This is a genomic window from Mycobacterium sp. Marseille-P9652 (genome assembly GCF_902652685.1).
Taxonomy (GTDB): Bacteria; Actinomycetota; Actinomycetes; order Mycobacteriales; family Mycobacteriaceae; genus Mycobacterium.
In genome coordinates this window covers 1-55,661 of record NZ_CACRUY010000030.1, presented here as the reverse complement: position 1 = coordinate 55,661, position 55,661 = coordinate 1, and the positions used below count along the sequence as shown (strand labels likewise).

Sequence of the window (55,661 nt, the reverse complement as noted above, 5' to 3'; positions counted from 1 at the left end):
CCGGCCGAGCTGCTCGTACATCGCCGAGATGGCGGTGTCGGATTCGTTGAGCGCGGCCCACGCCTGCTCGGCGGAGTCCTGGCGGGCCGCCTGCTCGGTCAGCGCACCGGACAGGGCCGCGGTCAGCTGGCTCACCTGGGCCTCGGCGGCGGCCAGCTCGTCGCCGGCCTTGTCGATCTCCGAGGTGATCTCGAGCGTCGACAGCTTGCGGTCCGAGCCGCCGCTCACCCAGCCGGTCCCGACCAGGTCGCCGTCGAGGGTGACCGCGCGCAGCTCGGGGCGGGCCGCCACGAGGTCAAGCGCCTCGCTCAGGTCGCCGACGACGGCGACGCCGGAGAGCATGGCCGTCATCGCCCCGCGCAGCCGTGCCGGGGTGTCCACCAGGTCGAGCGCCCACAGCGCGCCCTCGGGCAGCGCGTCGTGCGGCGCCGCGGGCCCGGCCGGCCAGTCGCCCAGGACCAGCGCGGCGCGGCCGCCGTCGGCCTTCTTGAGCGCGGCGACCGCGGACCGGGCCGCCCCGAAGCTCTCGGCGGCCAGCGCGTCGGCGGCCGACCCGAGCACGGCGGCCAGCGCCGCCTCGTAACCGGAGCGGACCTTGACCAGCTTGGCGATCGGCCCCAAAAGCCCTGCGCCGCCGAGGTTTTGGCTGAGCCAGGCCGCGCCGTCCTTGCGTTCCAGGCCCACCGAGAGGGCGTCGATGCGGGCCCGCAGCGACGCCACCCGGCGTTCGGCGTCCCGCTCGGCCGCCTGCAGCTCGGCCACCCGCTCGTCGGCCAGCCGCAGCGCGGCCACGGTCCGCTCGTGGTGGTCGTCCAGGCCCATCTCGCCCTGGTCCAGCTCGCCGACGCGTCCCTGGACGGTCTCGAACTCCGCCCGCGCCTGCTGGGCCCTGGTCGCTGCCTGCTCGATGCGCTCGGAGAGGCGGGTGACGCTGTCGTCGATCGAGTCGACGCGGGCCCGCATGGTCTCCACCTGCCCGGCCAGCCGCGCCAGCCCCTCGCGCCGGTCGGCCTCCGCCCGGACCGCCGCCATGTGGGCGCGGTCGGCCTCGGCGGCTTCCCGCTCCCGCTCGGCGAGTTCGGCCCGGGCCGCGTCCAGCCGGGTGCGCGCCTCGGCGAGGTCGGCGAGCAGCCCCTGCTCGGCGATCTGCACGCGCTCGGCCTCGGCATCCAGCGCCTCGGGGTCGGTGTCGCTGGGGGGCGCCGGCTCGACGTCGAGGTGCTGCGCGCGCTCGCTCGCGATGCGGACGGTCGCGCCGACGCGCTCGGCCAGCGCCGACAGCGAGAACCAGGTGTGCTGCACCGACTCGGCCCGCACCGACAGCTCGGCCATGGCGGTCTCGTGCGCGGTCAGCTCCTCGGATGCCAGGGCCAGGCGGGCCGCCGCCTCGTCGTGCTCGCGGCGCATGGCGGCCTCGGCCTCGAAGATGGCGTCGCGCTCGGTCTGCCGGTTGACCAGGTCGTCGGCGGCCAGCCGCAGCCGGGCGTCGCGCAGGTCGGCCTGGATGGTCTGGGCGCGACGGGCCACCTCGGCCTGCCGGCCCAACGGCTTGAGCTGGCGGCGCAGTTCGGTGGTCAGGTCGGTGAGCCGCGCCAGGTTGGCCTGCATCGCGTCGAGTTTGCGAAGGGCCTTTTCCTTGCGCTTGCGGTGCTTGAGCACGCCGGCGGCTTCCTCGATGAACGCGCGCCGGTCCTCGGGTCGCGACTGCAGGATCTCGTCGAGCTTGCCCTGCCCCACGATGACGTGCATCTCGCGGCCGATCCCGGAGTCGCTCAGCAACTCCTGGACGTCCATCAACCGGCAGCTGCTGCCGTTGATCTCGTATTCGCTGGCGCCGTCGCGGAACATGCGCCGCGTGATCGACACCTCGGAGTACTCGATGGGCAGCGCGTTGTCGGAGTTGTCGATCGTGACGGTGACCTCGGCGCGGCCCAGCGGCGCGCGCGACGAGGTGCCGGCGAAGATGACGTCCTCCATCTTGCCGCCGCGCAGCGTCTTCGCCCCCTGCTCGCCCATCACCCACGCCAGGGCGTCGACGACGTTCGACTTGCCCGAGCCGTTGGGGCCGACCACCGCGGTGATGCCCGGCTCGAAGCGCAGAGTCGTCGGCGACGCGAAGGACTTGAAGCCCTTCAGCGTCAGACTCTTCAGGTACACGGCGAGCCAGACTACCGACTCAGATCGCCGGGTCCCGGCCACTCGCGGGGTGTCGCCGGGACCGAAATTCGCTGGTCGGCGCAGGGGCCACTCGCGTCACACCCGTCACTCAGGGCGTCACCGCTCGACGAAGCCCTCGAATCGCTCGCGCGCCTCCGACCAGTCGGCGACGACGTTGTCGACCCGCCCGGGCCGGGACGGCCACGTGTCGCCGCCCTCCAGCGCCTGCAGCAGCCTCTCGCAGCCCTCGCGCGGCCCCTGGGCGACCACTAGCACGCGGCCGTCGGCCTGGTTGGCCGCATACCCGGTCAGCCCCTGCTCGAGTGCGCGGCTGCGCGTCCACCAGCGGAATCCGACGCCCTGCACCTGTCCGTGCACCCAGGCCGTCAGCCGGACCTCAGGCTCCGACATCCGCCACCCCGAAGTTGACGGTGGTGCCGGACTTGAGGGTGCGCCCCACGGTGCAGACCGTGTCGATCGCGCGGTTCACCACCGTCAGCAGGCGTTCCTTCTCGTCGGCGGACAACCCCGACAGGTCCAGCTCTAGGCTCTCCTCGAGCAGCGGGTAACGCTCCTGCTCGCGGTCCGCGGCGCCGGAGACCCTGATGGTCGCCTTGTAGTCGTCGCCGAGCCGGCGCGCGAGCGGCTGGTCGCTGGACATCCCGCTGCACGCGGCGAGCGCGATCTTCAGCAGCTCGCCGGGCGTGAACACGCCTTCGACGTCCTCCGAGCCGACGAGCACCTGCGCGCCGCGCGAGCTATAGCCCGTGTAGCGGCGGGTCCCGGTGCGCTCCACCCACAGTTCGGTCATGGCTCATTTCTACCGGGAGGCCGGTGCGCCGCCGGATTCCAGTGTGAACCTGTGGCGTCGAGAGTGAAGTGGTGGCGGCGTTTCGGCCAATTCGCCGCCCTACGTTCACAGTCGAAGCCACCGTTTCACACTCGACTACCGCACTACCCCCGGGGCCGCGGCTGGCAGCGCGGGCAGTAGAACGACGAGCGGTTCATGAACTTCTCCCGGCGCATCACCGCCCCGCAGCGCCGGCAGTTCTGCCCCTCGCGGCCGTAGGCGTCCAGCGAGCGGTCGAAGTACCCCGACTCCCCGTTGACGTTGACGTACAGCGAGTCGAACGACGTCCCGCCTTTCGCCAGCGCCTCGCGCATGACCTCGGCCGCCGCGTCGAGGACGGCGGTGAGCCGGGGACGGCTGAGCGTGTCGGCGATCCGCGCGCCGTTCACCTTCGCGCGCCAGAGCGCCTCGTCGGCGTAGATGTTGCCGATTCCCGAGACGACGGTCTGGTCCAGGAGCTGGCGTTTGATCTCGGAGTGCTTGCGCCGCAACACATTAACCACGGCTGCGGTGTCGAACCGCGGGTCCAGCGGGTCGCGCGCCAGGTGCGCGACGGGCGCAGGCACCACGCTGCCGTCGACGTCCACCAGGTCGGCGAGCATCCACCCGCCGAACGTGCGCTGGTCGGCGAAGCCGAGCACGGTGCCGTCGTCGAGCAGGGCCGAGATCCTGACGTGGTCGGCCCTCGGGACCTCCCCGAGCAGCATCTGCCCGCTCATGCCGAGGTGCACGACGAGCGCGGTGTCGGGTCCGTCCTCGTCGTCGAGCAGCAGCCACAGGTACTTGCCGCGCCGGTCGGTGCCGGTGATGCGCGCGCCCAGCAGCCGGGCGGTGAGGTCGGCGGGCCCGGCCTCGTGGCGGCGCACGGCGCGGGGATGATGCACCCGGACCGCCGTGATCGCCTTGCCCGCGACATGGGTCTGGAGGCCGCGGCGCACGACCTCGACTTCGGGCAGCTCGGGCATTCAGTGATGATCGCAAGCGCGGCGAAGCCGGGCGCGGCGGGTCATCACCATCGATTCAGCCGGAAGGCTGGCCGGCCGTGTCCGAGACGTCCAGCGCCTTCCAGGCGGCAGCGGCGGCCTTCTGCTCGGCCTCTTTCTTGGAGCGGCCCATCCCGGACCCGTATTCGGTGTCCATCACCATCACGACCGCGGTGAATTCCTTGTCGTGGTCGGGCCCGGTCGACGTCACGACGTACGACGGCGCCCCCATGCTCGGCGCGGCGGTGAGCTCCTGCAGGCTGGTTTTCCAGTCGAGGCCGGCGCCGAGCGTCGGCGCGGCATCCAGCAGCGCGCCGAACAGCCGCAGGATGACCTCGCGCGCCGTGTCGATGCCGTGCTCGAGGTAGATGGCACCCAGCAGCGACTCCATGCCGTCGGCCAGGATGCTCGACTTGTCGGCGCCGCCGGTGTTCGCCTCGCCGCGGCCGAGAAGGAGGTGGGCGCCGAGCCCGTCGTCGGAGAGCTTGCGGGCGACGTCGGCCAGCGCCTGGGTGTTGACGACGCTGGCCCGGAGCTTGGCCAGGTCTCCCTCAGTGCGGTCCGGATGCCGGTGGTAGAGCTCGTCGGTGATGGTCAGGCCGAGGACGGCGTCGCCGAGGAACTCCAGGCGCTCGTTGGTGGGCAGGCCCCCGTGTTCGTAGGCGTAGCTGCGGTGCGTCAACGCCAGCGACAGCAGCTCCTCGGGCAGGTCGACCCCGAGTGCGTCGAGCAGCACCTGGCGTGATGTCAACTCTCGCCCCGGGAGATCTCCGGCGGGAACATCCCCGCCAGCTTGGCCCACCGCGGGTCGACGCGCTCATGCTGATGACCGGGCTCGGCCGCCAGCGCGACGCCGCATTCGGGGCACAACCCTGGGCAGTCGGGCGCGCACACCGGCGCGAAGGGCAGCTCGAGTCCGACGGCGTCGATGATCTTCTGCTCGAGGTCGATCGTGTCGTCGACGATGCGGCCGACCTCGTCCTCCTCGGTGGTCGCCTCGGTGGTGCTGTCGGGATAGGCGAAGAGCTCGGTCAGCGCGACCTGCACGCGTCCGGTCAGGGGCGTCAGGCACCGGGCGCACTCGCCGACGGTCGGCGCGCTGACCGTGCCGGTCACCAGCACCCCCTCGGAGACCGACTGCAGCTGCAGGTCGAGCTCCAGCGGGGCGCCGGCCTCGATCCCGACCAGGTCCAGCCCGATGCGCGACGGGGTGGGCACAGTCTCCCGCAGGGTGACCATCGCGCCTGGACGCCGTCCGAGACGGGAAATGTCGACGGTGAGTCCGGGAGTGGGATGGCGCTGCGCCGTGGTGGAGTGCTGCCGCGTCATGACAGAAATCCTACGGCGCGATACACACAAAGCCAGGGCCGAAGCCGCGGCCCGACGCGCTACCGCGTCGCGTAGTCGTGCGTGCCGGCCGCGGTGCGCAGCTGATGGCGTCCGCGTCCCACCGACCGCAGCGTGCCGTTGAGGAACTCCTCGAACTCGGCCAGCTTGTTGTCGACGTAGATGTCGCACTCGCCACGCAGGCGGTCCGACTCGGCGTGAGCGGTGTCGATGAGCCGCGTGGCCTCGGCGTGGGCCGCCTGCACCACCTCGTTCTGGGACACCAGGCGCTGCTGCTCCTTGATGCCCTCCTGGACGGCCTTCTCGTAGGAGATGTTTCCGTTCTCGATGAGCCGGTCGGCCTCGGCCTGGGCGCGGCTGATGCTGGCCTCGTACTCGCGCTTGGCGGCCGTCGCGATGCGAATCGACTCCTCGCGGGCCTCGCCGACCATGCGCTCGCTGTGCTGGCGGGCCTCGCCGACCATCCGGTCGGCCTGCGACTTCGCATCGGAGAGGATCCGGTCGGCCTCCGCGCGGGCGTGGTTGAGCATCGCCTCCGACTCGGTGGTGGCCGAGGACACCATGGAGTCGGCGTGCGTCTTGGCGTCGTGCAACATCGAGTCGCGCGCGTCAAGCACGTCCTGGGCGTCATCGAGCTCGCCGGGAATGGCGTCCTTGATGTCGTCGATCAACTCCAGGACGTCGCCGCGGGGCACCACGCAGCCGGCCGTCATCGGCACGCCGCGGGCTTCTTCCACGATGGCGCTCAATTCGTCCAGCGCTTCAAAGACTCGATACACGGCCAAAACCTCCCGGCGTATTGCCAAAAATCTACGTTGTTACCAGTGTGCCTGGTGTTACAGCTGTGGCAGCGGTGGCGGGCCCGGTGTGTCGGAGATTTGCCCGCGGGGATCCGTCACACGCCGCATTGCGCCGGTATTGACCTGACATCACACCTGAAACCATAGGAAAGCCAAGTGGCGTTGTCGCCTCCGGCAAGCCCGGGTGGCGCGCCACGCGCCTTTGCCGGCGTCACGTCACACCCGGCTGACGATCGGGCGGATCGCCGCCGGGCCGTTGTGCGGGACGCTCCGGAAGCCGCACGCGGACGGCAGCGCGACGGCGCGCAACCACTTCGGGAACGGGTCGGGACGCCGCGCCAGCTCCGCACGGTCGGCGGGCCGTTCGATCGGGACGTACAGGGCGCCCTCGTCGTACCGGGTGGCCTGGCCGGCCGGCAGGAAGCTCCCGGCCAGGGGCAGGTAGTCGTTGCCGAGCCACGTCCACCAGATCGGGTTCGCCGGCAGACCCAGGATCCCGTCCGGCCCGCGAAGCGAGGCGCTGAGGTCGCAGTCCGGATCGGCCGGTCCCGACAGCCGGTGGCCGCGCAGCACCTCCCCCGTGGCCAGCACGCTGCCGCGCCGGCGGGCGTACTCGACGAAGAAGCGCCGCACGGTGTTGCGCCAGCGCGGATCCTCCAACGGTTCGGCCACCAACCTGAGCCGGTCGACGAGGATGCGGTCCCACTCGTTGGGGTACAGCCCGCCGTCGAGGCAGGGGAAGGTCGCGTCGAACCAGGCTACGTCGCAATAGGTGGAGATGAAGCGGTCGTCCCCGTCGCGGTCCAGGCGGTGCTCGAGTGGGTAGGCGTTGCCGAAGCGTCGCGGAAGCGCTTCCGGGAGAAACCTTTTCGCTGTTTCGATCCACGCATTCGGCGCGTAAGGCGCCGACGCGGGTGAATACCAGCGCAAGTCGAGGATCCGGACGGAGCCGGCGGGCGGACGGGCGGTCTTGCGAATGCGCCTCGGCCCGAGGATGTCGTCGGTCTGCTCGTCCACCGCCACCCCGCCCGCGGCGTGTGCCAGGGCCTTGGCGAACCGCCGGGCCGGGCGCACGTCGGTGGTGTCGCCGCCCGCCGCGACGACGTGCCAGCTGGTGGTGGGGTCCAGAACGTGGGCCACCACGTCGTCCGGGATGTCGCGCGCTTCGAGCTCGTGCGGCCCGAAGACGGTGAACGCGTGGGCTTCCCGCTTGCCGCGCAGCACGGTCACTCGGTGATCGCCGCTGTCGCCGACCGCCAGCCCGGGAATGGACTCGACGAGGGCCTCCAACTGCTTCTCGCGCAGACCGTCGGCCGCGTAAACCGTCAGGTCGTACGACATCGCTCAACCCCCGCCCGGGCGACACCGGCCGCCGTCTTGTTGGATGCTACGTATTTAATCACGCTTAGTCGTAGCAGTGCAACGTTTCAGAGCGGTTTGAGCAGCAAGCTGGCCACATCTGCAATGACTTCTTTCCATACCGCTTCGACTATCCACCATCTCAGCATGAGTTGACCAATACCCCCCACCCGTATATGTTGGGCGAGAGGGCGGTGAGGGGCCGCCGATGCGACTCGGAGGATCGATGGCGGTGCTGGCGGCGGTCGGCCACGCGTTGGCGCTGGCCGGCTCGATGACGTGGGAGATCCTGTGGGCCCTCATCCTCGGCTTCGCGCTGTCGGCGGTGATCCAGGCGGTGGTGCGGCGGACGACGATCGTGTCGCTCCTCGGTGACGACCGGCCCCGCACGCTCGCGGTGGCGGCCGGGCTGGGGGCGGCGTCGTCCTCGTGCTCCTATGCGGCGGTTGCGTTGGCGCGGGCGCTCTTTCGCAAGGGTGCCAACTTCACCGCCGCCATGGCGTTCGAAATCGGTTCCACCAACCTGGTTGTGGAGCTGGGCATCATCCTGGCCTTGCTGATGGGGTGGCAGTTCACCGCCGCGGAATTCGTGGGCGGCCCCTTGATGATCGTCTTCCTTGCCGTCTTGTTCCGGTTGTTCGTGCGATCCCGGCTTGTCGACGCCGCCAGGGAGCAGGCCGAACGCGGCATCGCCGGATCGATGGAAGGCCATGCCGCGATGGACATGTCGATCCAGGGGCAGGGGCCGTTCTGGCGGCGGCTGTTCTCGCCCGCCGGGTTCACCTCCGTGTCCCACGTGTTCGTCATGGAGTGGCTGGCGATCCTGCGCGATCTCGTCATCGGCCTGTTGATCGCGGGCGCCATCGCGGCGTGGGTGCCCGAAAAGTTCTGGCAGGTCTTCTTTTTGACAGATCACCCGGTGTGGTCGGCGCTGTGGGGACCGATCGTGGGCCCCGTCGTGGCGATCGTGTCGTTCGTCTGCTCGATCGGCAATGTCCCGCTGGCCGCCGTGCTCTGGAACGGGGGCATCAGCTTCGGCGGAGTCATCGCCTTCATCTACGCCGACCTGCTGATCGTTCCGATCCTGAACATCTACCGGAAGTATTACGGCACGCGGATGATGCTGACGCTGCTCGGCACGTTCTACGCCTCCATGGTTGCCGCCGGATATCTCGTCGAATTGCTCTTCGGCACAACACGACTCATTCCGACGCAGCGCAGCGCCACGGTGATGCAGGCAAGCATCTCGTGGAATTACACGACGTGGCTCAACATCGCCTTCCTCGTGGTCGCCGCGGCGCTGGTCGCCCGGTTCGTCACCTCGGGCGGGCTCCCGATGTTGCGCATGATGGGCGGCTCTCCCGACGCCGGTGACGAGCACGATCACAGCGCCCATCACCACTAGTGCCGCGGTTTACGCCTCGGGCCGTTGATGCTCCTCCTCGTCGCCTTCGAAGTCCAGCGTGAAGTGCCCCGGCCCCGTTCGGTAACAGAAAGAATGGCGTGTCCCGACGGCGTTTGCCTGCCGGGCGGCAGCCTGGCAGGCCGACTGATTCGTCCCGTAGTCGATGTAATGGTCGGCGCTGGATACCCCCGCGTCAATCACAGATACGGCTACTGGCAGCTTTGGTGCGCCCGAAGTGGCCTTAGTCGTCGGTCAAAGACCGCTGCAGAATTTTCCTGGTTAGGTCATGCAGATGCTCGTCAGTGAGCTCCGGGTTGAAGCGGCGGAGTATCGCTTTCAATTGCTCCGTCCGCTCTCGCCTCTCGCTATCAAGCACTTTGTGGTGGGTGCCGTTCATGGTCACCTTTAGTTCGGGGTGCCATAGCCCGTTCTGGTTAGGGAATGGCTTGTCAGACATATCAAAAGCAACCACCGTGGTGCCCATTCTGGTGCGGCACCCGGGTGCGTAGAGGTGCGGATCTGTAATCCGGTCACTGAGGTCGTGGCTGGCAACGCGAAGAGCGACCGAGCCACGACCGCTGCCTTAACCTGATCCGCTTACCGTACGCCTGGCGTGACGGTTTCGTATATAGCTTGGCCGAGATAGCTGGCGGGCCTGCTATTGGGCGCCGCCAAGCCAGCGCTGAGGGGTTGGGAAATGCCTAAAGCCTTGTCCAGCGCGGCGTCGATGGTGTCCAGGCGGCCGCCAACGCCTCCACACCCGCGCCACCAGAAGTCATGCCCCCAAACTAGGGACCACCACCGACAGAAAACCGCGCGATGTGACTACAGAAACCCTGGTGACACAAGTTTTTTCGCGCGCGGACGAGCCGCTCAGCGGTCACCGGAAAGCTTTAGACGCATCCGGCGATTCACCGGTTCCGGCAGCAACGCGGAAACGTCGCCGCCCAACAAGGCGACCTCCCTCGCCAACGACGAAGAGACGAAGGAGTATTGGGGCGCCGTCGCGACGAAGAAGGTGTCGACACCGGCGATGTGCTTGTTCATCTGCGCCATCTGCAGCTCGTACTCGAAGTCGGTGTCGGTGCGCAGACCCTTCACGATCGCGGTCATCCCCCGCGACGTCACGAAGTCGACCACCAGGCCCTTGCCGACCTCCACCCGCAGGTTGGGCAGGTGGGTCGTCGACTCCTCGATCATCGCGATCCGCTCGTCGACGTCGAACATGCCCTTCTTGGCGGGGTTGGTCAGGATCGCGACCACCACCTCGTCGAACTGACCGGCGGCGCGCTCGAAGACGTCGATGTGCCCCAATGTCACCGGGTCAAACGAGCCCGGGCATACTGCGCCGCTCATGGCAGTCGACGGTACACGGCGGGGTCACGTCCATTCCGCCAACTCCAGACGGGTGTCGCCGTACACCCGCGGCGGCCACACCGACCAGCCGGGCGGCCAGGCCAGCGGCGCGCTGGCGGCGGCGCGCTCGACCACCGCGACGGTCCCCGAACGCACCCAGCCCCGGTCACCGAGGGCTCGCAATACCGCGTCGAACTCATCGGCGTTCACCTCGTAGGGCGGGTCGGCGACAACCAGGTCGACGGCCGTCCCCGTCCCGCCGGCCAGGACGGTCGCCACCGTGCCGCGCCGCAGCGTCGCCCCGGGTAGCCCGAGGGTTTCGATGTTGCGCGTGATGACCGAGGCGGCGCGCTGGTCGGACTCGACGAACAACGCCGACGCCGCACCGCGCGACAGCGCCTCGAGACCCAGCGCACCCGACCCGGCGTACAGGTCCAAGACGGCCAACCCACTCAGGTCGCGGCGCGCCTCGAGGATGTTGAACAGCGATTCGCGCACGCGGTCGGTGGTAGGGCGGGTGCCCCGCGGCGGGACGGCGATGCGCCGGCCGCCCGCGACGCCGCCGATGATGCGGGTCATCTCGGGCCGGCTAGAGCAGCGTCGACCAATAGTCCCAGAACCGCGCCATGATCAACAGGACCACCGCCGTGAACCACAGCACGGCGATCGACCAGCGCCACTGGTAAACCAGTTGCGCCGCACCGGATTCCCCGCGTTCGAGCGCCGGTCGGGCCAAAATGGACGCGACCACCACGAGCAGGGTGATGGTCATCGCCCAGACGACCATGCAGTAGGGGCACAACGCACCGATGCGGTACAGGCTCTGGAAGATCAGCCAGTGCACGAACACCGAACCGGCCAGCGTGCCGAGCAGCAGACCGACCCAATACCACTGCGGCAGCGGCACTTTCGCGACCGCCAGCACCCCGGTGACCAGCACCACGGTGAATCCCACGATGCCGAGCAGCGGGTTGGGGAAGCCGAACACCGAGGCCTGGGGCGTGATCATCACCGACCCGCACGCGAGGATCGGGTTGATGTTGCACGACGGCACGTACGACGGATTGCGCAGGATCTCGATCTTCTCGATCGTCAGCGTCATCGACGCCAGCAAGCCGATCGCCCCGGCGATCAGCACCCACCAGGCGCTGAGGGTGGGCGCGGTCAGGCGCGCGTCCGGTGTCAGGTCGCGATCGACGGGTGGTGCTGACACCGGCGTGGTCACGACGCGGCGGGAGTGGCGGCGGAGTCGATTCCGGGAACGTCGCCGACGATTTCCTTGATCTTGGCGACCAGCGCGTCGGGCGTGGAGGGCTTGTAGACCTCACCGTTGATCTTGATCGTCGGCGTCCCGGTGATGCCGGCCTTCCCCGCCTCCGCCTGGACGTCCGCCACGTGCTTGCCGCTGTTGATGCAGTCGGGCACCTTGCCCACCACGCCGGCCTCGCGGGCGAGCTCGATCAGCTTCGCGTTGTCGGGGAAGCTGGTGCCGTCCTCCCTGGGCTGGATGCCCTCGCTGTACAGCGCGGTGTGGAAGCGGCGGAAGGCGTCGATCGACTCGTCGGCGACGCACACCGCCGCGGCGCCCGCGCGGGACGGATAGTCCTGGTTCCGGGGGCTGTCGAGGATCGCGACCATCGAGTAATCGGCCGCGATCGCGCCGGCGTCGATCAGCTTGGACACCGTCGGGCCGAAGGTGCGCTCGAAGTTGCCGCACGCCGGGCACAGGAAGTCCTCGTAGAAGGTGACGACGGCCTTGGGGTTGTTGGTCCCGGGCTGGTTGACCACCTTGCTCGAGGTGACCCGCACGGTGTCTCCCGCGCCGGTGGCCCCGCTGTTCTTCTTGTGGTGCGAGGTCACGATGTAGAAGACGAGCACGACCGCGAAAATCACGATCACGGCGGTGCCGCCGATCTGGATCAGCCGGCCCGACTTGCGGTCGGCGGACTTGAGGTCGAATCGCGGGGGGCGTTTCGTGTTGTCGGCCACGGGTTCGCTGATCCTTCGGTGCTCGGTCGGACGGGCCTTCAGATTACCGGCGCCGTCGTCATACCCGGCTCAGGTGCGCCCGCAGGGCCGAAATCATCTCGTTCGTCCCGGCGGCGCTGCCACCACCCAGGGGGAACATGTTGGCAAAGCCATGGGTCAGCGAACCCATGTAGCGCAGGTCCACGGGGGTGCCGGCGGCACGGAGTGCCGCGGCGTAGCTTTCCCCCTCGTCGCGCAGCGGATCGAAACCCGCGACGGTGATGAGCGCGGGGGCCAGGCCCGACAGCGAATCGGCCAGCAGCGGCGAGACCCGCGGGTCGGTCCGATCGACGCCGGACCGCCTGAGGTACTGCGCCTCGAACCAATCCATGTCCCGCCGGGTCAGCAGGAAGCCGCGGGCGAACAGGCTCATCGACCGCGTCTGTCCCGTGAAGTCGGTCCGCGGATAGATGAGCCACTGCAGGACGGGAGCCGGGCGGCCCTCGTCGCGTGCCCGCTGGCACACCACGGCGGCCAGGTTGCCGCCCGCGCTGTCGCCGCCGACGGCCACGCGCCCGGGCGCCGCGCCGAGCTCACCGGCGTGCTCATACGCCCACGTGAACGCCGCGTACGCGTCCTCCAGCGCGGCCGGCGCGGGGTGTTCGGGCGCCAGCCGGTAGTCGATCGAGAGCACGTGGATGCCGGCGTCGCGGCAGGTGAGCCGGCACAGCGCGTCGTGGGTGTCGAGGTCTCCGATCGCCCAGCCGCCACCGTGGTAGAAGACCAGCAGGGGGGCGGCGTCGCCGTGCGGGGGGCGGTAGTGCCGCGCCGGCAGGTCGCCGGCCGGCCCGGGCAGCGAGAGGTCGTCGACCTCGACATGGATCTGCGGGCCGGGAAGCTCCAGGCACATCCGGCGCATCCGCTCCCGGGAGGCGGCCGGGTCGTCGTCGACGACCAGGCCGTCGATGCCGATCGAGCGCGCGGTCGACAGCATCAGCTGCAGCGCCGGGTCGAGCGTGTTGCCGTCGATGACCACCGACCGGCCGCCGAACAGGGCCCGCTTCGCGGGTGTGGGGATCCACGGGATGACCTTGAGGCCGACGCCGGTGACCGCGCCCTGCACGCGGCTGATCAGGCGCATCGGCACGCGCTTTTCGCCGGAATCGAGTTTCGTCACGCCTGGCAGACTCTTCGTCATGGGCAATTCCTCCCAGTCCTCCCGGTCCTCGGAGCAACGCTTCGTCGCCCTGAACGACGGTAATTCCATTCCTGCCGTCGGGCTCGGAGTCTTCCAGGTCCCGCCGGCGGACACCGAGCGGGTGGTCGGTGCCGCGCTCCGCGTCGGATACCGGCATGTCGACACCGCCGCGGCCTACGGCAACGAACTCCAGACGGGGCGCGCGCTCGCCGATTCCGGTGTGCCGCGCGACCAACTTTACGTGGTGACCAAGGTGCGCAATGCCGACCAGGGCTACGACAGCACGCTTGCCGCCTTCGACGCCAGCCTGGCCAGGCTCGGGGTGGACTACCTCGACCTTTACCTCATCCACTGGCCGGTGCCCGCCCTCAACCGGTTCGTTGACACCTTCAAGGCGTTCGCTCACCTGCGCGACCAGGGCCGTATCCGGTCGATCGGCGTCAGCAACTTCGAGCCCGAGCACCTGACGATGCTCATCGACGCCACCGGCATCGTCCCCGCGGTCAACCAGATCGAATTGCATCCGCGGTTTCCCCAGCGGGAGCTGCGGGAGGTGCACGCCCAGCGCGGCATCGCCACCGAAGCCTGGGCGCCGCTGGGCCGGGGCGCCCTGCTCGATCACCCGTCGATCACCGCACTCGCCGAGGAAAAGGGTCGGACGCCCGCGCAGGTGTTGATTAGGTGGCATATCCAGCTCGGTAATATCGTGATCCCCAAGTCGGTGAACCCCTCAAGGATTGCGAGCAACTTCGACGTGTTCGATTTCGAACTCAGTCCCGACGACATGGCGTCGATTGCCTCGCTCGATGACGGAACTCGGCTTGGTCCGGACCCACGCACCTTCAATCCCACAGGCAGGTGATCGACGTTGACTGGCGACAAGGGCGTTGTCGTACCGTCCATAGCTCTGAATGACGAGAACACGATGCCCGCACTCGGCCTCGGTGTCGCAGACCTGTCCGAGGACGAGGCCGAGCGCGCCGTCTCGGCGGCGCTGGAGCTGGGGTGCCGGCTGATCGACACCGCCTCCGCGTACGGGAACGAGGCCGCCGTGGGCCGCGCGATCGCGGCGTCCGGTATCCCGCGTGCCGAGGTGTTCGTCACCACCAAGCTCGACGTGCCCGACCAGGGTTTCACCAAGGCGCAGGAGGCCTGCACGGCCAGCCTGGAGCGCCTCGGGCTCGACTACGTCGACCTCTACCTGGTCCACTGGCCCGCGCCGTCGCTCGGCAGGTACGTCGACGCCTTCGGCGGCCTGATCCAGTCCCGGGGCGAGGGCCACGCCCGGTCGATCGGTGTCTCGAACTTCACCGAGGAGCACCTCACCAACGTCAGCGAACTCACCTTCGTCACGCCGGCGGTCAACCAGATCGAGCTGCACCCGCTGCTCAACCAGGCGGAGCTGCGCAAGGCGAACGCTCAGCACGACGTCGTCACGCAGTCCTACACGCCGCTCGCGCTGGGCAAGCTGATGGACAACGCGACGGTCGGCGCCGTCGCCGGCGAGTACGGCAAAACCCCCGCGCAGGTGCTGCTGCGGTGGAACCTGCAACTGGGGAACTCGGTCATCTTCCGGTCGGCCAATCCCGAGCACATCGCCGGCAACCTCGACGTCTTCGACTTCGAGCTGGCCGCCGAGCACATGGACGCGATCAACGGGCTCGACGACGGCACCCGGCTGCGCCCGGACCCGAACACCTTCAACGGCCTCGGCGAGCCGCCGGCCACCACTAGCTCGTCGGGCAGGTAGCCGCGGCCTCGCGCAGCACGCCCGCCGACGGCTGGTCCACCGGCAACTGGTAGCCGCGCAGCACGGCGATGAACTGCACGGCGTACTGGCAGGCGAACGCGGTGTTGGGCGGCATCCACTGCGCGGGCGGCGAATCGCCCTTGTCCTGGTTGGCCTGTCCGTCGACGGCGAGCAGGTTGGCCGGGTCGTTGGCGAAACGCAACCGCTCGGGCGCCGGCCAGCCGTAGGCGCCCATGTCCCAGGCGTAGGCCAGCGGGACGATGTGGTCGATCTGCACCGCCTCGCCGACCTTGGCGCCGCGCTGGAAGGCGATGGTCTTGTTCGTGTACGGGTCGTGCAGCGTGCCGGTCGCCACCGCGTCGGGGCAGCGCTTGACCGACACGTAGGTCTTGTCGACGAGGTCCCGGTTGAGGATGTCGTCGCGGGTGTCGCAGCCGTTGTGCCCGAGCGGGGCGTCGTTGTCGTCGTCCCAGGCGTCGCCGAACGCCGCGCGGAGGTAGTCGAAGCGGTGCAGCCGCAGCGGGACGACGGCGACGCCCGCCAGCACGTCGGCGCCGGGGGCCACCGTCGGGACGTCGGCGCGCGCGGCGTACTCCTGGGCGCGCCTGGCGGCCGTCGACCCGAGCGTCTGGTATGCGACGAGCAACGCGACGATCGCCGCGAACGTCAGCCACAACAACAGCTTCCGGTTCACGCCTTGTCCAGGTATTCGATGCGGTCGGCCTGGGTGAACTGCGCCGCCAGCTGTGCCAATCCGGGGTCCGACGGGTTCTTCTCGTAGGCGTCGACGGCGAAGGCCCGCGCGGTCTCGATGACCTCGCGGTGGTCGGCCAGCGACAGTAACTTGAGATTGAAGGCGCGCCCGGACTGGTTGCGGCCCAACACATCTCCCTCTCGCCGCTCCTTGAGGTCGAGGTCGGCGAGGGCGAACCCGTCCAGGGTGCCCGCGACGGCGGTGAGCCGCCTGCCCGCACCCGACCCCGGCGGGACCCGGGTCGCCAGCAGGCAGAGGCTGGCGTGCTCGCCGCGCCCGATGCGGCCGCGCAACTGGTGGAGCTGGCTGATGCCGAAGCGGTCGGCGTCCATCACCAGCATGACGGTGGCGTTGGGGACGTCGACGCCCACTTCGATGACGGTGGTGCACACCAGCACGTCGATGTCGCCCGCCCGGAATGCGGCCATGGCCGCGTCCTTTTCGTCCGCGGGCAGCCGCCCGTGCATCAGCCCCAGCCGCACGTTCGCCAGCTCGCCGGAACGCAGCCGCGCATAGAGGCCCTCGGCGGTCTCCGACGGCCGGGCGTTCGGGTCCTCCTTCTGCGGCTCGTCGCTCTCGTCGATGCGGGGCGCCACCACGTACGCCTGGCGGCCGGCGGCGACCTCCTCGGTGATGCGCCGCCAGGCGCGGTCGAGCCAGGCGGGTTTGTCGCTGACGAAGATGACGTTGCTGGTGATCGGCCGGCGTCCGCGCGGCAGCTCGCGCAGCGTCGATGTCTCCAGGTCGCCGTAGACGGTCAGGGCCACAGTGCGGGGTATCGGCGTGGCCGTCATGACCAGCAGGTGGGGGGTGACACCGCGACGGGCCTTGGCGCGCAACTGGTCCCGCTGTTCGACGCCGAAGCGGTGTTGTTCGTCAACCACCACCATGCCCAGATTGTGGAATTCCACCGCGTCCTGCAGCAGCGCGTGGGTGCCGACGACGATGCCGGCCCGACCGCTCGCCACCTCGTCGCGCACCTGCTTCTTCTGGGCGGCCGTCATCGACCCGGTGAGCAGCGCGACCCCGGTTGCGTTGTCGGCACCACCCAGCTGGCCGGCCATCGCCAGCGGGCCGAGGACGTCGGTGATCGACCGAAGATGTTGTGCGGCAAGCACTTCCGTGGGCGCGAGCAGCGCACACTGGTAGCCGGCGTCGACCAGCTGCAGCATCGCCAGGACGGCGAGGATCGTTTTACCCGAACCGACCTCGCCCTGGAGCAGGCGGTTCATCGGCCGGATCGCCGAGAGCTCCTCGGCGAACACGTCGAGCACCTCCCGCTGCCCGCCGGTCAGCTCGAAGGGCAAGCGCTGCAACAGTTCCGCGCGCAGACCGTCGGGGCGCGGCGGGGCCGCGGGTCCCGATTCCGACAGCTCGCTGTGCCGGCGGGCCACCAGCGCCCACTGCAGCCCGACCGCTTCGTCGAAGGTCAACCGCTCGCGGGCCCGCCTGCGCGCCGGCTCGTCTTCGGCGAGGTGGATGTCGCGCAGCGCGCGGTCCTCGGCCACCAGGCCGTGGCGGCTCAGCAGTTCGGCGGGCAGCGGATCGTCGATCGGATCCAGGACGTCGAGCACCTGGCGCACGCACCGGAAGATGTCCCAGCTCTGCACCTTGGTGGTCGCCGGGTAGATCGGGAAGAAGGCCCGCTCGAACTCCGCCATCTGCACCTCACCGGTGGTGGACTGCGAGGCGATCGCGATGTTCTTCAGCGAGCTGGTGCCGCGGTTCTTTCCGTCCGGGGAGTCGAGGATGAGGAACGCCGGGTGCGTCAGCTGCATGACGTTGTTGAAGAACCCGACCTCCCCCGACAGCATCACCTTGGTGCCCTTGATCAGGTCCTTCTTCAGGTAGTTGGCGTTGAAGAAGGTCGCGGTGACCTTGTTGCGGCCGGTGCCGAGGGTGATGCGGTGGCAGTCCCTCTTGGGGGTCTTCTTCATCGGCCAGGTCTTCGTTTCGGCGATCGTGTCGACGATCGTGATGTGCTCGCCGGCCGGCGGGCGCTGGTCGTCGGCGTCCCACCGGGTGGCGCCCTCGCTGTAGCTGCGCGGGTAGTGGCGGAGCAGGTCGTCGACGGTCCGGATGCCAAGCTCCTCGTCGAGTTGGTCGGCGGCCTTGGCGCCCACCACGAAGTCCAGGCGGTCGGACAGCGACACCACGGCTACTCGACCCCGATCAGCAACGCGTCACCGTGGTGGCCGGTGCGGTAGGTCATCAGCTCGGTTCCCGGATGGTGGTCGTGCATGTGCTCTTCGAGGATGTCGTTGAGCGTGGCCTCGTCGGGCGACTGCGGATCCGCCTCGAACCCGGCGCCGACGAGCACCGTCACCAGGTCACCGCCGGAGGCCAGCAGCAGGTCGAGCAGTCCGATCGCCGCCCCGACCGCGTCGTCGGCCACGATCAGCACCTCGTCGCCCGCGATGCCCAGGCCGTCGCCCGCCTTGCAGCGCCCCGCCCAGGTCAGCGCGCTCTCGACGGCGATGCGCACGGATCCGTGCCGCGCCGCGCCGGCCGCACGGGCCATGGTGTAGCCGTCGTCGACGGCCGGCCGGCCGTTCTCGTGCACGGCCAGCGCGGCCAGCCCCTGGACCATCGACCCGGTCGGTATCGGCACCACGTCGATGCCCCAGCCGATGGCCGCGGTGCAGCCGGCCACGAGTTCCTCGGCGGGCACGTAGCCGTTGGGCAGGACCATCACCTGCGCGGCGGCGGTGTCGACCACGGCCCGCATCAGCTGGTGGGCGCTGACGCCGGTGTCGGGTTCGGGGCGCAGCACGTTGGCCCCCTCACCGGCGAACAGCTCCGCGGCGCCGTCGCCGTCCACGACCGCGAGCACCGCCCGCTCCCGCGTCCAGCCGCCCGCGGGCAGGCCCGCGGCGCTCGAACCCAGGGCCGAGATGACGATCCGGGTGGGCCGCCCGGCCGCCAGGCCCGCCTCGACGGCGGCGCCGGCGTCGTCGGTGTGCACGTGCACCGAATAGGTGCCAGTGGTCGACGGTGCGGCCGCGATGGCCACGGAGTCGCCCAGCTCGCCGAGCCTGTCCCGCAGCGTGTCCGCCGCCGCGGCCGAGCACCCGTCCAGCCGGTACATCACCTCGAACTGCGGCGTCGGCCGGTCGGCGGGGGCCTGCGGCTGCTCCGCGCGCGGCGACAGCTGGTACACGGTCCGCGCGGGTGCCTGCCCGGCCAGGGTGCAGCGCAGCGCGTCGAGCAGGACCAGCAGCCCCCTGCCACCCGCGTCGACGGCGCCGGCGTCGGCGAGCACGTCAAGCTGCTCGGTGGTCTTCTCCAACGCCACCACCGCCGCGTCGCCCGCGGCCGTGACCGCCTGGACCAGGCCGTCGGCGGCGGTGGCCGCAACGGCTTCCGCGGCGGCGCGCAGCACCGACACGATGGTTCCCGGCACCTCCTCGCCGCCCATCGAGGCGATGACCAGGTCGACGCCGCGTTGCAGCCCCGCCGCGAGGGTGCCGGTGTCGATGTCGGGGAGCTCACCGCCCCGCTCGGCCGCCGCGGTCGCGGTGACGTCGGCGATGCCGCGCAGGATCTGGGACAGGATCACACCCGAGTTGCCGCGGGCGCCGTTGAGCGCGCCGGCCGACAGGGCCGCCGCGGCGCGGGCCACGCACCCGCCGTCGGAGTTCGCCCTGGCGTTGGCCTCGGCGAGCGCCGAGCGCATGGTGAACAGCATGTTGGCGCCGGTGTCCGAATCGGCGACCGGGAAGACGTTGAGGCGGTTGATCTCGTCGATGTGCGTGATCAGGTCGCTGACGGCGGTGTGCGCCCAGTCGCGCAGGGTCACCGCATCCAAGGCGCGTTCCGGCTCGCCCAGTGTGACCCACCTCCTAGAAAACCGGCACCCGGTGGGCGCCAGCGTAGCCCGGCGACCCGCCCGACGGCTTGCGCTCGGCCACCCCGACGAGCCCACCGAGCGTAGCCATCCAGCCCGACAGTCGCCGTCCGCTGTTTGACCGTTTTGGCGGTAGCCGAAGGAGTCGGTATCCTGGGAAAGCCCGGATGGACCCGGGCCATCCCGGTCACGTCGCCGGACCCCCGATTTTTTGAGGAGCTTGAACCATGGCCGCTGTGTGCGACATCTGCGGGAAAGGCCCCGGCTTCGGCAAGTCGGTGTCGCACTCCCACCGCCGCACCAGCCGCCGGTGGGACCCGAACGTCCAGACGGTGCACGCCGCGACGCGTCCGGGCGGCAACAAGCAGCGTCTCAACGTGTGCACGTCGTGCATCAAGGCCGGCAAGGTCGTCCGGGGCTAGTCAGGTTTTGGTCCGGGGCTACATCACGACGTGCCCGGCGTCGACGGGTATCGACACGCCCGTCACGTAGCGGGCACGGGGACCGACCAGCCACAACACCGCTTCCGTCACGTCTTGCGCCTCGACCAGCGGCACGTCGGGCAGCAGCATCTGCGAGACGGCCGGGTTGGGGTTCTCGAGCATCCGGTTGACGACGAAGTCGTTGAGGATCATCGGCGTCATGACGCCGCTCGGGTGCACCGAGTTGACCCGAATCTTGTGCGGCGCGTAGGCGTTGGCCGCCGACCGCATCAACCCCACCACGCCGTGCTTGGACGCGGCATAGGCGAACATCGCCGCGCTGCCGTCGCCGCCCCGGCCGGTCAGCCCCTGCGACGAACTCACCAATACGACCGACCCGCCCCGGCCCTTGCGGATGATCGAGGGCACCGTCGCCAGCAACGTGTGCCACACGCCCTTGAGGTTGGTGTCGACGATCGTGTTGAACACCGGTTCGGAGTGGGCTTCGGGGTCACCGATCGCCACCACCCCGGCGTTGGCGACGACGATGTCCACCTCCCCGACGTCGTCGATGCCGCTTTGCACCGCGGCCTCCAGTTGCGCCAGGTCGCGGACGTCGGCGACGACGGGTGCTACCCTGCGGCCCGCGGCTTCGACCAGCCGGGCGGTCTCGTCGAGATCCGATTTGGAGCCCAGCGGGTAGGGAATCGCGTCGATGTCCGCGCAGATGTCCACGGCGATGATGTCGGCGCCCTGCTCGGCAAAGGCCACCGCGTGGCTGCGGCCCTGGCCGCGCGCCGCACCGGTGACGACGGCGACCTTGTCGTCGAGTTCACCCATGGCTACACCTCCAACCTCGTGCCGGTCTCTTGCTCGGCGAAGGCCACCAGCGGGGCGGCGGCGTGGTCATCGGATCAAGAGTAAATAGTCGGTTCTATGTAAATTCGACCGGTTCTGCCACCATTGTTCGCGGCAGCGGCGGAACAGGGTGCGACGGGTGGTCCACATGAGTGACAGCGCAACAGAAATCACGAACCTGATCTACACCTACGCCGAGCTTCTCGATGGTGGCGACCTGGACGGTGTCGCCCGGCTCTTCGAGCACGGCCGCATCTGCGGCGTGGAGAACGGACCACCGGAGACGGTGTTCGCCGGCGCCGCCCGCGTGCGCGAGATGTATGAGATGGCCACGCGCATCTACGAAGACGGCACCCCCAAGACCAAGCACAACACCACCAACGTGCAACTGCACATCGACGAGGCCGCGGGGACCGCCCGCAGCACGTCGTACTACTGCGTCACCCAGGCCACCCCCGACCTGCCGCTGCAGGTGATCGTGACCGGGCACTACAAGGACACCTTCCACCGGGTGGAGGGCGCCTGGCGGTTCGACAGCCGCACCATGTTCGTCGACCAGGTCGGCGACGTCAGCCGGCATCTGAAGTTCTGAGCGCATGGACGGCCCGTTCGACCTGCCCGCCGTGCTGGCGAGCGCCCAGCGCAAGGAGGGTCTCAGCGACTGGGGGCCGGGCGAATTCGAAGGGCCGCTGGGGGTGTTGCTCGACGACTACGCGAGCGCCGACCTCAATGCCGTCGGCGTGCACATCCTGCGCTCGGGGATCGTGCACAGCCTGCGCATGCGGCTGCGCACCCAGGAGTGGGTACGCCGCCACCCGGAGATCCTCGACGAGCGCGTCGCCCCGCCCATCGTCGTGGTCGGGATGATGCGCAGCGGCACCACCCTGCTGCAGCGGCTGCTCGCCGCCGACCCGCGCTTCGTCTGCGCCTACGGCTGGGAGGTCGTCGAGGTCGCGCCCAGGCTGGACTACCAATTCGGCGGGGAGGATCCGCGGATCGCCATCAGCGAAGCGCGGGAAGCGAAGTCGCGCGAGCTGGCACCCGATGTGTTCGCCATCCATCCGATGTACGCGCGGGAGGCCGAGGAGGAGATCGTCTTCCTGGCCGACGCGTTCCTGTCCCACGTCCCGGAATCCGGTGCGCACCTTCCCCGTTACCGATCCTGGCTCGACACGCAGGACTTCACCCCCGCCTACGACCACCTGCATCGCATGCTGCAATTCCTGCAGTGGCAGAAGCGCCGGCGCGGGGTGCATGGGCAACGCTGGGTGCTCAAATCGCCGGCGCACCTGGGCTACCTGGACTCCCTGCGCGCGCGGTTCCCCGGCCTGCACATCGTGCACATGCATCGCGATCCGCGCACCACGATCGCGTCGGGGGCCAGCCTGAACGCCACCCTGCACGCGATGCACGCCGACGTTGTCGATCCGCACCGGGTGGGCGCGCAGTGGCTCGAGCGGATGGGCTGGACCAACGACCGGGCGATGACGACGCGCGACGGCTGGCCCGATGACGATGACCGGGTCACCGACATCGGCTTCGACGACGCGGTCGCCGACCCGATCGGCCAGGTCGCCCGCGTCTATGACGCCGTCGGGCTTCCGCTGACGGCCGAGGCGGAGGGCGCGATGCGGCGCTGGCTGGCCGGGCGCCCCCGCGAGGCGGCGCGCCCGCCCTACGACCTACCGGCCTACGGCCTGCGCCCAGAGCAGGTCGACGAGCGATTCACCCTGTATCACAAGCGCTTTGGACAGTACATCGAAGGAGCAGCGCATGCCTGATGACCCCGTCGCGACAGCATCGCAGCACGAACAGGAATTGGCCGCGCTCGAGCTGACCGAGCACCCCGTCGTCAAGGCCGCCTATCAAACGGTGGCCGAGACCTGGCTGGGCCGGGCCAAGGCGTCGCAGGCGATGCGGGAGCGGTTCGACGACGCGTTCGCCGAGGTGATGTTCTCGGCGGCGATGTGGTCGTCCAATCAGGACAAGCTGCGACCCAAAGTCACGTGCATCACCCGGCTGGCGCACCCCGTGGACGGCCGGCGCATCCCCGGATCACGGTGGGGCATCGACAATCCCGACAGCGTGTACCGGGTGATCCCGATCTCCGGCGACGAACGCTACGAAATCCATGGCCGGGTCGGCGAGCATCGCATGACCGAGAACTACTTCACCCTCTGGGACGCGCACATGGGCACGGTCGACGTGCTCAACGGGCGCACCATGCAGGTCGACTCCGACGGCAGCTTCACCATCACCGTGGACGCCGACCCGGCGGGCGGGCGGCCCAACCACGTGCAGACCACGCCCGCGGCGCACGAGTTCTACATCCGCGACGTGCTGCTGGACTGGGGCCGGGACGACCCCAATCACCTTGAGGTGCAACGGCTCGGCGGGCCACCGGCTTCCGCGGCGCGCACGCTTGACGAGCAGGCCGAGGCCACCGCGGCGATGATGGACTACTTCGCCAACTTCACCGGCAAGCTCAGCCACGGCGTGTACAAGATGCCCCCCAACCACTTCGACCTGGCCTGGTCGGCCGACAAGGTCGGCGCGATCCGCAACCAGGTCTATGTGATGGGCCGCTTCGATCTCGCGCCCGACGAGGCGTTCGTGGTGGACCTCAACGACGGCGGCGCCGAATACTTCACGGTGCCGCTGAGCAACATCTGGGGCACCACGCTGGACATCCTCGACCGCACCGGCAGCCTCAACAAGGCGCAGTCGCTGGCCAACGAGGACGGCAGCTACACCTACGTCATCGCCCCGACCGATCCGGGCACGGCCAACTGGATCGACTCCGACGGCCTGTGCGAGGGCATCCTGACCCTGCGCATGGCCGAATTCGGCGGGGCGGGTCCCCGCGAAGACCTCGGCGCGCGCGGGCGGGTGGTCAAGCTGGACCGGCTCGACGCCGAGGTGGGCCACCTGCCCCGCGTCAGCCCGCAGGAGCGGGCCGCGCAACTCGCCGACCGGCGCGCCGCGTATCTGCGGCGCCTGCCGGAAGGATCGGCCTGAGATGGCGCGCTGGCTCATCACCGGATGCTCGACCGGCTTCGGTCGCGAAATCGCCCGCGCCGGTTTGGAAGCGGGCCACAGCGCGGTGGTGACCGCGCGCCGCGCCGACTCGGTGCGCGACTTCACCGACGAGTTCGGTGACCGCGCGCTCGCCGTCGCGCTCGACGTGACGGACCCCGGGCAGATCGCGGCGGCCGTGTCGGCGGCCGAAGCGGCGTTCGGCGGCATCGACGTCCTGGTCAACAACGCCGGCCACGGCTACCTGTCCGCCGTCGAGGAGGGCGAGGACGCCGAGGTCCGAAAGCTGTTCGAGGTCAACTACTTCGGCGCGGTCAACATGATCAAGGCGGTGCTGCCGGCGATGCGCGCCCGCCGCTCCGGGCACATCATCAACATGTCCTCGATGACCGGCCTGGTCGCCAACCCGCCCAACGCGTATTACTCGTCGACGAAGTTCGCGTTGGAGGCGATCACCGAGGCGCTCGCCACCGAGGTGCGGCCGCTGGGGATCAAAGTGACCGCCATCGAGCCGGGCGCTTTCCGCACCGACTGGGCGACGCGATCGATGAAGGAGTCGGCCACGCCGATCGCCGACTACGTCGACGTGGCCGCGCGCAAGGACCTGATCAAGCAGTTCGCCGATCATCTTCCCGGTGACCCGAAGAAGGTCGCCGAGGCCGTGTTGATGGTCACGACGCTCGACGAGCCCCCGCTGCGGCTGCTGCTGGGCCGCGACGTGCTCAAGGCCATGCGCGACAAGCTCGCCGCGCTGTCGTCGTCGATCGAAGAGTGGAAGTCCGTCACCAAGGACGTCAACTTCCCGGGGTCGTGAGTCACTCGTCGAGGAGCGCGGCGTGCTCTACTTCACGGCAGCCGCCAGTCGATGGGGTCGGCGCCCATGCCCGTCAACAGTTCGTTGGCGCGGCTGAACGGGCGCGACCCGAAGAACCCCCGAGAGGCGGACAGCGGCGAGGGATGCGGGGACTCGATGGCCACGCAATTGCCCTCCGCAAGAATGGGTTTGAGCGTCGACGCGTCTCGTCCCCACAGGATCGCCACCAGCGGCTGCGAGCGCGCGACCAGCGCCCGGATGGCGCACTCGGTGACCGCCTCCCACCCTTTGCCGCGGTGCGACGCGGGATTGCTGGGGCGCACGGTGAGCACCCTGTTCAACAGCATCACCCCGCGCTGCGCCCACGGCGTCAGGTCACCGCAGGCCGGCTGGGGGTGCCCCAGGTCGGCGGCGTACTCGTCGAAGATGTTGGCCAGGCTGCGCGGCAGCGGGCGCACGTCCGGGGCGACCGAGAAGCTCAGTCCCACAGCGTGTCCGGGGGTCGGGTACGGGTCCTGCCCGACGATCAGAACCCGGACGTCGTTGAACGGAAAGGTGAAGGCGCGCAGGACGTTCGGGCCGGCGGGCAGATAGCGGCGGCCCGCGGCGATCTCCTCCCGCAGGAACTGTCCCATCCGGGCGACCTGGTCGGCCACGGGCTCCAGCGCGGCCGCCCAGCCCGGCTCGACGAGTTCGCCGAGCGGCCGGGCGGTCACCGCAGCCCTTTGACCAGGAGCACCACCGTGTCGGCGCCCGCCCGCCGGTCGCGGGAGATGTCCTGATACTCCGGCGATTGCGCCCACTTCCGGAACGCCGCCTCGTCCGGGAACGACATCAGCACGAGCTTCTCGCGGTCCCAATGCCCCTCGATCACCTCGGGTGATTCGTCGGCGGCCAGCAGCGTGCCGGCGTGACGGCGGAAGACGTCCATGAACTTCGCCTGGTACCGGTCGTAGGCCGCTCGGTCGGTGAACCTCAGCTGGGCGATGGCGTAGACGGTCACCGCGTAACCCTAACCACCGAACGATTCCCAGCCCGCGTAGCCGTTCCACTCGTCGCCGTCGACGAGCACTCGCGCCGGTCCGTCGACAACCCGCCCGACGGGTCGCCAGCCGGCCGGCGCCGGACCGGCGAAAGAGGCCACCAGCGCGTGGTCTTCGCCCCCACCCAGCACCCACGACCAGGGGTCGACGCCGGCCGCGCCGGCCGCCCCGGCGAGCGCGTCGCGGTCGGCGGCCAGCGCCGCGGTGGACAGGTCGATGCCGACCCCCGAGGCGTCGGCGACGTGGCGCAGGTCGGCGATCAGACCGTCCGAGACGTCGATCATCGCCTCGGCCCCGGCGGCCGCGGCCACGGCGCCCTGGCCGTAGGGCGGGCGTGGCACCACGTGGCGGCGGCGCAGGTCGTCGTGACCCTCGATCCCGTTGTGCCACAACGTATATCCGGCGGCGGAGCGGCCCAGCTCGCCCGCGACGGCGATCACGGAGCCAGCCTTCGCCCCGGAACGCAGCACGGGCGCCCGGCCGCCCAGGTCGCCCAGCACCGTCACCGAGATCACCCACTGCGGACAGCTGACGAGGTCGCCGCCGGCGATGCCGGCGCCCACCAGCCCCGCCTCGTCCCACATCCCGTCGACCAGCGCGTCGACCAGCTCGGCCGCCGTGTCACCGGGGGCACCGAAGGCGACCACGAAGGCGGAGGGCCGTGCGCCCATCGCCTCGATGTCGGCGGCGTTCTGGGCGATGGCCTTGCGGCCGACCTCGCCCGGGGTCGACCAGTCCAACCGGAAATGCCGGTCCTGCACGAGCATGTCGGTGGACACCACGACGCGGCCATCCCCCGCCGCGACCATTGCGCCGTCGTCACCGGGCCCGAGCAAAACCGCAGCGGGCTGACCACGGCCGCGCACCAGGCGATCGATGACGCCGAACTCGCCCACCTCGTGCAGCGTCGGTGGCCGGCCCGGTGTGTCGTCGCGCACGCCGCCTCCTCCGCGCGGTCCGGTTGTGTGAGGCCACGATACGGCCGCTCGGCCCGGGGTAAGTTGGTGCCCTGCCGCGCGAGCGGACCCGCAGTGACTGTAGGAGGTGCGCGGGCGGTGACGATCGACCCCGATACCGGCCGGGACTCCGACGCGGGACCGCCCCGCGCGGTCATCATCGCGGCGATAGCCGTGGCGGTCGTCGCCGTCGGGATCGTCCTCGTGATCGCCGCGACCCGCGCGGCGCCGTCACAGGTCACCGTCTCCGCCGTTGCGGCGCCCCAGGCGGGAAGCCCCGCCTGCCAGGCCTTGTCGGCGGCGCTGCCGCAGCGGCTCGGGGACTATCGGCGGGTCCCCATCGCCGCGCCCGCGCCACCGGGCGCCACCGCCTGGCGGACCGACGGCCGGGGCGAGCCGGTGGTGCTGCGCTGCGGCCTTGACCGGCCCGGCGCCTTCGTCGTCGGATCCCCGATTCAGGTGGTCGACAAGGTGCAGTGGTTCGAGACCGAACGCGAGTCCGCCGGGGACGCAGGGCGATCCGTCTGGTACACGGTGGACCGGCCGGTGTACGTGGCGCTCACCCTGCCGTCGGGATCGGGGCCCACGCCGATCCAGCAGGTCTCCGAGGTGATCGACCACACGATGGCGGCCGTCCCGATCGACCCCGCGCCGGCCCGCTAGCGCAGGCGGCGACCCGCCTCGCCCGGCTGCGCCGCGCTCGCGATCGCCGCTAGCGCAGGCCGACGCCCCGGGCCAGCGCGGTCTCGACCATGGTCGCCAGCAGCGTGGGATAGTCGACGCCGCTGGCCGCCCACATCCGCGGGAACATCGAAATCGTGGTGAAGCCGGGCATCGTGTTGATCTCGTTGATCACCGGGCCCTCCTCGGTGAGGAAGAAGTCGACCCGGGCCAGGCCCTGGCAGTCGATGGCCCTGAACGCCCGAATCGCCAACTGGCGCACGGCGTCGGCGATCTCGTCGTCGACCTTCGCGGGCACGTCGAGTTCGGCGACGTCGTCGAGGTACTTGGTCGCGAAGTCGTAGAACGAGTCCTCGCGGCCGCGCACACCGACCACCCGGATTTCCCCCACCGTGCTGGCTTCGACGGAGCCGTCGGGCATTTCGAGCACACCGCACTCCAACTCGCGGCCGTTGATCGCCGCCTCCACGATCACCTTCGGGTCGTGGCGGCGAGCTTCCGCCACCGCGGCGGGAAGCTCGTCCCAACTCGTCACGCGGCTGACGCCGATCGACGAGCCGCCGCGCGCGGGCTTGACGAACACCGGCAGGCCGAGGCGTTCGCGCTCCTCGGGATGCAGCGCCGGCCGGTTCGGCCGCAACACCGCATGCGCGCCGACCGGCAGCCCCTCGGCGGCCAGCAGTTTCTTGGTGAACTCCTTGTCCATGCCGGCGGCGCTGGCCAGCACGCCGGCTCCGACATAGGGCACACCGGCGAGTTCGAGCAGGCCCTGCAGCGTGCCGTCCTCGCCGTAGGGGCCGTGCAGCACCGGGAACACCACGTCGACGGACGCCAGCACCTCGCCCGCGCCGGGCTGCAACGACACCAACTGACCGCTTCGCACCGGGTCGGCCGGCAGGGCGAGCTCGGTTCCCGAGTCGGCCGTCACCCCGGGCAGCTGCCGGTCGGTGATCGCCAACGCGTCCGGGTCGCCGTCGGTGAGCACCCAGGACCCCTGCGGCGTGATGCCGATGGCGGTCACGTCGAACCGCCCGGGGTCGAGGTTGCGCAGGATGCTGCCCGCGGACACACAGGAGATGGCGTGCTCGTTGCTGCGACCGCCGAAGACGACGGCCACGCGCACGCGGCTCGACCGGTCGCTGGGCTTCACAACCTTCAGAGGCTACCGGGTGTCGGGGCCAGGAGTCGGATCGCGGCCCGCGAGCTGCGGTTTCGTCACTCGGGCTTGGTGCTGCGGCCCAGGAGCAGGGCCATCGCCTCGTCCACCGAGAGTCCCTTGTGGCAGACCCGGTGCACGGCATCGGTGAGCGGCATCTCGACGTCGTAACTCGATGCCAGCGCGAGCACCGACTCGCAGGACGTCACGCCCTCGACGACGTGCCCGTCCCGGGCCTGCATGGCCGACTCCATGGTCCCGCCGCGGCCCAGCCGTTCGCCGAACGAGCGGTTGCGTGAGTACGGCGACGTGCACGTCGCCACCAGGTCACCCACCCCGGCCAGTCCGGCGAGCGTCGCCCCCTTGGCCCCGAGCGCTATTCCCAGCCGCATGATCTCCGCCAGGCCTCGGGTGATGATGGCGGCCGCGGTGTTCTCGCCGAGCCCGACGCCCGCGGCCATCCCGCAGGCGAGCGCGATGACGTTCTTGCACGCGCCGCCGACCTCGGTGCCGACGACGTCGCTGTTGGTGTACGGGCGGAGGTACCCGCTGTTGAGCATGCGCTGCAGCGCGACCGCGCGGCCCGAGTCGCTGCACGCGACGACCGTGGCGGCGGGCTGGCATTCGGCGATCTCCGATGCGAGGTTGGGTCCGGAGATCACCGCGACCTGATCCGAGTCGACGCCGGTCACCGACACGATGACCTGGCTCATGCGCATCAACGTTCTCAGCTCGATGCCCTTGGCCAGGCTGACCAGTGTCGCGCCGTCGGCCAGCAGCGGCGCCCAATGCTCCAGGTTCGCCCGCAGCGTCTGCGCCGGCACCGCCATCAGCACCGTGGTCGCGCCGCCGAGCGCCTCCCCGGCATCGGCGGTGGCGTGGATGCCGGTCGGCAGCAGCGTGCCCGGCAGGTAGTCGGGGTTGTACCGGGTGGTCGCGATCTGCTCGGCAACGTCGGGCCGGCGGGCCCACAGCCTGACCCCGGCCTCTGGTCCCCCCGCATCAACGAGCACCTTGGCCAGCGCCGTCCCCCAGGCGCCCGCACCCATCACCGCGACGGCGCCCGTTGACGTGGGCATCGTGCCGGCCATTCGCCACCCCATCTCTTCGTGCATGCAGCCGCTACACCCTAGATCAGGCCCCGCCCGGCAGTCACCCGCGACGATCGCGAGCGCGGCGAAGCCGGGCGATGCGGGTCGTCGCCATCGGGCCCGCGACGATCGCGAGCGCGGCTCCACGACACGTAATCGTTTGCGAAGACGCGCCGACGAGGGTCGCCAACGTTTACGTCTCGCGGTCTGGGGACGGCAGCGGCCCAACGATCGCCAGCGCGGCGGCGCTGGCAGGATGACTTTCCATGAGCGCCACACGGGCCGACGGTTCGGGCGACGTGGCGTTGATCGTCGCGGTGAAGCGGCTGTCGGCCGCCAAGACCCGCCTGGCGCCGATCTTCTCCGCGCCCACCCGCGAAAGCGTGGTGCTCGCCATGTTGATGGACACCCTGTCGGCCGCCGGCCGGGTGGGTGCGCTCGGTTCGATCACGGTCATCACGCCCGACGAGGCCGCCGCGGCCGCGGCAGCCGAGCTCGGCGCCGACGTGCTCGCCGACCCTACGCCCGACGGCCACCGCGACCCGCTGAACAACGCCATCATCGCCGCGGAACGGCACGCCGCCGCTTCGTACTCGAATTTCGTTGTCCTGCAGGGCGATCTGCCCGCCCTGCAGAGCCAAGAGCTAAGCGAGGCGATCGCCGCCGCGCGCCAGCACCGGCGCAGCTTCGTCGCCGACCGGCTCGCCACCGGCACCTCCGCGCTGTGCGCTTTCGGATCCACGCTCGACCCGCACTTCGGCCCGGATTCTTCGGCGCGACACCGTCGTTCGGGCGCGATCGAACTGACGGGCGCGTGGCCCGGTCTGCGCTGTGACGTGGACACGCCCGCCGACCTGGCGGCCGCCCGCCGCCTCGGGTTGGGCCCGGCGACCTCGCGGACCCTCGCGCACCACTAGCGGGGCGGCGTCAGCAAACCTGTCGTCGCGGTGAACACCACCCCAACGGCGCATGGATGTCCGTCCCGCGCTAGCCGCGCGACCGGGTGATACGCCATGATCTCTGGGTGACCGAAATCGAAGCTGAGGCGCGTCCCGACGGGAGCATCTGGCAGACGGGCGACTCGGCGCTGGCGGCCCCTCCCGCGGCCACGCCCGCCGCCATCATCGATGAACTGCCGGAGGACCGCTACCTCAATCGCGAACTGAGCTGGCTCGACTTCAACGCGCGCGTCCTGGCGCTGGCCGCGGACAACTCGCTGCCCCTGCTGGAGCGCGCCAAGTTCCTGGCCATCTTCGCCTCGAACCTGGACGAGTTCTACATGGTTCGCGTCGCCGGCCTGAAACGCCGCGACGAGATGGGCCTCTCGGTCCGGTCGGCCGACGGCCTCACGCCGCGCGAGCAGCTGGCGCTGATCGGCGAACAGACGCAACGCATCGCGACCCGGCACGCGCGCGTGTTCCTGGATTCGGTGCGCCCCGCGCTCGCCGAGGAAGGCATCCTCATCGTCACGTGGGCCGACCTGACCGAGGCCGAGCAGGAGGACCTGTCCACTTACTTCATGGAGCAGGTGTTCCCGGTCCTGACCCCGCTGGCCGTCGACCCCGCCCATCCGTTCCCGTTCGTGAGCGGCCTCAGCCTGAACCTGGCGGTGACCGTGCGGCAACCCGAGGACGGCGGTCAGCACTTCGCCCGAGTGAAGGTGCCCAACAACGTCGATCGCTTCGTCGAGCTTCGATCGCCCGCGGGCGACGACGCCGACGGGCTGGCCGTGGTCCGCTATCTGCCGACGGAAGAACTGATCGCCGCCTTCCTCCCCACGCTGTTCCCGGGCATGGAGATCGTCGAGCATCACGCGTTCCGCATCACCCGCAACGCCGACTACGAGGTCGAAGAGGACCGCGACGAGGACCTGTTGCAGGCGCTGGAACGGGAACTGGCGCGCAGGAGATTCGGCTCGCCGGTGCGACTCGAGATCGCCGACGACATGACCGAGAGCATGCTGGAACTGCTGCTGCGCGAACTCGACGTCCACCCGGGCGACGTCATCGAGGTTCCCGGACTGCTCGACCTCTCGTCGCTGTGGCAGATCTACGGCATCGACCGGCCTGCCCTAAAGGATGTGGCCTGGGTCCCCGACACCCATCCCGCCTTCGCCGACCGCGAGACACCGCGGAGCATCTTCGCGACGCTGCGCGAAGGCGATGTGCTGCTTCATCATCCGTACGACTCGTTCTCCACCAGCGTGCAGCGCTTCATCGAGCAGGCCGCCGCCGACCCGAACGTGCTGGCGATCAAGCAGACGCTGTACCGCACGTCCGGTGACTCGCCGATCGTGCGGGCACTGATCAACGCCGCCGAGGCCGGCAAGCAGGTGGTGGCCTTGGTCGAGATCAAGGCCCGCTTCGACGAACAGGCCAACATCCGCTGGGCGCGTGAACTGGAACAAGCCGGCGTGCATGTGGTCTACGGGTACGTCGGGCTCAAGACGCACTGCAAGACCTGCCTGGTGGTGCGCCGTGAGGGGTCGACGATCCGGCGCTACTGCCACATTGGCACCGGCAACTACAACGGCAAGACGGCGCGCCTGTACGAGGACGTCGGCCTGTTGACCGCGTCCCCCGAGATCGGCGCCGACCTGACCGACCTGTTCAACTCGCTCACGGGCTACTCGCGCAAGGTGTCGTACCGCAATCTCCTTGTCGCACCGCACGGGATCCGCACCGGGATCATCGAACGCGTCGAGCGGGAGGTCGCCGCGCACAGCGAGAGCGGCGGCGGCCGAATCCGCCTGAAGATGAACGCTCTGGTCGACGAGCAGGTCATCGACGCGCTCTACCGCGCCTCGCAGGCCGGTGTGCGGGTCGAGGTCGTGGTGCGGGGCATCTGCGCCCTTCGCCCCGGCGCTGAGGGCTTCTCGGAGAACATCTCCGTGCGCTCGATCCTCGGCCGCTTCCTGGAACACTCGCGGATCATGCATTTCGATCGGATCAACGAGTTCTGGATCGGCAGCGCCGACATGATGCACCGCAACCTCGACCGGCGCGTCGAGGCGCTGGTGCAGGTGAAAGACCCCAGGCTTACCGCGTACCTGGACGAATTGTTCGAGTCCGCGCTGGATCCGGCGACCCGGTGCTGGGAGCTCGGACCCGACGGGCAGTGGACGGCTTCGCCGCAGGAGGGACACACCGTGCGCGACCACCAGGTGTCGATGATGGAGCGGCACCGCAGCCCCTGACGCCGTCCGGTGAGCTACGGCCAGATCCGCGACCGTTTGCGGTCGCGGCGAATTGACCTGCAGGAGTTGAGGTGCCAAACCAGAACTCGTCCGCCGCTCGGCGCCCGGGCAGCCGGATCGTGCATGCGGCGGGCGCCGTGCTGTGGCGCCCGGGCGCATCGGACAACCCGGGGCTCGAGATCGCGGTGATCCACCGCCCCCGGTACGACGACTGGTCGCTGCCCAAGGGCAAGCTCGACCCTGGCGAGACCGCGCCCGTGGCCGCGGTGCGGGAGGTGTGGGAGGAGACGGGCCACCGGTCGATCCTCGGCCGCCGGCTGGACATGGTGACGTATCCGATCGATTTGGGCGTCAAGAAGGTGTCTTACTGGTCGGCGCGCAGCACCGGCGGAGAGTTCGCTCCGGGTAAAGAGGTCGACGAGCTGATCTGGCTGCCGATCGACGACGCGATGGGCCGGCTCAGCTACCCGCACGACCGGAAGATGCTGCGGCACTTTGCCAAACACCCGGCCGACACGCATACCGTATTGGTGGTGCGGCACGGCACGGCCGGAAGTAAGTCACGCTTTTCCGGCGACGACTCCATGCGGCCGTTGGACAAGAGGGGACGCGCGCAGGCGGAGGCTCTGGTGCCACAACTGCTGGCCTTCGGCGCCTCGGAGGTCTACGCGGCCGACCGGGTGCGCTGCCACCAGACGGTGGAGCCGCTCGCCGAGGAGTTGGGCGTGACGGTCCACAACGAACCCACCCTCACCGAGGAGTCGTACGCCAAGAATCCCAAACGCGGTCGCCAGCGAGTGCTGGACATCGCCGCGCACGACGGCACTCCGGTGATCTGCACGCAGGGCAAGGTGATCCCGGACCTGATCGAGTGGTGGTGCAAACGGGACGGTGTGCGCCCGGACAAGTCGCGCAACCACAAGGGCAGCACCTGGGTGCTGTCGTTGACGGCCGGCCGACTGGTGGCGGCCGATCACATCGGGGGCGCACTGGCCGCCAACGTGCGGGCCTAGCACGCGAATACCCCCCGGGCCTGCGCCCGAAGGGTATTCGCGTGGATTCGGTTACTGCCCCTTACTTGCGGCCGCGGCGCGCGGTCGTCTTCTTGGCCGCAGCCTTCTTGGCCGGAGCCTTGCTGGCGGCCTTCTTCGCCGGAGCCTTGGTGGCCACCTTCTTGGCAGCGGTCTTCTTGGCCGGGGCCTTGGTCGCCGCCTTCTTGACCGGAGCCTTGGTCGCCGCCTTCTTCGCCGGCGCCGCCTTCTTGGCCGGAGCCTTGGTCGCGGCCTTCTTCGCCGGCGCCTTGGTCGCGGCCTTCTTGGCCGGGGCCTTCTTGGCTGCGGCCTTCTTGGCCGGAGACTTCTTGGCTGCGGTCTTCTTGGCAGCAGTGCCGCCGCTCGAACCACGTTTCACTGCAGGTCCTTCCGACGGGAGGCGCTGTGCGCCAGACACAACCGCTTTGAATTGGGCACCGGGACGGAACGCCGGGACCGACGTCGGCTTCACCTTCACCGTCTCGCCGGTGCGCGGGTTGCGGGCCACTCGCGCCGCGCGCCGCCGCTGCTCGAACACACCGAATCCGGTGATCGTGACGCTGTCCCCCTTGTGCACCGCGCGCACAATGGTGTCCACGACATTCTCGACGGCGAGGGTCGCCTGCCGTCGGTCAGTCTTCAATTTCTGTGTGAGCTCGTCGATAAGCTCAGCTTTGTTCATCCGAACCCTCCAAGCCAGTGGTCCTCGTTATTGGGAACCGACTAGAGGACACGGTAAACCCTTACCCAGCAAATTTCCAAGAGCCACGCGCAATTTCACGGTCACCGGACAGAAATTTTCGCAATCCGGTTGCCGCGCTTGGCAGGTGGCGGACTCGAATTCGGCCGGTTTACTTAGCCGACCAACAAGAAATTTCGGGGCGGCCAGGCCCGTCAGGAAGCGGGCAGCGTGCGCGGTTTCCACGCCGGACGCGCCGCCTCGAACGACTCGATCCGATCGAGTTTCCGCAGCGTAAGGCCTATATCGTCGAGCCCTTCGAGCAATCGCCAGGCGGTGTGGTCATCAATCTTGAACGGCAGCACCGTCGTTCCGGCGGTGACATTTCGATCTTGAAGATTGACAGTGATTTCCAAGCCCGGGCTCTGCTCGATGAGCTTCCACAGAAGTTCAACCCCGTCTTGCGAGACTTCGGCCGCCAGCAGGCCCGCCTTGCCGGCGTTGCCCCGGAAAATGTCTCCGAACCGAGACGAGATAACCACCCGGAACCCATAGTCCATGAGCGCCCACACCGCATGCTCGCGCGACGAGCCGGTGCCGAAATCGGGTCCCGCGACCAGAACCGAGCCGCGGTCAAACGGGCTGAGGTTGAGCACGAATGACGGATCGGACCGCCATGTGGCGAACAAGCCGTCCTCGAATCCGGTGCGCGTCACGCGCTTCAAATACACCGCGGGGATGATCTGATCGGTATCCACATTGGACCGCCGCAGCGGCACGCCGATGCCGGTATGGGTGCGAAAGGGTTCCATCGTCGTCCTCGCTTCTCGGGTCAGTTGGAGTTCAGATCATCCGGCGCGGAAAGCGTTCCCCGCACCGCCGTCGCCGCGGCGCGCGCCGGCGACACGAGGTGCGTGCGCCCGCCTTTGCCCTGCCGCCCTTCGAAGTTGCGGTTGGACGTCGCGGCGCACCGCTCCCCCGGCGCCAGCTGATCGGGGTTCATGCCGAGGCACATCGAGCACCCCGCCTGCCGCCACTCGGCACCGGCGGCGGTGAAAACCTCGCCCAGCCCTTCGGCTTCGGCCTGGGCCCGCACCCGCATGGAACCGGGGACCACGAGCATCCGCACCCCGGGGGCCACCGTGCGCCCGCGCAGGATGTCCGCCACCGCGCGCAGGTCCTCGATACGACCGTTGGTGCACGACCCGACGAACACCGCGTCGACGCCGATGTCGCGCATCGGCGTCCCCGGGCGAAGGTCCATGTACGCCAAGGCTTTCTCCGCGGCCTGGCGCTCGCCGTCGTCCGGCATCAATTCGGGGTCCGGGACGGCCGCCGACAGCGGCACCCCCTGGCCCGGGTTGGTGCCCCACGTGACGAACGGGCTCAGCGCGGTGGCGTCGAGATAGACCTCGGTGTCGAACTCGGCGCCGTCGTCGGTGCGGAGCTGACGCCAGTACGCCATCGCCGCGTCCCACTCCGCGCCCGTCGGGGCGTGCGGCCGGCCGCGCAGGTATTCGTAGGTCACGTCGTCGGGCGCGACCATGCCCGCCCGGGCGCCGGCTTCGATGCTCATGTTGCACACCGTCATGCGCCCTTCCATGGACAGCGATTCGATGGCGCTGCCGCGGTATTCGATGACGTGGCCCTGCCCGCCGCCGGTGCCGATCTTCGCGATGAGCGCCAAGATGATGTCCTTGGCGGTGACCCCGGCGGGCAGGCGCCCGTCGACGTTGACAGCCATCGTCTTGAACGGCCGCAGCGGCAAGGTCTGCGTGGCCAGCACGTGCTCGACCTCCGAGGTGCCGATCCCCATCGCCAGTGCGCCGAAAGCGCCGTGCGTCGAGGTGTGGCTGTCGCCACACACGATCGTCATTCCCGGTTGGGTGAGGCCCAATTGGGGCCCCACCACGTGCACGATGCCCTGGTCGATGTTGCCCATCGGGTAGAGGCGGATGCCGAATTCGGCGCAGTTGTGCCGCAGCGTCTCGACCTGGGTGCGCGACACCGGATCGGCGATCGGCTTGTCGATGTCGATCGTGGGCACGTTGTGGTCCTCGGTGGCCAGAGTGAGATCCGGGCGCCGCACCGGGCGGCCGGCCAGGCGCAGGCCGTCGAAAGCCTGCGGGCTGGTGACCTCGTGGACCAGATGCAGGTCGATGTAGATCAAGTCGGGGGCATCGGCTTGCCCCGAGTCCCCGCCGCGCACCACAACGTGGTCGTCCCAGACCTTCTCGGCCAACGTGCGCGGCCGGCCGGCCGCTTGGGTGTCGGACCCCATCTCGAATTCGCCCCTATTCGGTGATTTCGGCTGTCATCTCATAATATGAGACGCTAATATCTTCTTATGAGACAGCATAGCGGCATCGGCGTCCTCGACAAAGCCGTCGTGGTGCTGCACACGGTCGCGGAATCGCCCTGTGCGCTGGCCGAACTGTGTGAGCGCACCGCCCTGCCCCGGGCCACCGCATACCGGTTGGCCGCCGCCCTGGAAGTCCACCGCCTGCTGACGCGCGACGACGAGGGCCGCTGGCGCCTCGGTCCCGCCGTCACCGAATTGGCCGCGCGGGTGAACGACCCCCTGCTCGCCGCGAGCGCGGCGGTGCTTCCCCTGCTGCGGGAGACGACCGGGGAAAGCGTGCAGCTGTACCGCCGAGAGGGGACCTCGCGGGTGTGCATCGCCGCCCTGGAACCGGCTGCCGGCCTTCGCGATACCGTTCCGGTCGGGGCGCGGTTGCCGATGACGGCGGGTTCGGGGGCCAAGGTGCTGCTGGCTTACAGCGACGCCGCCACCCAGAAGGCCGTGCTGCCGTCGGCGAAATTCACCGACCGGGCCCTGGCCGACGTGCGGCGGCGCGGCTGGGCGCAGAGCGTGGCCGAGCGCGAGCCCGGCGTGGCCAGCGTGTCGGCTCCGGTGCGTGACGCGCGCGGTGCCGTGATCGCCGCCATATCGGTGTCGGGGCCCGTCGACCGCATCGGCCGGCGCCCGGGTGCACGCTGGGCCGCCGACCTGTTGTCGGCCTCCGAGGCGCTGACGCGCCGGCTCTAGATTTCGCGGCGTCCAGACTGCGCTCAGCGCGCTGCTACCCGCGACCCGGGCGCGCTGGCCGCAGTGTGGATGCCACGCCTGCAGACTCGAAGCCGTCAGTGCGCACGCGTCGCGCGCCACCTGACACACTGACGCGATGGGAACGAATCAGCGCGCGAGCATTGTGATGTCCGAGGACGAGATTGCCGATTTCGTCGTGAAGAGCCGCACGGGCACGCTGGCCACCGTGGGCCCCGACGGCCAGCCTCACCTCACCGCGATGTGGTACGCCGTCGTCGACGGCGAGATCTGGCTGGAGACCAAAGCCAAGTCGCAGAAGGCGGTCAACCTCAAGCGGGACCCGCGCGTGAGTTTCCTCATCGAGGACGGCAACACCTACGACACGCTGCGGGGCGTGTCGTTCGAGGGGGTCGCGGAGATCGTCGACGACCCCGACGTCTCGCACCGCGTCGGCGTCAGCGTCTTCGAACGCTATACGGGCCCCTACAGCGACGACATGAAGCCGTTCGTCGAGCAGATGATGAACAAGCGGGTGTGCGTGCGCATCGTGCCCCGCCGGGCGCGTTCGTGGGATCACCGCAAGCTGGGCCTGCCACCGATGCCGGTGGGCGGGTCGACGGCGCCGGCCGCGCAATAGTCCCGGGCCTTCGACACCGAGAAAACGCAAATCACCCAATTTCGGTGCCGAAATGGGTGATTTGCGCTGCTCGCCAGTTTTGTAGCCCCGATGGGATTCGAACCCACGCTACCGCCGTGAGAGGGCGGCGTCCTAGGCCGCTAGACGACGGGGCCAGAACTGATCCGAGGTGTCAGCATAGCCGACGGCGGAAAGCCCACCTAATCGCCTGCATCGGTCCGCCTCGGTCGAGATTTGGCTGGGGTACCAGGACTCGAACCTAGAATGGCTGAACCAGAATCAGCTGTGTTGCCAATTACACCATACCCCATTGTCGGCCTATAACCGCAGGTCACAACCGCTTTCGCGGGCCGATTGAGCGCCCTTGAACCGCTGTGGCCCGCCGTCGGCGGCCGCAGAGCAGACTACCAAAAAATCAGCGGGCCTCGTCGCGGGCATCGCGCAACCGCCCCAGGCTGCGGTCGCGGCCCAGCAATTCCAACGATTCGAACAACGGCGGGCTGATCGTGGTTCCGGTGACGGCCACGCGTATCGGGCCGAACGCCTTGCGCGGCTTGAGCGCGAGACCCTCGATGAGCGCGGCTTTGAGGGCCGTCTCGATGTGGGCCGTCGTCCAGTCCCCCACACCCTCGAGCGCGGCCAGGGCCGCGTCGAGGACGGCACCCGCGTCCGGGCCCAGCTCCTTGGCGGCCGCCTTCGGGTCGATCGCGTACTCGTCGTCGTTGAGGAACTTGAGCAGGTCCCAGGCGTCCGCGAGCACCACGATGCGGGTCTGCACGAGGTCAGCGGCGGTGGCGAACGCCTGGTCGTCGAGACCGAGGCGGTATCCGTGGACGTCCAAGTAGTCGCGCAGCCGGCCCGCGAAATCCGCGGGGTCGAGCATGCGGATGTGCTCGGCGTTGAGCGCGTCGGCCTTCTTCTGGTCGAACCGGGCGGGGCTCGAGTTGACGTCGACGACGTCGAAGGCGGCCACCATCTCGTCGAGGCTGAAGATGTCGTGGTCGTCAGCGATCGCCCACCCCAGCAGCGCAAGGTAATTCAGCAGCCCCTCGGGGATGAAGCCGCGGTCGCGGTGCGCGAACAGATTCGACTGCGGGTCGCGCTTGGACAGCTTCTTGGTGCCCTCGCCCAACACCGTTGGCAGGTGGGCGAACTGCGGTGTGCGCTCCGCGACGCCGATCCGGATCAGCGCCTGATACAGCGCGAGCTGGCGCGGCGTCGACGGCAGCAGGTCCTCGCCGCGCAGCACGTGGGTGATCTTCATCAGCGCGTCGTCGACCGGGTTGACCAACGTGTACAACGGTTCTCCGTTGGCCCGCGTCAGCGCGAAGTCGGGCATGGTGCCCGCGGCGAACGAGGTGGTGCCGCGCACCAGGTCGTCCCACCAGAGGTCCTCGTCGGGCATCCGCAGGCGCACCACCGGCTGGCGGCCCTCGGCCAGGTAGGCCGCGCGCTGCGCATCGGTCAGGTCGCGGTCGAAGTTGTCGTAGCCCAGCTTGGGGTTGCGGCCCGCCGCGACGTGCCGGGCCTCGACCTCCTCGGGCGTCGAGAAGGCGTGGTAGGCCTCACCGGTCTCGAGCAGCCTGGCCACCACGTCGCGGTAGATCTCCCGGCGCTCCGACTGCCGGTACGGGCCGTACGGCCCGCCGACCTCCGGGCCCTCGTCCCAGTCCAGGCCGAGCCAGCGCAGCGCGTCGAGCAGCGCCAGGTAGCTTTCCTCGGTGTCGCGCTGGGAGTCGGTGTCCTCGATGCGAAACACGAAGGTGCCGCCGGTGTGTCGCGCGTAGGCCCAGTTGAACAGCGCCGTGCGCACCATCCCGACGTGGGGCGTGCCGGTGGGCGACGGGCAGAACCGGACTCGGACGTCGGTGGGTGCGGTCACGACTTTCCTTTGCGTACCACCGGATTCGACAGCGTGCCGATGCCCTCGATCGTGACGGAGACGGTGTCTCCGTCCTCGATGGGGCCGACGCCCGCCGGGGTTCCGGTGAGAATCAGGTCCCCGGGCAGCAGGGTCATCACGGCCGAGATCCACTCGATGATGTCGCCGACGTCGTGAATCATCAGCGACGTCCGGCTGTTCTGCTTGACGTCGCCGTTGACGTCGGTGCGCAGTTCGAGGTCCGACGGGTCGACATCGGTGACGATCCACGGTCCCATCGGACAGAACGTGTCGTGCCCCTTGGCCCGGGTCCACTGGCCGTCGGCCTTCTGCTGGTCGCGCGCCGACACGTCGTTGGCGATCGTGTACCCGAGGATGTTCTCGGCGGCGCGGGCGGCGGGGACGTCCTTGCACGGCCTGCCGATGACGGCGGCCAGCTCCCCCTCGAAGTGCACCGGTGATGCGTTGGCCGGCAACCGGATCGGCGCGTTCGGTCCGATGATCGCGGTATTGGGCTTGAGGAAGATCACCGGATCGGCCGGCGCCGGGCCCGTCAGTTCGCTCATCTCGGCGATGTGGTCGGCGTAGTTCTTCCCGACGCACACGACCTTGCCGGCCAGGATGGGTGCCAGCAGCCGGACGTCGGCGAGCGGCCACGAGCGGCCGGTGAACGTCGGTGTGCCGAACGGGTGCTCGGCGATCTCGCGGGCCGTCATTGCGGAGGCGTCGCCCGGTTCGCCCTCGATGCTGACGAAGGCGACACCGTCCGGGCTGGCGATTCGACCGAGGCGCATTTGTTTGAGCCTAGTCGGCGGGTGATTCGCGACCTCGCACAGCGCCTCACCAGCGGTTATCGCGGCGTGTGCCAGCATTGGCTGATGCCGGCGGACACGGGCGCTCACGCGGGCGCCGAGGTGCAACTCAGCTCGGCCGGGCGCTGGCGGATCATGCTGCTGTCGCTGTTGGTGACGGCGAGTTCCTTCCTCTTCATCAACGGCGTCGCCTTTCTGATCCCGGAATTGCAGAGCGAGCGCGGCATCCCGCTCGACGAGGCCGGTCTGTTGTCGTCGATGCCGAGCTGGGGCATGGTCGCCACGCTGGTCGCGTGGGGCTACGTGCTCGACCGCGTGGGCGAGCGCGTGGTGATGGCGGCGGGTTCCGCACTCACCGCGGCGGCGGCCTATGCCGCCGCGTGCGCTCATTCGATGGTGCTCACGGGCGTCTATCTGTTCCTCGGCGGGATGGCGGCGGCCAGTTGCAACACCGCGGGCGGCCGGCTGGTGTCCGGCTGGTTCCCCCCGCACCAGCGGGGGCTGGCGATGGGCTTCCGCCAGACCGCCCAGCCCCTGGGAATCGCGTTGGGCGCGCTGGTGATTCCCGAGCTGGCCGAACACGGGACCCGCGCCGGGCTGACGTTTCCGGCCGTGGCCTGCGGGGTGGGCGCGCTTGCCGCCGTGGTCGGCATCGTGGACCCGCCGCGGAAACGCCGGGAGGCGGCCAGCGACCTCGAACTCGCCAGCCCGTACCGGGGATCGTTGGTGCTCTGGCGAATTCACGGGGTGGCGGGGCTGATGATGATGCCTCAGACGGTCACCGTGACGTTCATGCTGGTGTGGCTGATCCGGAATCTGCACTGGTCGGTGGCGGCCGCCGGCGGCCTCGTCACGCTCTCGCAGCTGCTGGGTGCGCTCGGGCGGATCATGGTGGGCCGCTGGTCGGACCGGGTGGGCTCGCGGATGCGACCGGTCCGGCTCATCAGCGCGGCCGCGGCGGTGACGCTCTTCCTGCTGGCCTGGGCCGACTTCATCAATTCGTGGTGGCAGGCGCCGATGATGGTCGTCGTATCGGTGATCGCTCAACTCGACAACGGGTTGGAGGCAACGGCCATCACCGAATTCGCGGGACCGTTCTGGAGCGGACGCGCGCTGGGCATCCAGAACACCACCCAGCGGGTGGTGGCCGCCGCGGGACCGCCGATCTTCGGCGGCCTGATCGGCGCGGCGACGTACCCGCCGGCCTGGCTGCTGTGCGGCGTCTTCCCGCTGCTGGCAGTGCCCTTGGTGCCCGCCCGGCTGCTGCCACCCGGACTGGAGACTAGAGCGCGGCGGCAATCCGTTCGCCGACATCGGTGGTGGCGCGCCGTTCGTTCCCACGCGTCGCCAGATAATGTGCGACGGCCCGGTCCACCCTCGTAGCGGCGTCGTCCTCGTGCAGGTGCGCGAGCAGCAGCGCCACCGACATGATGGCGGCGGTCGGATCGGCGACGCCCTGACCGGCGATGTCGGGCGCACTGCCGTGCACCGGCTCGAACATCGACGGGTTGGTCCGCGTCGCGTCGATATTTCCGCTGGCGGCCAAGCCGATTCCGCCGCACACCGCCGCGGCGAGGTCGGTGATGATGTCGCCGAACAGGTTGTCGGTGACGATCACGTCGAAGCGCCCCGGGTCGTTGACGAGGAAGATGGTGGCGGCGTCGACGTGTTGGTAGGCGACCTCGACGTCGGGGTAGTCGCGACCGACCTCGGAAACGATGCGCGTCCACAGCTTCCCGGCGAACGTGAGCACGTTGTTCTTGTGCACGAGGGTCAGGTGCTTGCGGCGCCGCCGAGCGCGCTCGAACGCGTCGACCACCACCCGCCGCACGCCGAACGCCGTGTTCAGGCTGACCTCGGTGGCGACCTCGTGAGGCGTCCCGGCGCGGATGGCGCCGCCGGTGCCGGTGTAGGGCCCTTCGGTTCCCTCGCGGACGACGACGAAGTCGATGTCCGGATTGCCGGCGAGCGGACTGCTCACCCCGGGATACAGCCGCGCCGGCCGCAGATTCACGTGGTGGTCGAGCTCGAAACGCAGGCGCAGCAACAGGCCTCGCTCGAGCACGCCGCTCGGCACCGACGGATCGCCGATCGCCCCGAGCAGGATGGCGTCGTGCTCGCGCAGCTCGCCGAGCACGGAGTCGGGCAGCAGCTCACCCGTCGCGTGATAGCGCCGGGCACCGAGGTCGTAGTCGGTCTTCTCGACGCCCGGCAGCACGGCGTCCAGAACTTTGACCGCCTCGCCCACGACCTCCGGCCCGATCCCGTCGCCGGCGATAACGGCCAACTTCATCGGCGCCGCTCCTCCTCATCACGTCGTTCTGCATCGTCGCCGGCGCGCTTCACGACAGATCAACCACCTCGAGCTTGTTCGCGCCGACCGACGCCGCGATCGCCGACCGCACGTCCTCGGGCACGTCCCGGTCGAGGCGCAGCACGATCGTCGCGCTCGGGCCCTCGGCGTCCTCCGACAGCTGCGCAGCGTGAATGTTCACCGACGCACCGCCCAGCAGGGTGCCGATCTTGCCCAGCGCGCCGGGCTGGTCGTGGTAGTTGATGACCAGGTTGGTGCCCTCGGCGCGCATGTCGAAGTGGCGGCCGTTGATCTGCACGATCTTCTCCACCTGCTGCGGCCCGGAAAGCGCCCCGGCGACGGTGACGGAGGAGCCGTCGGGGGCGACGGCCCGCACCTCGACGACGCTTCGGTAGTTGGGGCTCTCGGTGGCCGTGGCGATTTCGGCGGTGACGCCACGCTCGTCCGCCAAAGCCGGCGCGTTGACGAAGGTCACCGGACCGTCCATGACGGCCGAGAACAGCCCCCGCAGCGCCGAAAGCTTCAGGATCTCAACGTCTTCGGATGCCAGCTCGCCACGCACCTGGACGGACAGCGAAACCGGGGGCCCGTCGGACAGCTTGGCGGCCAGCACGCCCAGCTTGGTCACCAGGTCCAGCCAGGGGGCCACCTCCTCGTTGACCACCCCGCCGCCGACGTTGACCGCATCGGGCACGAATTCACCGGCGAGCGCCAGCTTCACGCTCGCGGCGACGTCCGTGCCCGCGCGGTCCTGCGCCTCGGCTGTGGACGCGCCCAGGTGCGGCGTGACCACCACCTGCGGCAGCTCGAACAGCGGGCTGTCGGTGCACGGCTCCTTGGCGAACACGTCGAGGCCGGCCGCGCGCACGTGGCCGCTGCCGATCGCCTCCGCCAGCGCCGCCTCGTCCACGAGCCCGCCCCGGGCGGCGTTGACGATGATGACCCCCGGCTTGGTCTTCGCCAGCGCCTCCTTGCCGATCAGCCCGGCGGTCTCCGGGGTCTTCGGCAGGTGCACGGAGATGAAGTCGGCGCGCGCCAGCACGTCGTCGAGGGACAACAGTTCGATGCCCAGCTGCGCGGCGCGGGCCGGCGACACGTAGGGGTCGTAGGCGATCAGGTCGGCGCCGAAGGCCGCCAGGCGCTGGGCGACCAGCTGGCCGATGCGGCCCAGGCCCACGACACCGACCGTCTTGCCGAAGATCTCGGTGCCGGAGAACGACGACCGCTTCCAGGTGTGGGCGCGCAGCGAGGCGTCGGCGGCCGGGATCTCGCGGGCGGCGGCCAGCAGGAGGGCCAGGGCATGCTCGGCGGCGCTGTGGATGTTCGACGTGGGGGCGTTCACCACGAGCACACCGCGCTCGGTGGCGGCGTCCACATCGACGTTGTCCAGCCCCACCCCGGCGCGGGCGACGATCTTGAGCTTGGGCGCCGCGGCGAGCACCTCGGCGTCGACGGTGGTCGCCGAGCGCACCAGCAGCGCGTCGGCCTCGGGAACCGCCGCCAGCAGCTTCTCGCGGTCCGGCCCGTCCACCCAGCGCACCTCGACCTGGTCTCCCAGCGCTGCGACGGTTGATTGGGCGAGTTTGTCGGCGATCAATACAACAGGCAGATTCACCCGGACAGACTATCGGCTGCCATCGGGGCGTTCGCGTCGCCGTCGTCGCGGCGGACACCGCGCGATCGGCGAACCACATCCGCCACAGGAGTCTCCGGCCGGGCTTCCCGCGGTGGGCGCACCCGGCCCCGGCTTACGATGACGCCGTGACGAAACTGGCTGTCATCTACTACTCCGCGACGGGACACGGCACCTCGATGGCGCGGCGCGTCGCCGCGACGGCCGAGTCGGCCGGCGCCGAGGTCCGCCTCCGGCACGTCGCCGAAACCCAGCAGCCGGAATCGTTCGCGCACAACCCGGCGTGGACCGCGAATTACGAAGCGACAAAGGACCTTCCCGCGGCCACCGGCGACGACATCGTGTGGGCGGACGCGGTGATCTTCGGCTCCCCCACCCGCTTCGGTTCTCCCGCAGCGCAATTGCGGGCGTTCCTGGACTCGCTGGGCGGCTTCTGGGCGCAGGGCAAGCTGGCAGACAAGGTCTACGCGGCCTTCACGTCGTCCAACACCCTGCACGGCGGTCAGGAGACCACGCTGCTCAGCCTTTACATCACGCTGATGCATTTCGGCGGCATCATCGTGCCGCCCGGATACACCGACCCGGTGAAGTTCGTCGACGGCAACCCGTACGGGGTGAGCTTGGTGTCGACGCACCACAACATCGACCAGTGCGACGAGGCCACCGAGAATGCGCTGGACCACCTTGCGCGCCGGGTGGTTTCGATCGCCGGTCACCTGGCGGGCTGACGATCGTGGCCGGCGACGTCATCGGCACGGCGCGACGGATCGGGTCGGTGCCGAACACGGTCGCACCCCTGTTCGCCGTTGGCGACCTCGAACTGTACGAAGTGGATCCGCCGTTGTGCGGATACCGAATCGTCGCGGCCTCGAAATCGATGTGGGCGGTCAGCATTCAGAGCCCACCCGCTCCGCCCGAGGATCCCGTTTCGACGGCGCTGTACGGGGTGACCGGCGGCGAGGCGCTGCAGATCGTGTCCGAGCACAAGTTGCCCGGCAGTGCCGACGGCAGATCCCCCGCCCGGGCGCTCGGCGACATGGGATACCGGGTGCTGTAACCCCATTCGCCGACCGCTCGGCGTCCGAAGACTAGGCGGTCTCGGTGATCGGCCGGTCGACCCAGCTCATCAGGTCGCGCAGCTTCTTGCCGGTCACCTCGATGGGGTGCTCGGCGTTCTCCTTGCGCAGCTGCTCGAGCTGCTTGTTGCCGCCCTCGATGTTGGCCACGAGCTTCTTGACGAACGTGCCGTCCTGGATCTCGCGCAGGATCTCGCGCATCCGGTCCTTCGTGCCGGCGTCGATGATCCGCGGGCCGGACAGGTAGCCGCCGAACTCGGCGGTGTCGGACACCGAATAGTTCATCCGCGCGATGCCGCCCTCGTACATCAGGTCGACGATCAGCTTCAGCTCGTGCAGCACCTCGAAGTACGCCATCTCCGGCGGGTAGCCCGCCTCGACCATCACGTCGAAACCGGCCTTCACCAATTCCTCTGTGCCGCCGCACAACACGGCCTGCTCGCCGAACAGGTCGGTCTCGGTCTCGTCCTTGAAAGTGGTCTTGATGACCCCGGCCCGGGTACCGCCGATGCCCTTGGCGTACGACAGGGCCAGCGCCTCGCCCTGACCGGTCGGGTCCTGGTCGACGGCGATCAGGCAGGGCACGCCCTTGCCGTCGACGAACTGGCGGCGCACCAGGTGGCCGGGACCCTTGGGCGCAACCATCGCGATGGTGACGTTCGCGGGCGGCTTGATCAGCCCGAAGTGGATGTTGAGGCCGTGCCCGAAGAACAACGCGTCGCCGTCGTTGAGGTTGGGCTCGATGTCGCTGGCGAAGATGTCGGCCTGCGCGGTGTCGGGCGCCAGCAGCATGATCACGTCGGCCCACTTGGCGACCTCGGCGGGCGTGTCGACGTCCAGGCCCTGCTCTTGGACCTTGGCCCGCGACTTCGAGCCCTCCTTGAGCCCCACGCGCACCTGAACGCCGGAGTCGCGCAGGCTCAGCGAGTGCGCGTGCCCCTGGCTGCCGTAGCCGATCACACCGACCTTGCGGCCCTGAATGATCGACAGGTCCGCGTCGTCGTCGTAGAACATTTCCAATGCCACTGCGTGATTCCTTTTCGTTTGATGAGTTACTTGGCGGCGCCGATACCGCGCGGACCGCGCGACAGCGACACCACTCCCGATTGCACGATTTCCCGGATGCCGAACGGCTCGAGCACCCGCAGCAGCGCCTCGATCTTGCCGCGGTTGCCGGTGGCCTCGATGGTCAGCGCTTCCGTCGACACGTCGATCACCTTGGCGCGGAACAGGTTCACGGCCTCGATCACCTGACTGCGGCTCCCGGCGTCGGCGCGAACCTTGATCAGCGCCAGCTCGCGGGAGACCGAGTTGTCCTCGTCGAGCTCGATGATCTTGATGACGTTGATCAACTTGTTGAGCTGCTTGGTGATCTGCTCGAGCGGCGTCTCCTCCGCGGATACCACGATCGTCATCCGCGACATGTCCTTCTGCTCGGTGGGGCCGACCGCCAGCGACTGGATGTTGAACCCGCGCCGCGAGAACAACGCCGCGATGCGGGCGAGCACACCGGGCTTGTCTTCCACGAGCACCGACAGCGTATGCGTAACCGTACCCATCAGGCGTGCCCCTCGCTCTCGTCGTCGAAGAGCGGGCGGATGCCGCGGGCGGCCTGGATCTCGTCGTTGCTGGTGCCGGCGGCGACCATGGGCCACACCTGCGCGTCGGCGCCGACGATGAAGTCGATGACGACGGGCCGGTCGTTGATCGCCCGCGCCTGGTTGATCACGTCGACCACGTCTTCTTCACGCTCGCAACGCAATCCGACGCAGCCCAGCGCCTCGGCCAGCTTCACGAAGTCAGGGATGCGGTGCGAGTGCGTGGCGAGGTCCGTCTGCGAGTAGCGCTCCTCGTAGAACAGGCTCTGCCACTGGCGCACCATGCCCAGGTTCCCGTTGTTGATGAGCGCCACCTTGATCGGCACCCCTTCGATCGCGCAGGTGGCCAGCTCCTGGTTGGTCATCTGGAAGCAACCGTCCCCGTCGATGGCCCACACCTCCGCGTCCGGCCGGGCCATCTTGGCGCCCATGGCCGCCGGGACGGCGAACCCCATGGTGCCCAGGCCGCCCGAGTTCAGCCAGGTGCGCGGCTTCTCGTACGAGATGAACTGCGCGGCCCACATCTGGTGCTGGCCGACACCGGCGACGTAGATCGCGTCCGGCCCGGCGATCTGGCCGAGCTTCTCGATCACGTACTCAGGGCTCAGGCTGCCGTCGCTCTGCGGGCCGTAGCTCAGCGGATAGGTCGACTGCACGTCGTCCAGATACGCCCACCAGTCCGTCATGTCGACGCTGCCCGGGATCTCGCGCTGCCGCAGCATCGCGATCAGGTCGGTGATGACGGCCTTGACGTCGCCCACGATCGGGACGTCGGCGTGCCGGTTCTTTCCGATCTCGGCCGGGTCGATGTCGGCGTGGATGACCTTGGCCTCCGGCGCGAAGGTGTCGAGCTTTCCGGTCACCCGGTCGTCGAAGCGGGTGCCCAGCGCGATCAGCAGGTCGCTGCGCTGCAGCGCCGCCACCGCGGCGACAGTGCCGTGCATGCCGGGCATGCCCAGGTGCTGGCGGTGGCTGTCCGGGAATGCGCCGCGCGCCATCAGCGTGGTGACGACGGGAATGCCGGTCAGCTCGGCCAGCTCGCGCAGTTCCTCGGTCGCGTCGCCGCGGATCACGCCGCCGCCCACGTAGAGCACCGGCTTGCGGGCGGCCGCGATCAGCTTGGCGGCCTCGCGGACCTGCCGGCTGTGCGGCTTGGTGTTCGGCTTGTAGCCCGGCAGCTCCATCCGCGGCGGCCAGTGGAACGTGCACTGGCCCTGCAGCACGTCCTTGGGGATGTCGACGAGCACGGCTCCGGGCCGGCCCGAGGCGGCGATGTGGAACGCCTCCGCGATGACCTGAGGGATCTCGTCGCCGGAGCGAACCAGGAAGTTGTGCTTGGTGATCGGCATCGTGATGCCCGAGATGTCGGCCTCCTGGAAGGCGTCCGTCCCGATCAGGGTGCGGCCGACCTGCCCGGTGATCGCGACCACCGGGATCGAGTCCATCTGCGCGTCGGCCAGCGGGGTCACCAGGTTGGTGGCGCCGGGACCCGACGTGGCCATCATGACGCCCACCTTGCCGGTGGCGTGGGCGTAGCCGCTGGCGGCGTGGCCGGCGCCCTGCTCGTGGCGGACGAGCACGTGGCGCAGCTTCTTCGAGTCGAACAGCGGGTCGTAGACGCGGAGCACGGCGCCGCCGGGGATGCCGAAGATGACCTCGACGCCCAGTTCCTCCAGCGACCGGATCACTGACTGCGCACCGGTGAGTTGCTCGGGCGCAACGCGTTTGGGGTGCGCGGTGGGGGCGGCCGCGGGGGTTTCGGCGGCGTCCGAAGCGATTTCGGCCGCGCGCGGCTGCGCGGCGTGCGGCCTGGCGGGTGCGCTCACGTGAAGTCCTCTTGTCCTCTTGGTCTTAAGTTCGACAGTCTCGTACGCAAGAAAAAACCCCCGTCAGCTGGCTGCTGTACGAGGGTCGCGTTGGTGCTGGATCGCTGCGGAATGCTGACGAAGCTAGTCAGGCACCAACGCGCCGACTGATTACTACGAGCATCCCGGGCTTTCCGGCGGTATCCATAGTGTCCGAAGGTAGCCTTCGCACAGCTCAGCCGTCAAATCCGCCGCCCGTTCGCGCGGGTGGGATGATGCGTGGGTGGTTACTGCCTCACCCGTCGTGATCAAGGTTTCCCCCATGGCGCACCTCGCCGTCGGCTATCTGACCCTGGGATTGCTGATCCCGGTCCTGGTGTGGCCGGCGTCGGTGCCGCTGCTGATCATCCCCGTCGCGCTGTCGGCGCTGATCGTCCGGCTGCGCACCGTGGCCGACGGCGAGGGCGTGACAGTTCGCACGCTGTTCAAGAGCCGCACGGTCCGTTGGGAGGACATCGACGGGCTGCGCTTCCACCGCGGCAACTGGGCGCGGGCCCGCCTCAAGGACGGCGGCGAGCTGCGCCTGCCGGCGGTGACGTTCGCGACGCTGCCGGAGCTGACCGAGGCGAGCGCGGGACGGGTGCCCAACCCGTATCAGTGACGGCTCAGGCGATCGGGTTGACGCCGTTGAGCAGGATCCACACGCCGACGCCGGCGGCGATGCCGGCGAGCAGGGCCACGAACGACCCGATGAACGGTCGATGGGCCCAACCCCGCCCGGCGTCCAGGCCGTAGCGCCCGGGCCCGCAGAGGATCACGGCCGCGGCGAGCAGGATCAGGGTGATCTGGTACTCGTGCCCCTGCGGCAGGAAGTAGGACAACGCATGCCCGCGCGAGTTGCCCGAGACGGTCGCCAGCAGGCCGTTGATCAGGAACGCCAGCGCCCCGGCGGCGGCCACCGGGGTGAACAGCCCCAGCACCAGCAGGACACCCGCCACGAGCTCGCCGCCCGCGCTGACATATGCCAGCACGTCGGCGTGCTGGTAGCCGACGTCCGACAGGGAGTTGCGCAGCCCGGTCACGCCCCCGCTGCCGCTCCAGCCGAACAGCTTCTGCAGGCCGTGCGCGGCCAGCACGACGCCCAACCCGACGCGCAGCACCAGCAAACCCAGGTGCTGGGTGCCGCGGCGCCCGCCGGCGGGCGTCCGATCGCGGTCCTCATCGCCGTCGATGTGGGTGGGCTCGGTGGCCGAGATGGGCGCCGCCTGCGCCGGCGACGCCGGCTGTACGTACGGCAGCGGTTCCTGGTGATCGAGGACGTTGTACGGGGAGGATCCGGTGCCGTGGGCCTGACCGGGGTCCTGGTACGGGATGACGGTGGTGGTCCCGAAGTCGCCCGGATACCCGACCGGCGTCAGGTCGTCTTCGGGGTCGACCACGCGCGCCGAGGCGGGGCGACCCGGGGTCGGCGGCGGCGATTCGCCGGGCCGCTGCCAATGTGCGTCATGCGGTTGACTGGTCACGGGTGTCAGGGTAAGGGCAAAAGGTCCTGAATCCGCGTATTGACCGGCGCTTTCGCCGCCTCAATTGCCGCGAGCGCGCCAAACCGGGCCAAAATGGCCCCAAATCGCCGCACCGGCGGTTCCGCGCTGCCGAAAAGCGGCGCCGGACGGTACCCGTGCCGGTCAGCGTCTCGAGGCACGCGACCCGGGCGTGTGGCGGCGACGCCCGCCCTGTCCGTAGCCTGTCGGTCATGCGGATACGGCGGTCGGTCGCACGCGGGCTCGCCGCGCTGTGCGCGGTCGTGCTGGCGTCGAGCGGGTGCGCGCGGTTCAACGACGCGGCGTCCCAGCCGTTCACCACCGCTCCCGAGCTCAAGCCGCAGCCCAGCTCGACGCCTCCCCCGCCGCCGCCGTTGCCGCCCACACCGTTTCCGAAGGCGTGCCCGGCCCCGGGCGTGATGCAGGGCTGCCTGGAGAGCACCAGCGGACTCATCATGGGCCCCGACAGCAAAACCGCACTGGTCGCCGAACGCACCACCGGGGCCGTCAAGGAGATCGCCGTCAACGCCGAACCGAAGGTGAAGGTGGTCATCCCGGTCGACCCGTCCGGCGACGGCGGGCTGATGGACATCGTGCTGTCGCCCACCTACAACCAGGACCGCCTGATGTACGCCTACATCAGCACGCCGACCGACAACCGGGTCATCCGCATCGCCGACGGCGACATCCCGAAGGACATCCTGACCGGCATCCCGAAGGGCGCCACCGGGAACACCGGGGCGCTGATCTTCACCAGTCCGACCACGCTGGTGGTCATGACGGGCGACGCGGGCAACCCGGCGATGGCTGCCGACCCGAAGTCGTTGGCGGGCAAGGTGCTGCGCATCGAGCAGCCGACGACCATCGGGCAGGCGCCGCCGACGACCGCGTTGTCCGGCGTCGGTGCCGGCGGCGGGCTGTGCACCGACCCCGTCGACGGCTCGCTCTACGTCGCCGACCGGACCCCCACGGCCGACCGGCTGCAGCGCATCACCAAGACCTCGGAGGTCTCGACGGTGTGGACGTGGCCGGACAAGCCGGGCGTGGCCGGTTGCGCGGCGATGGACGGCACCGTTCTGGTCAACCTGATCAACACCAAGCTGACGGTCGCCGTTCGCCTCGCCCCGTCGACCGGTGCGGTGACGGGCGAGCCCGACGTCGTCCGCAAGGACACCCACGCGCACGCGTGGGCGCTACGCATGTCGCCGGACGGAAACGTCTGGGGCGCAACGGTCAACAAGACCGCCGGGGACGCCGAGAAGCTCGACGACGTGGTGTTCCCGCTGTTCCCGCAGGGCGGCGGCTTCCCGCGCAACAACGACGACAAGACCTAGCCCGGCGACGATGCGGGCCGTGTCGGCCCGCTGAGGAGCCGGGCGATCGGGCCTAGACGGGCCCCTCGAGGGTGAACCGCAGGCCGTACTTGCGCGGCTCGGCGGCCGGCTTGTGCAGGACGAACCGCTCGGGCGTCTCCTGGCCCGGGCCGGCGTCCTCGAGGTCGAAGAGGTAGAGCACGTCGTCGTCGCTTTCCGGGGCCCACCCCGCGACCGGTTCCATGATGAAGGCCACGTGATCGCCGATGTCGATCCAGTGGGCCACCCTGCCGACGAACCATGCGATCGCGTCGTCGAGGATCGGCATCCCGCACGGGCCCGCACGCCACGAGCAGCGTTTGAAGGGACCGGCCAGCGCGTCCGGTTCGCCGTCGAACAGTTCGGCCAGGGCGGTCTGGCGTTGCGCCAGCACGTGAACCGCCAGGTGCCCGGACCGGCGGGCCACCTCGCAGGTGTGGCTGCTGCGGGGCAGGACGGCCATGAAACTCGGCGGCTGGACGCTGGTTTGGGTGGCGAAGCCGATCAGGCAGCCCGACGGCTGGCCGTCGGCCTGGGTCGTCACCACGAACGCCGGGCCGTCGAGCATGGCCATCAGGTCCTCGAAGGTTTCGTCGACCACGTCAACATCATGAGTCCGCGGGAGCGGTCCCGGGCGTTTTTGCGCCGACTGTGCGTCTCGCGAGGGCGGCTCAGCCCTGCCCGCAGGCCGCCAGGACCAGCTCGCGCACCCGGGCGGCGTCCGCCTGCCCGCGGGTCGCCTTCATCACCGCGCCGACGATCGCGCCCGCGGCGGCCACCTTGCCGCCCCGGATCTTCTCGGCCACATCGGGATTGGCGGCCAGGGCCTCGTCGACGGCGGCCTGGGTGACGGAGTCGTCGCGCACCAGTTCCAGGCCGCGCGCCGCCATCACCTGGTCCGGCTCGCCCTCCCCGGCCAGCACGCCCTCGACCACCTGGCGGGCCAGCTTGTTGGACAGCTTGCCCTCGTCGACCAGCGCGATCACCGCGGCGACCTGCGCGGGGGTGATGGCCAGCTCGTCCAGCGCGATGCCGGCCTCGTTGGCCTTCTGCACGAGGAAGTTGCCCCACCAGGCGCGCGCCTGCTCGCTGGGCGCGCCGTGCTTGACGGTCTCGATCACCAGGTCGACGGCGCCGGCGTTGACGAGATCGCGCATCACCTCGTCGGAAACGCCCCACTCGTCCTGAATCCGCTTGCGGCTCAACCACGGCAGTTCGGGGATCGTCTCGCGCAGCCGATCGACCAGCTCGCGACTGGGCGCGACGGGTTCCAGGTCGGGCTCGGGGAAGTAGCGGTAGTCCTCCGCGGTTTCCTTGGTGCGGCCGGGGCTGGTGTAGCCGGCCTCGTGAAAGTGTCTGGTCTCCTGCGTGATTCGGCCACCGGAGGCCAGAACGGCGGCCTGGCGCTGCATCTCGTAGCGCACGGCGACCTCGACGCTTCTCAGCGAGTTCACGTTCTTGGTCTCCGTGCGCGTGCCGAACTCGGCCGCCCCCTTCGGCTTGAGGGAGACGTTGGAGTCGCAGCGCATCGAGCCCTGATCCATGCGGACGTCGGAAACATCCAAGGCGCGCAGCAGGTCTCGCAGCGCCGTCACGTAGGCGCGGGCGATCTGCGGCGCCTTCTCGCCGGTCCCGACGATGGGCTTGGTGACGATCTCGATGAGCGGCACGCCGGCGCGGTTGTAGTCGAGCAGCGACGTGGTCGCGCCGTGGATCCGGCCGGTCTCGCTGCCCAGGTGGGTCAGCTTGCCGGTGTCCTCTTCCATGTGCGCGCGCTCGATCTCGACCCGCCAGGTGCTGCCGTCCTCCAGCGGCACGTCGAGGTAGCCGTTGATCGCGATCGGCTCGTCGTACTGCGAGATCTGGTAGTTCTTCGGCATGTCCGGGTAGAAGTAGTTCTTGCGGGCGAACCGGCACCACGGCACGATCTCGCAGTTGAGCGCCAGCCCGATCCGGATCGCCGACTCGACCGCGGCCTGGTTGAGCACCGGCAACGACCCGGGCAGCCCCAGGCACACCGGGCACACCTGGGTGTTGGGCTCGCCGCCGAACTTCGTGGAGCAGCCGCAAAACATCTTCGTCGCGGTGGACAGCTCGACGTGCACCTCGAGCCCGAGCACCGGGTCAAAACGCTCGATGACGTCGTCGTAGTCCATCAGCTCGGCGCCGGCGGCAACAGTCATGCCGTCGAGTCTAAAGGTGCTCGTCAGGCGGGACGGCGCGGCGGGCGAGCGGCGACGACGCGCGGGGCGCGCTCCGCGGACGTGCCCGGGAACATGTCGGCCAGCACGGCCGCCATCTCCAGATAGCTGCGCCTGCTCTCCTTGCTCATCCGGTCCAGCGAGATCTGCTTGCCCTCGTGGACGTGCCGGTCGAAGGGCAGCACCACCGTTGCCGCCACCCGAGCGGACAACAGCTCGAGTTCCTTGGCGGCGACATCGTCGACCTTCCCGGGTTGCACATGGTTGATCACGAGAACCGTCGACCTCAACAGCCGGCGATACCCGTTGTGGTGCAACCACTCCAGCGAGGTTCTGGTCTTGCGAACCGCGTCGAGCGCGGTGCTGGTCACCACCACGAGCGCATGAGACTCCGGCAGCACCGCCTCCATCACCGGCGAATTGAGCTCCTTGACGCAGTCGACCAGCACCACCGAATAGTGGTTGCGCAGGATCGACAGCGCCCGGGCGACGTCGCGACGCTCGGGCCGCCAGTCGGTGCGCGCGTAGTCGGGAGGGCCGAGCACCTCGAAGCCCAGGCTGTTCATGAACGTGTGCGCCCGGACGTCGCTGTACTGGGTCACCTTGTCGTCGGCCAGCAGGTCCGCCATGTTCAGCGGGTTGCGGCGGCCGTGCCGCTCCACCAGGTCCCCGGCGTCCATGTCGACGGCCACGACGTGGTCGTCGCGCACATGGGCAAAGCTCGAGCCCAGCGCCTCCACGGCCGCCGTCTTGCCGACCCCGCCCTTCAGGTTCAGCACCGCGATCGGGAACGCGGCACCCACCGGCTTGCGGATCCGGGCGCGCAGTTCCTGCTCGTAGCCGGAGCGCTTGCCCGCGATCCCGGTCACCCGGGACACCACGTCTCGCCAGCCGGAACCGCCCGAACCGTCGGGCTCCGGCTCGTCCAGGCTGTCGAGCGCGGTGCCGCCCGGCAAGCGGTCGCGGCGTGGCCGGGACGGCAGTCGCGGCGCCGGAGCCGGTCGGCCTCGCGCAGCGACTGCCG

56 protein-coding genes and 2 tRNA genes (1 of these 58 running past the window's edge) are annotated in these 55,661 nt (G+C 69.6%); 19 read left to right on the top strand and 39 right to left on the bottom strand.

The window, feature by feature from the left end; translation table 11 throughout:
* The 8 genes from smc to GPY60_RS16460 all read right to left on the bottom strand — a co-directional run.
* A protein-coding gene (smc, locus tag GPY60_RS16495) for a chromosome segregation protein SMC (RefSeq protein WP_156688755.1) crosses the window boundary here: on the bottom strand, positions 1-2,157 show its 5' portion. It extends 1,443 nt beyond the left edge of the window; only the first 2,157 of its 3,600 coding nucleotides appear in the window; it begins with the start codon at positions 2,155-2,157; the stop codon falls past the left edge of the window.
* 117 nt (positions 2,158-2,274) lie between these two features.
* Positions 2,275-2,568: an acylphosphatase gene (locus tag GPY60_RS16490; RefSeq protein ID WP_156688754.1), complete on the bottom strand. Its 294-nt coding sequence runs from the start codon at positions 2,566-2,568 to the stop codon at positions 2,275-2,277.
* On the bottom strand, positions 2,555-2,968 hold the full coding sequence (locus GPY60_RS16485) for an OsmC family protein (protein WP_156688753.1): 414 nt from the start codon (positions 2,966-2,968) through the stop codon (positions 2,555-2,557). Before GPY60_RS16485 ends, GPY60_RS16490 begins: the two co-directional genes overlap by 14 nt.
* A gap of 143 nt (positions 2,969-3,111) precedes the next feature.
* Positions 3,112-3,972: a DNA-formamidopyrimidine glycosylase gene (gene mutM / locus GPY60_RS16480; protein WP_156688752.1), complete on the bottom strand. Its 861-nt coding sequence runs from the start codon at positions 3,970-3,972 to the stop codon at positions 3,112-3,114.
* A 55-nt stretch (positions 3,973-4,027) separates the two neighbouring features.
* On the bottom strand, positions 4,028-4,741 hold the full coding sequence (gene rnc, locus GPY60_RS16475) for a ribonuclease III (protein ID WP_156688751.1): 714 nt from the start codon (positions 4,739-4,741) through the stop codon (positions 4,028-4,030).
* Positions 4,738-5,319 carry a YceD family protein gene (locus GPY60_RS16470; RefSeq protein WP_156688750.1) on the bottom strand — a complete coding sequence of 194 codons (582 nt, stop codon included), beginning with the start codon at positions 5,317-5,319 and terminating at the stop codon, positions 4,738-4,740. Before GPY60_RS16470 ends, rnc begins: the two co-directional genes overlap by 4 nt.
* 59 nt (positions 5,320-5,378) lie before the next feature.
* Positions 5,379-6,116 (bottom strand): cell division protein SepIVA, encoded by a 738-nt coding sequence (sepIVA, locus tag GPY60_RS16465; protein WP_156688749.1) that lies wholly within the window; start codon positions 6,114-6,116, stop codon positions 5,379-5,381.
* A gap of 237 nt (positions 6,117-6,353) precedes the next feature.
* Complete coding sequence (locus GPY60_RS16460) at positions 6,354-7,478, bottom strand: hypothetical protein (RefSeq protein ID WP_156688748.1); 1,125 nt, start codon at positions 7,476-7,478, stop codon at positions 6,354-6,356.
* Positions 7,479-7,704: 226 nt separating this feature from the next.
* Between GPY60_RS16460 and GPY60_RS16455 the strand changes: the two genes are divergently transcribed.
* A complete protein-coding gene (locus tag GPY60_RS16455) occupies positions 7,705-8,901 on the top strand; it encodes a permease (RefSeq protein ID WP_197283700.1) in 1,197 nt (398 codons plus the stop codon).
* A gap of 241 nt (positions 8,902-9,142) precedes the next feature.
* On the opposite strand, the gene GPY60_RS16450 is transcribed toward GPY60_RS16455, so the two are convergent.
* From GPY60_RS16450 to GPY60_RS16425, 6 genes are all read right to left on the bottom strand, one after another.
* Positions 9,143-9,385 carry a hypothetical protein gene (locus GPY60_RS16450; RefSeq protein WP_156688747.1) on the bottom strand — a complete coding sequence of 81 codons (243 nt, stop codon included), beginning with the start codon at positions 9,383-9,385 and terminating at the stop codon, positions 9,143-9,145.
* Positions 9,386-9,774: 389 nt separating this feature from the next.
* Positions 9,775-10,257 (bottom strand): pantetheine-phosphate adenylyltransferase, encoded by a 483-nt coding sequence (gene coaD, locus GPY60_RS16445; protein ID WP_156688746.1) that lies wholly within the window; start codon positions 10,255-10,257, stop codon positions 9,775-9,777.
* A gap of 24 nt (positions 10,258-10,281) precedes the next feature.
* Positions 10,282-10,836, bottom strand: coding sequence for a 16S rRNA (guanine(966)-N(2))-methyltransferase RsmD (rsmD, locus tag GPY60_RS16440; RefSeq protein ID WP_156688745.1), 555 nt, complete (start codon positions 10,834-10,836; stop codon positions 10,282-10,284).
* A 10-nt stretch (positions 10,837-10,846) separates the two neighbouring features.
* On the bottom strand, positions 10,847-11,470 hold the full coding sequence (locus tag GPY60_RS16435; RefSeq protein ID WP_156688766.1) for a vitamin K epoxide reductase family protein: 624 nt from the start codon (positions 11,468-11,470) through the stop codon (positions 10,847-10,849).
* An 8-nt stretch (positions 11,471-11,478) separates the two neighbouring features.
* A complete protein-coding gene (locus GPY60_RS16430) occupies positions 11,479-12,246 on the bottom strand; it encodes a DsbA family protein (RefSeq protein ID WP_156688744.1) in 768 nt (255 codons plus the stop codon).
* A 58-nt stretch (positions 12,247-12,304) separates the two neighbouring features.
* Entirely contained in the window at positions 12,305-13,423 is a 1,119-nt protein-coding gene (locus GPY60_RS16425) for an alpha/beta hydrolase (RefSeq protein ID WP_156688743.1), read from the bottom strand.
* Here GPY60_RS16425 and GPY60_RS16420 point away from each other — a divergent pair.
* Both GPY60_RS16420 and GPY60_RS16415 read left to right on the top strand, forming a co-directional pair.
* Positions 13,422-14,285 (top strand): aldo/keto reductase, encoded by an 864-nt coding sequence (locus GPY60_RS16420; protein ID WP_156688742.1) that lies wholly within the window; start codon positions 13,422-13,424, stop codon positions 14,283-14,285. The genes GPY60_RS16425 and GPY60_RS16420 overlap by 2 nt on opposite strands.
* Positions 14,286-14,348: 63 nt before the next feature.
* Positions 14,349-15,173 (top strand): aldo/keto reductase, encoded by an 825-nt coding sequence (locus GPY60_RS16415; RefSeq protein ID WP_156688741.1) that lies wholly within the window; start codon positions 14,349-14,351, stop codon positions 15,171-15,173.
* Here GPY60_RS16415 and GPY60_RS16410 read toward each other — a convergent pair.
* The 3 genes from GPY60_RS16410 to GPY60_RS16400 are packed head-to-tail and all read right to left on the bottom strand — an operon-like array spanning position 15,154 to position 19,756.
* Positions 15,154-15,867, bottom strand: coding sequence for an HNH endonuclease family protein (locus GPY60_RS16410; RefSeq protein ID WP_156688740.1), 714 nt, complete (start codon positions 15,865-15,867; stop codon positions 15,154-15,156). The two genes, GPY60_RS16415 and GPY60_RS16410, sit on opposite strands and share 20 nt — an antisense overlap.
* The gene (gene recG / locus GPY60_RS16405) at positions 15,864-18,083 is read right to left on the bottom strand and encodes an ATP-dependent DNA helicase RecG (protein WP_156688739.1); all 2,220 of its coding nucleotides are present in this window, start codon (positions 18,081-18,083) and stop codon (positions 15,864-15,866) included. The genes GPY60_RS16410 and recG overlap by 4 nt, the downstream gene beginning before the upstream one ends.
* Before the next feature lie 2 nt (positions 18,084-18,085).
* Complete coding sequence (locus GPY60_RS16400; RefSeq protein WP_156688765.1) at positions 18,086-19,756, bottom strand: DAK2 domain-containing protein; 1,671 nt, start codon at positions 19,754-19,756, stop codon at positions 18,086-18,088.
* A gap of 245 nt (positions 19,757-20,001) precedes the next feature.
* On the opposite strand from GPY60_RS16400, the gene rpmB reads away from it, so the two are divergent.
* A complete protein-coding gene (gene rpmB, locus GPY60_RS16395; protein WP_085256199.1) occupies positions 20,002-20,196 on the top strand; it encodes a 50S ribosomal protein L28 in 195 nt (64 codons plus the stop codon).
* An 18-nt stretch (positions 20,197-20,214) separates the two neighbouring features.
* Here rpmB and GPY60_RS16390 read toward each other — a convergent pair whose 3' ends face one another.
* On the bottom strand, positions 20,215-21,036 hold the full coding sequence (locus GPY60_RS16390; protein ID WP_156688738.1) for a mycofactocin-coupled SDR family oxidoreductase: 822 nt from the start codon (positions 21,034-21,036) through the stop codon (positions 20,215-20,217).
* A gap of 166 nt (positions 21,037-21,202) precedes the next feature.
* Here GPY60_RS16390 and GPY60_RS16385 point away from each other — a divergent pair, with 166 nt between their 5' ends.
* From GPY60_RS16385 to GPY60_RS16370, 4 genes are read left to right on the top strand one after another with little or no spacing between them, the layout of a single operon-like run.
* On the top strand, positions 21,203-21,646 hold the full coding sequence (locus GPY60_RS16385) for a nuclear transport factor 2 family protein (RefSeq protein WP_156688737.1): 444 nt from the start codon (positions 21,203-21,205) through the stop codon (positions 21,644-21,646).
* A gap of 4 nt (positions 21,647-21,650) precedes the next feature.
* Entirely contained in the window at positions 21,651-22,835 is a 1,185-nt protein-coding gene (locus GPY60_RS16380) for a sulfotransferase family protein (RefSeq protein WP_156688736.1), read from the top strand.
* Positions 22,828-24,072, top strand: a complete 1,245-nt coding sequence (locus GPY60_RS16375; RefSeq protein WP_156688735.1) for a DUF1214 domain-containing protein — start codon at positions 22,828-22,830, stop codon at positions 24,070-24,072. Before GPY60_RS16380 ends, GPY60_RS16375 begins: the two co-directional genes overlap by 8 nt.
* Before the next feature lies 1 nt (position 24,073).
* Positions 24,074-24,904: an oxidoreductase gene (locus GPY60_RS16370; RefSeq protein WP_156688734.1), complete on the top strand. Its 831-nt coding sequence runs from the start codon at positions 24,074-24,076 to the stop codon at positions 24,902-24,904.
* Between the two features lie 32 nt (positions 24,905-24,936).
* Here GPY60_RS16370 and GPY60_RS16365 read toward each other — a convergent pair whose 3' ends face one another.
* From GPY60_RS16365 to GPY60_RS16355, 3 genes are read right to left on the bottom strand one after another with little or no spacing between them, the layout of a single operon-like run.
* Positions 24,937-25,620 carry a uracil-DNA glycosylase gene (locus GPY60_RS16365; protein WP_156688733.1) on the bottom strand — a complete coding sequence of 228 codons (684 nt, stop codon included), beginning with the start codon at positions 25,618-25,620 and terminating at the stop codon, positions 24,937-24,939.
* Complete coding sequence (locus tag GPY60_RS16360; protein ID WP_156688732.1) at positions 25,617-25,907, bottom strand: DUF1330 domain-containing protein; 291 nt, start codon at positions 25,905-25,907, stop codon at positions 25,617-25,619. Before GPY60_RS16360 ends, GPY60_RS16365 begins: the two co-directional genes overlap by 4 nt.
* 9 nt (positions 25,908-25,916) lie before the next feature.
* Positions 25,917-26,885, bottom strand: a complete 969-nt coding sequence (locus tag GPY60_RS16355; RefSeq protein WP_156688731.1) for a thiamine-phosphate kinase — start codon at positions 26,883-26,885, stop codon at positions 25,917-25,919.
* Positions 26,886-27,002: 117 nt separating this feature from the next.
* On the opposite strand from GPY60_RS16355, the gene GPY60_RS16350 reads away from it, so the two are divergent.
* Positions 27,003-27,566, top strand: coding sequence for a DUF3515 domain-containing protein (locus GPY60_RS16350; protein ID WP_156688730.1), 564 nt, complete (start codon positions 27,003-27,005; stop codon positions 27,564-27,566).
* Positions 27,567-27,615: 49 nt separating this feature from the next.
* Here the strand turns inward: GPY60_RS16350 and GPY60_RS16345 are convergent, their stop codons facing one another.
* Together GPY60_RS16345 and GPY60_RS16340 are read right to left on the bottom strand one after the other, a co-directional pair.
* On the bottom strand, positions 27,616-28,734 hold the full coding sequence (locus GPY60_RS16345; RefSeq protein ID WP_156688729.1) for a D-alanine--D-alanine ligase family protein: 1,119 nt from the start codon (positions 28,732-28,734) through the stop codon (positions 27,616-27,618).
* Positions 28,735-28,799: 65 nt separating this feature from the next.
* Positions 28,800-29,819, bottom strand: a complete 1,020-nt coding sequence (locus GPY60_RS16340; RefSeq protein ID WP_156688764.1) for an NAD(P)H-dependent glycerol-3-phosphate dehydrogenase — start codon at positions 29,817-29,819, stop codon at positions 28,800-28,802.
* 278 nt (positions 29,820-30,097) lie between these two features.
* On the opposite strand from GPY60_RS16340, the gene cofC reads away from it, so the two are divergent.
* The 3 genes from cofC to GPY60_RS16325 all read left to right on the top strand — a co-directional run bounded on the left by cofC (position 30,098) and on the right by GPY60_RS16325 (position 34,040).
* Positions 30,098-30,748 (top strand): 2-phospho-L-lactate guanylyltransferase, encoded by a 651-nt coding sequence (cofC, locus tag GPY60_RS16335; RefSeq protein ID WP_156688728.1) that lies wholly within the window; start codon positions 30,098-30,100, stop codon positions 30,746-30,748.
* Between the two features lie 86 nt (positions 30,749-30,834).
* Entirely contained in the window at positions 30,835-33,027 is a 2,193-nt protein-coding gene (locus tag GPY60_RS16330; protein ID WP_156688727.1) for an RNA degradosome polyphosphate kinase, read from the top strand.
* A 71-nt stretch (positions 33,028-33,098) separates the two neighbouring features.
* On the top strand, positions 33,099-34,040 hold the full coding sequence (locus GPY60_RS16325) for an NUDIX hydrolase (RefSeq protein ID WP_156688726.1): 942 nt from the start codon (positions 33,099-33,101) through the stop codon (positions 34,038-34,040).
* Positions 34,041-34,101: 61 nt separating this feature from the next.
* On the opposite strand, the gene GPY60_RS16320 is transcribed toward GPY60_RS16325, so the two are convergent.
* From GPY60_RS16320 to leuC, 3 genes are all read right to left on the bottom strand, one after another.
* Positions 34,102-34,740, bottom strand: a complete 639-nt coding sequence (locus GPY60_RS16320; protein WP_156688725.1) for an HU family DNA-binding protein — start codon at positions 34,738-34,740, stop codon at positions 34,102-34,104.
* A 212-nt stretch (positions 34,741-34,952) separates the two neighbouring features.
* On the bottom strand, positions 34,953-35,549 hold the full coding sequence (gene leuD / locus GPY60_RS16315) for a 3-isopropylmalate dehydratase small subunit (protein ID WP_156688724.1): 597 nt from the start codon (positions 35,547-35,549) through the stop codon (positions 34,953-34,955).
* A 20-nt stretch (positions 35,550-35,569) separates the two neighbouring features.
* Complete coding sequence (leuC, locus tag GPY60_RS16310) at positions 35,570-37,018, bottom strand: 3-isopropylmalate dehydratase large subunit (RefSeq protein ID WP_156688723.1); 1,449 nt, start codon at positions 37,016-37,018, stop codon at positions 35,570-35,572.
* Positions 37,019-37,084: 66 nt separating this feature from the next.
* Here leuC and GPY60_RS16305 point away from each other — a divergent pair, with 66 nt between their 5' ends.
* Together GPY60_RS16305 and GPY60_RS16300 are read left to right on the top strand one after the other, a co-directional pair.
* Positions 37,085-37,786 (top strand): IclR family transcriptional regulator, encoded by a 702-nt coding sequence (locus GPY60_RS16305; RefSeq protein ID WP_156688722.1) that lies wholly within the window; start codon positions 37,085-37,087, stop codon positions 37,784-37,786.
* A gap of 136 nt (positions 37,787-37,922) precedes the next feature.
* Complete coding sequence (locus tag GPY60_RS16300) at positions 37,923-38,423, top strand: pyridoxamine 5'-phosphate oxidase family protein (RefSeq protein ID WP_156688721.1); 501 nt, start codon at positions 37,923-37,925, stop codon at positions 38,421-38,423.
* An 82-nt stretch (positions 38,424-38,505) separates the two neighbouring features.
* Here the strand turns inward: GPY60_RS16300 and GPY60_RS16295 are convergent.
* The 4 genes from GPY60_RS16295 to GPY60_RS16280 form a co-directional block, all read right to left on the bottom strand.
* Positions 38,506-38,578: transfer RNA gene (locus tag GPY60_RS16295), tRNA-Glu, on the bottom strand.
* Positions 38,579-38,658: 80 nt separating this feature from the next.
* Positions 38,659-38,733, bottom strand: a tRNA-Gln gene (locus tag GPY60_RS16290).
* 105 nt (positions 38,734-38,838) lie between these two features.
* A complete protein-coding gene (gene gltX / locus GPY60_RS16285; RefSeq protein ID WP_156688720.1) occupies positions 38,839-40,305 on the bottom strand; it encodes a glutamate--tRNA ligase in 1,467 nt (488 codons plus the stop codon).
* Entirely contained in the window at positions 40,302-41,099 is a 798-nt protein-coding gene (locus GPY60_RS16280; RefSeq protein ID WP_156688719.1) for a fumarylacetoacetate hydrolase family protein, read from the bottom strand. Before GPY60_RS16280 ends, gltX begins: the two co-directional genes overlap by 4 nt.
* A gap of 84 nt (positions 41,100-41,183) precedes the next feature.
* Here GPY60_RS16280 and GPY60_RS16275 point away from each other — a divergent pair, with 84 nt between their 5' ends.
* Complete coding sequence (locus GPY60_RS16275; protein WP_156688718.1) at positions 41,184-42,500, top strand: MFS transporter; 1,317 nt, start codon at positions 41,184-41,186, stop codon at positions 42,498-42,500.
* On the opposite strand, the gene GPY60_RS16270 is transcribed toward GPY60_RS16275, so the two are convergent.
* Together GPY60_RS16270 and serA are read right to left on the bottom strand one after the other, a co-directional pair.
* Positions 42,400-43,410, bottom strand: a complete 1,011-nt coding sequence (locus GPY60_RS16270; protein ID WP_156688717.1) for a 3-isopropylmalate dehydrogenase — start codon at positions 43,408-43,410, stop codon at positions 42,400-42,402. The genes GPY60_RS16275 and GPY60_RS16270 overlap by 101 nt on opposite strands.
* A gap of 49 nt (positions 43,411-43,459) precedes the next feature.
* A complete protein-coding gene (gene serA / locus GPY60_RS16265; protein ID WP_156688716.1) occupies positions 43,460-45,046 on the bottom strand; it encodes a phosphoglycerate dehydrogenase in 1,587 nt (528 codons plus the stop codon).
* Between the two features lie 146 nt (positions 45,047-45,192).
* Here serA and wrbA point away from each other — a divergent pair, with 146 nt between their 5' ends.
* Complete coding sequence (wrbA, locus tag GPY60_RS16260) at positions 45,193-45,792, top strand: NAD(P)H:quinone oxidoreductase (protein ID WP_156688715.1); 600 nt, start codon at positions 45,193-45,195, stop codon at positions 45,790-45,792.
* 5 nt (positions 45,793-45,797) lie between these two features.
* Entirely contained in the window at positions 45,798-46,121 is a 324-nt protein-coding gene (locus GPY60_RS16255) for a hypothetical protein (RefSeq protein ID WP_231639687.1), read from the top strand.
* Positions 46,122-46,152: 31 nt separating this feature from the next.
* Here GPY60_RS16255 and ilvC read toward each other — a convergent pair whose 3' ends face one another.
* The 3 genes from ilvC to GPY60_RS16240 are packed head-to-tail and all read right to left on the bottom strand — an operon-like array spanning position 46,153 to position 49,564.
* Positions 46,153-47,154: a ketol-acid reductoisomerase gene (gene ilvC / locus GPY60_RS16250; RefSeq protein WP_156688762.1), complete on the bottom strand. Its 1,002-nt coding sequence runs from the start codon at positions 47,152-47,154 to the stop codon at positions 46,153-46,155.
* 38 nt (positions 47,155-47,192) lie between these two features.
* Positions 47,193-47,699: an acetolactate synthase small subunit gene (gene ilvN / locus GPY60_RS16245; protein WP_156688714.1), complete on the bottom strand. Its 507-nt coding sequence runs from the start codon at positions 47,697-47,699 to the stop codon at positions 47,193-47,195.
* On the bottom strand, positions 47,699-49,564 hold the full coding sequence (locus tag GPY60_RS16240) for an acetolactate synthase large subunit (protein WP_156688713.1): 1,866 nt from the start codon (positions 49,562-49,564) through the stop codon (positions 47,699-47,701). Before GPY60_RS16240 ends, ilvN begins: the two co-directional genes overlap by 1 nt.
* 301 nt (positions 49,565-49,865) lie before the next feature.
* On the opposite strand from GPY60_RS16240, the gene GPY60_RS16230 reads away from it, so the two are divergent.
* The gene (locus tag GPY60_RS16230; RefSeq protein WP_156688711.1) at positions 49,866-50,204 is read left to right on the top strand and encodes a PH domain-containing protein; all 339 of its coding nucleotides are present in this window, start codon (positions 49,866-49,868) and stop codon (positions 50,202-50,204) included.
* Between the two features lie 4 nt (positions 50,205-50,208).
* Here the strand turns inward: GPY60_RS16230 and GPY60_RS16225 are convergent, their stop codons facing one another.
* Positions 50,209-51,066: a DoxX family membrane protein gene (locus tag GPY60_RS16225; protein ID WP_156688710.1), complete on the bottom strand. Its 858-nt coding sequence runs from the start codon at positions 51,064-51,066 to the stop codon at positions 50,209-50,211.
* A 230-nt stretch (positions 51,067-51,296) separates the two neighbouring features.
* Between GPY60_RS16225 and GPY60_RS16220 the strand changes: the two genes are divergently transcribed.
* Entirely contained in the window at positions 51,297-52,418 is a 1,122-nt protein-coding gene (locus GPY60_RS16220; RefSeq protein ID WP_156688709.1) for a PQQ-dependent sugar dehydrogenase, read from the top strand.
* A 52-nt stretch (positions 52,419-52,470) separates the two neighbouring features.
* Here the strand turns inward: GPY60_RS16220 and GPY60_RS16215 are convergent, their stop codons facing one another.
* The 3 genes from GPY60_RS16215 to GPY60_RS16205 form a co-directional block, all read right to left on the bottom strand.
* Complete coding sequence (locus GPY60_RS16215) at positions 52,471-53,010, bottom strand: flavin reductase family protein (protein ID WP_156688761.1); 540 nt, start codon at positions 53,008-53,010, stop codon at positions 52,471-52,473.
* A gap of 97 nt (positions 53,011-53,107) precedes the next feature.
* On the bottom strand, positions 53,108-54,619 hold the full coding sequence (gene gatB / locus GPY60_RS16210; RefSeq protein ID WP_156688708.1) for an Asp-tRNA(Asn)/Glu-tRNA(Gln) amidotransferase subunit GatB: 1,512 nt from the start codon (positions 54,617-54,619) through the stop codon (positions 53,108-53,110).
* A gap of 23 nt (positions 54,620-54,642) precedes the next feature.
* The coding region (locus tag GPY60_RS16205; RefSeq protein WP_231639686.1) for a MinD/ParA family ATP-binding protein at positions 54,643-55,661 on the bottom strand (1,019 nt) is incomplete at its 5' end.

Excerpts from the sequence above, each read along its gene's own strand:
- GPY60_RS16490 (WP_156688754.1), bottom strand. The coding sequence starts at position 2,568 with ATGTCGGAGCCTGAGGTCCGGCTGACGGCCTGGGTGCACGGACAGGTG.
- GPY60_RS16485 (WP_156688753.1), bottom strand. The coding sequence starts at position 2,968 with ATGACCGAACTGTGGGTGGAGCGCACCGGGACCCGCCGCTACACGGGC.
- mutM (WP_156688752.1), bottom strand. The coding sequence starts at position 3,972 with ATGCCCGAGCTGCCCGAAGTCGAGGTCGTGCGCCGCGGCCTCCAGACC.
- GPY60_RS16470 (WP_156688750.1), bottom strand. The coding sequence starts at position 5,319 with ATGACGCGGCAGCACTCCACCACGGCGCAGCGCCATCCCACTCCCGGA.
- GPY60_RS16460 (WP_156688748.1), bottom strand. The coding sequence starts at position 7,478 with ATGTCGTACGACCTGACGGTTTACGCGGCCGACGGTCTGCGCGAGAAG.
- GPY60_RS16455 (WP_197283700.1), top strand. The coding sequence starts at position 7,705 with ATGCGACTCGGAGGATCGATGGCGGTGCTGGCGGCGGTCGGCCACGCG.
- GPY60_RS16450 (WP_156688747.1), bottom strand. The coding sequence starts at position 9,385 with ATGGGCACCACGGTGGTTGCTTTTGATATGTCTGACAAGCCATTCCCT.
- coaD (WP_156688746.1), bottom strand. The coding sequence starts at position 10,257 with ATGAGCGGCGCAGTATGCCCGGGCTCGTTTGACCCGGTGACATTGGGG.
- rsmD (WP_156688745.1), bottom strand. The coding sequence starts at position 10,836 with ATGACCCGCATCATCGGCGGCGTCGCGGGCGGCCGGCGCATCGCCGTC.
- GPY60_RS16420 (WP_156688742.1), top strand. The coding sequence starts at position 13,422 with ATGGGCAATTCCTCCCAGTCCTCCCGGTCCTCGGAGCAACGCTTCGTC.
- GPY60_RS16425 (WP_156688743.1), bottom strand. The coding sequence starts at position 13,423 with ATGACGAAGAGTCTGCCAGGCGTGACGAAACTCGATTCCGGCGAAAAG.
- GPY60_RS16415 (WP_156688741.1), top strand. The coding sequence starts at position 14,349 with ATGCCCGCACTCGGCCTCGGTGTCGCAGACCTGTCCGAGGACGAGGCC.
- rpmB (WP_085256199.1), top strand. The coding sequence starts at position 20,002 with ATGGCCGCTGTGTGCGACATCTGCGGGAAAGGCCCCGGCTTCGGCAAG.
- GPY60_RS16390 (WP_156688738.1), bottom strand. The coding sequence starts at position 21,036 with ATGGGTGAACTCGACGACAAGGTCGCCGTCGTCACCGGTGCGGCGCGC.
- GPY60_RS16385 (WP_156688737.1), top strand. The coding sequence starts at position 21,203 with ATGAGTGACAGCGCAACAGAAATCACGAACCTGATCTACACCTACGCC.
- GPY60_RS16380 (WP_156688736.1), top strand. The coding sequence starts at position 21,651 with ATGGACGGCCCGTTCGACCTGCCCGCCGTGCTGGCGAGCGCCCAGCGC.
- GPY60_RS16375 (WP_156688735.1), top strand. The coding sequence starts at position 22,828 with ATGCCTGATGACCCCGTCGCGACAGCATCGCAGCACGAACAGGAATTG.
- GPY60_RS16370 (WP_156688734.1), top strand. The coding sequence starts at position 24,074 with ATGGCGCGCTGGCTCATCACCGGATGCTCGACCGGCTTCGGTCGCGAA.
- GPY60_RS16340 (WP_156688764.1), bottom strand. The coding sequence starts at position 29,819 with ATGCCCACGTCAACGGGCGCCGTCGCGGTGATGGGTGCGGGCGCCTGG.
- cofC (WP_156688728.1), top strand. The coding sequence starts at position 30,098 with ATGAGCGCCACACGGGCCGACGGTTCGGGCGACGTGGCGTTGATCGTC.
- GPY60_RS16320 (WP_156688725.1), bottom strand. The coding sequence starts at position 34,740 with ATGAACAAAGCTGAGCTTATCGACGAGCTCACACAGAAATTGAAGACT.
- leuD (WP_156688724.1), bottom strand. The coding sequence starts at position 35,549 with ATGGAACCCTTTCGCACCCATACCGGCATCGGCGTGCCGCTGCGGCGG.
- leuC (WP_156688723.1), bottom strand. The coding sequence starts at position 37,018 with ATGGGGTCCGACACCCAAGCGGCCGGCCGGCCGCGCACGTTGGCCGAG.
- GPY60_RS16305 (WP_156688722.1), top strand. The coding sequence starts at position 37,085 with ATGAGACAGCATAGCGGCATCGGCGTCCTCGACAAAGCCGTCGTGGTG.
- GPY60_RS16300 (WP_156688721.1), top strand. The coding sequence starts at position 37,923 with ATGGGAACGAATCAGCGCGCGAGCATTGTGATGTCCGAGGACGAGATT.
- GPY60_RS16280 (WP_156688719.1), bottom strand. The coding sequence starts at position 41,099 with ATGCGCCTCGGTCGAATCGCCAGCCCGGACGGTGTCGCCTTCGTCAGC.
- GPY60_RS16275 (WP_156688718.1), top strand. The coding sequence starts at position 41,184 with ATGCCGGCGGACACGGGCGCTCACGCGGGCGCCGAGGTGCAACTCAGC.
- GPY60_RS16270 (WP_156688717.1), bottom strand. The coding sequence starts at position 43,410 with ATGAAGTTGGCCGTTATCGCCGGCGACGGGATCGGGCCGGAGGTCGTG.
- ilvC (WP_156688762.1), bottom strand. The coding sequence starts at position 47,154 with ATGTTCTACGACGACGACGCGGACCTGTCGATCATTCAGGGCCGCAAG.
- ilvN (WP_156688714.1), bottom strand. The coding sequence starts at position 47,699 with ATGGGTACGGTTACGCATACGCTGTCGGTGCTCGTGGAAGACAAGCCC.
- GPY60_RS16230 (WP_156688711.1), top strand. The coding sequence starts at position 49,866 with ATGGCGCACCTCGCCGTCGGCTATCTGACCCTGGGATTGCTGATCCCG.
- GPY60_RS16220 (WP_156688709.1), top strand. The coding sequence starts at position 51,297 with ATGCGGATACGGCGGTCGGTCGCACGCGGGCTCGCCGCGCTGTGCGCG.
- GPY60_RS16215 (WP_156688761.1), bottom strand. The coding sequence starts at position 53,010 with ATGGCCATGCTCGACGGCCCGGCGTTCGTGGTGACGACCCAGGCCGAC.
- gatB (WP_156688708.1), bottom strand. The coding sequence starts at position 54,619 with ATGACTGTTGCCGCCGGCGCCGAGCTGATGGACTACGACGACGTCATC.